Below are 56,654 nucleotides of genomic sequence, written 5' to 3' on the forward strand. Positions count from 1 at the left end.
CGCGACGGCACACGACCCACGTCGTCTTCACGCCGCAGGAGCTCGTCGAGAAGCTCGCGGCGCTGGTCCCGCCGCCCCGCTTCCACCTGGCCCGCTACCACGGGATCCTGGGCCCCTGCGCAGCGCCTCGCCGTGCGCGCGAGATGGCTGTCCCTGGTCGATGCAGTCGTCGAGCGTGTAGACGAGGCGCGCGCGCTTGCGGATCGCGACCGTGGCCCGCTGCACGACGGGCGGCACGCTGCCCTCGAAGCGGAAGCCGAAGACGGGGAGCTCTCTCTCGACGACCGGCTGTTCGGCGTTCGCGACGCGGTCCAGCAGCGCCGCGACCGAGCCGACCAGACTCGCGGCGCGGTCGGCACTCAGAGTCTCGTGAAGGCGAGACATGCCCTCGCCGAGGCGGTCGCACCAGACCGCACCGTCCTCGTTGACCATCACCTCGACTACGCGCTCGTCCGCGAGCGCAGCGAGGATCACCTCGCCGATCTCCCGGTGGAGCTTCTGGCGAAAGCGCCCCGCGCGCACTTCGCGCGGGTCGTCGAGCTTCTCAGGTCCCCCCATGGTCGGTCAGGCTACGAGGAGACTCTTGCCCCCCTCAACGCCGGAAGGTGCTGGACGGCGACTCGAGCTGACTACGGAGAGGTCTTTCGGCCGCGTCGAGACTCCCTCTTGTTCTCGAGGGCTTGGTGCCCATGGCGGCAGCCGCGGCCCGAGGTGTGCCGCCGGGCCCACTATCCTCCGACCCCGCCGGTCCGTCATGCTGGCGGAGTCCGGTGGGTCCGGGCGAGCGAGAAGGCAGGGCGATGGGCGACGGAGCCGAGGTTCTTCGAGACGAGCTGCGGGTCGCGTGGCAGCGCTACGTGGATCTGATCGCGCCGCACCGGCCAGCGCTCCACGGCTCCTGCCGGCGGCTCGCGGGCAACCTGTGGGACGCCGAGGACTTGGTGCAGGACACGATCGTCCGGGGCTTCGGGCAGCTCGGGCTCTTCACTCGCGAAGTGCGGAATACGTGGGCCTATCTGCTGCGCGTGGCGACGAACCTCTGGATCGACGAGCTGCGACGCCGCGACGTGCACGCGGCCGCACGACTCGGTGATGAGATCGCAATGCAGACGGCGAGCACGAGCCAAGCGACGGAGGTGCGCGAGGCCGGCGAGCGACTGCTCCAGCGCCTCTCGCCGCAGGAGCGCGCGGCGCTGCTGTTGAAGGAGGTCTTCGAGATGAGCCTCGACGAGATCGCCGACGTGCTCTCGACAACCCGGGGAGCGGTCAAGGCAGCGCTCCACAACGGGCGCGCACGGCTGCGGGAGGCCGAAGGCGACGCCGCCTCGCAGCGCCCGTTGCCGTCGCCGGCTCTAGCTGACCGATTCATCGCCCTCTACGACGCGCGGGACGCGAGGGGCCTCGCCGCGCTGATGCTCGCGACCGGCACAGTCGAGAACGTTGGTGAGGCGGTGCAGCGAGGCGCAGAGTCCTTCATCGCCGCCGAGCGGAACATTCTGGCTGGTCTGCTGCGCGGTCACGCCGACGAATGGCCGGGCGGTCTCGACTGGGCCTCTCAACGCATCGAGCTCCGCGAACTCGACGGTGAGCCGCTCGGCTGCATCTTCATCCGCTTCCGCGGCAGCGACCGCCTGATGGCCGTGATGCGCTTCGAGGAGAACGACGGCCGGGTAGCGCGACTGCGGATCTATGGCTTCTGCCCCGAGACGATGCGCGAGGTGGCGGAGCGACTCGGAACGCCGGTCCTGACCGGCATCTATCGCCCTCCGACGCCGATCGGCGCGGGAGGATCGAACGAGGAGGACCGACATGACCCTCGTCAATGAGCGCAGCTTCGAGGTTCCCGTCCCGGTCGAGCGTGCCTGGGCTGCGATGACCGAACCGAGAGGACTGAACCTCTGGTACTTCCCCGTGAAGCCGGTGGGCGACGACGGATCGATCCGAACCGAGATCTGCGGCGTCGAGCGCACGAGCGAGGTAGTGGGCGCCGAGCGCCACCGTTTCTTCCACACGCGCACGCGGCTCTCGGGAAGCGAGGGCTTCGGCGTCGTCCCTGGGACGCGAGAGATGCGCGTCGCGTTCGCGCCGACCACGGGGGGTACGCGCATCACGATCACGCACTCCGGCTGGCCGGACACGCCCGATGGAGACTGCGACCGTCGCGCGACGGCGCGCGGCAGCGGCGAGAGCATGGCCGACCTGGAACTCTACCTCCGCACCGGCGTCCCCTTCCCGAGACATCACCACGGCGTGCACTGCGATCTCGGCCTCTCACTGTCCGAGGTGCCGGCGGGCCTCGAAGTGCGCGCGGTTCAGGAGCGGGGCGCCTGAGCGGAGCGCGGCCCAGCAGCGGGGGTGTCGCGGCCGAGAACTCCTCGGGGGCTCACCAACCCGACTGGACGTGCGGATAGGAGCGAATCCTGTCGTCGGGCGTGATGATCGGGACTGCGTTCTCCAGAGCGGTCGCGACGATGATGCGGTCCGCCGGGTCGGGATGGAACTCCCCAGGCAGCTTGGTGCTCCGCACCGCGATCGCGGGCTCGAGCGGAGCGAGCTGGATCCCGGGAAGGGCGAGCGCGATGTCGACCCACTGCTCGACGGGACGGTCGAGCTGGATGCGTCGCTTCGCGACCAGCATCGCGACCTCCCAGACGCTGATCGCCGAGACGAGCGCGTGCTCCGCCTGATCGATCGCGCGCCGCGCGCTCGTTGTGAGCCGCTTGGGGTCGCTCGCGCGCCAGATCCAGGTCGCCGTGTCGAGCACGATCACGAGGCGGCCTCCCAGTCCTCGGGTCCAACCACGGGGCGCGTGAGGTCCGGGTCCAGGTAGGTGACCGAGCCGAGCAGCGCCTCGGGATCGACCGTAACCGCGCGCAGCTCGGCCACCGGCACGCCGCGGCGGGTGATCGTGATCGCCTCCTTGGTCTCCTCGACTTGCCGGACGAGCTCGGTGGCCCGCTGCCGGAAGTCGCCGACCGCTACCTCGCGTCTAGCCATCATCTTTACCTCTTGGCCATGCGAGATGGCATGATAGCAAGAATAGCGGCGTCCTACCCCTCATTCGGCTAGACTCGTGCGAGCGGTCCACAAGGGACGTTCGGCCTATGCCGCTCGGTCCGCCTGTGACCGGGGCTGTCACGCGGTAGGTGCACGATCCGCCTTGGCTTTGACCAAGGAGGACGTCGGATGAAGGCACCGGCCACGCTCGACGAGTTCTACCGCACGTTCCCGAGCGAGAGGCGCTGCCGGGACATCCTGCGCCGCCTGCGCTGGCCCGACGGCTTCCGCTGTCCACGCTGCAAGGGGCGCGAGGCGCACCGGCTGCGAGCACGCGGCCTGTGGCAATGCGCCGCCTGCCGCTACCAGGCCTCGCTCACGGCGGGCACGCCCTTCCACGGCACGCGCGTGCCGCTGCGGACGTGGTTCCTGGCCATGTTCCTCGTGGCCCGTCACAAGAGAGGGATCTCGGCCCTGCAGTTCCAAGCGCGACGCGGGCTTGGGCAGCTACAAGACGGCCAGGTTGCTTCTCCACAAGGTGCGTTCCACCCTCGCGCACCACCCGCTCTTCCGCCTCGAGGGAGACGTCGAGGTCGACGAGACCTACATCGGAGGTCATCGCCCGGGACGACTCGGGCGCGGGGTGGGCAAGACCGGCGTGGCCATCGCCGTGGAGCGCCGGGAGAAGACGGCGGGCTCCCTGCGCCCGCTCCAGATTCCCAATGCCACGAGGGTCGTGCTGAACTCGTTCGTCGAGAACTCGATCCGCCCCGAGAAGACCACGGTGTTCACCGACGCCTGGGGCTCCTACAACGCCCTGACCCACCTCGGAATCGACCACCGCCCCCGAAAGGGAGGCCACTCTTCCGCTTCGTCCTGCGCCGCGTCGTTCGTGGCCAGCCGCTTCCCTACCGGCTGCTCGTGGCGGAGGGAACGGCATAGGCAGAGTTCGGCCTACCCGTGAAGTCGTATTCGGAGAGGGTGTGGCGGGAAGGATTGGGGGTGGTCGACATGGCGGGCGCGGAGGTTACCCGGCCGCGGCGGCGGTCGCCGCCGACCGGACACGGCGGACCGGAGGTGCGCGGGCTACGTCTCCCCGCTCCCGGCTCGCCGCCGGAGCATCTCCTTCAGCACCGCGACGTCCTGCCGGTCCTGGGGACGGTCCGCGGCCTCCTTCGACCGCACGATGTCCGAAAGGCTCGCTGCCCACAGCTCCACGCCGAACACCTCGAAGCGGACCGCATCGCGGCGCAGGTCGGCGAAGCCCTCCGTGCCGGAGGGCAGGAAGGCGACGGCCAGGCGGCCGGCGTCGGTGACGAGGTTCCAGAGCAGCGCGCGCGACAGCGCGGTGGCGCTGCAATCGAACGCGAGACCCTCGGGAACGGCCTCGGTGTACACGCACGCGCGCAGCTCGCGGAGCGCCGCGGACAGTCGCTCGAGATTCCCGGAGGACCGATCCGGCGTGATGTCGGCGTCCGCCGTGAGTCTCGGAAAGCCCTGGAGGCGCGCCGCGAGCGCTCCAATCAGGACGTATCTGACGTCGTGCGCCGCGAGGACGCGGACGATCCGCTCCGGGTCGAAGGGCGCGAGCTCAGGCACGACGCGCGGCGCTCGCGAAGCGGCTCGTGTTGCGCACCTCGAGCAGCCGCTGCTCGGGCGTCAGCGCCAGGATGCGCGCGACGTCGTCGAGCATGTGCGATCCCGCGACCGCGGCGGGCTCGAGCTCCGCCCGGATCTCGAAGCCGGCGGCGGCGACGAGCCGTGCCAGCGTGGCGACGCTCGGGCTCACGCTCCCCTGCTCGATGCGCGCGATCACGGATTGCGCGGTCCCGGCGCGCTGCGCGAGCACCCGCTGGGTGAGCCCGGCGCGAAGCCGGGCCGCGCGAAGAAGGACACTCGCGGGAGGAAGAGACGCCACGGGCGTTTGATATCTGATCGGCTATCAGCAGGTCAACCCGAGACACACGACGTCCGAGCCCCGGGCGCCCCTTCGACGCCTCGAAGCCCCATCACATCGCTGGCCGCTGCCGACGACACATTTGCTGGATAACGTCGCGCTCCCCATGCGCGCCGTGTCGTTCGCCCTGGTCCCGCTGCTCCTCCTCACGCCTCGCCCGGCCGGCTCCGCCGGGTGCGCCACGACCCTCCTGACGCCGCACAGCCACGCCCGACTCGTCGCGGTGGTCTGCGAGGAGGCCCTCGCGGGCCTCCCGGCCTGCAACGAAGCGCTCTTCGACCAGTACCTCGACCCTTCGAGTGGGCTCGAGGTCCCGCCGGACCAACGCGAGACGATCCCCGCCACGGCGTCGCTCCTCGCCAACGCCCTCGCCGGCGGGAACGCCCTGGCGCAGGCGGCGCTGGCGGCACTCTTCGGAGTCGCCGTGCCCACGGTGCCGCTGAACGTCGATCCCTGCGACGACCAGCTCGCGAACTCGGACTCCAGCCCGGGTGCTCCCTGCTCGGGGATTCCGGCCCGCGGCCCACACGCCGCCTTCGCCGCCCTCGGCCCCACCCTGAACCTGGTGCTCACCGACGAACAGGAGGCGCTGCTCGGCTGCGGGCCGTTCTGGGGCGACGACTGCGAGGGCACGGGCATCGAGCCGCGGTCCGCGCCGGCGAGCGCGCTCGCGCAGGCGTGGGTGGGCTTCGACGGGAGCTGCGCCGGCAGCGAGGGCTCGGAAGACTGGCACCTCGCCAACGGCGAGCCCCAGCCGGGAACGATCGGGTTCGCGCATCCGCCGCTCCCACCGCAGCCGGCCGGCGCCGTCGCGACCGGCATGCGGAGCCCGTTCCTGCCCGACGGGACGACGCCGAATCCGATCTACGACGCGAACCGGGACGGGACGATCGGCGGGCTCGTGATCCCGGCGGAGTTCGGCGCCTCGGCCGGCCAGCCGTTCGCGAACGAGGTCGCGGCGCTCTCCTTCAACCTCCAGCTGCTGCCGGTCGTGCTCTCGGCGTCGGCGGACGTCCCGGAGCTGGACCAGTTCGACCCCGCCGACCCCTACGCCTACTACGACGAGAACGATCCGGAGACGGCGGGCGACCGCGGCCGCTGCTCGTTCCTGCAGCCCCAGCACTGCCGCGCGGTCCGGACCGTGCTCGCGCCCGAGGCCGACGCCTCGCAGGCGACGGCGGCCGCGCTCACGACGCTCGGCGCCGTCCTCTTGCGGCGCCGAGCGCGGCGCACGCGAGCGCGAGCAGCGCGGCGAGCGCGCGGAGTCCGGCCCCCGGCTTCGGCACCGCCATCGCGACGCGGAAGCCGAGATGATCGCCCTCGGTCGCCGGCGCCTCGGCCGGCTGGCTCGAGGCGGCAAGGTTCGTGACGAGGTTGTCCCAGCTTCCGCCGCGCGCGCGCCGGAAGGCGTCCTCGTTTCCCCGTCCTCGAGCGTCACGACCCGCAGCACCCGCGTCGGTCTCTCCGGTCCTCCTGATCCTGCCCCGGTATCGAACCCGCCCGTCCCCCCGGCACCTCGCGCCGGATCGGGGCAGCGGGGACGTGCCGGCACGACTCGCGCCGGATGTAGGGTGGTGTCGCCCGTTCGATTCTGGCCTGGGCCACCATCCAGCTCGCGAGCAAGTCCGCGGAGATCCCGGCATTTTCGTCGCGGGAGCGACCGAAGCTCGCGGCCGCGTCGGGATCACCCACCCGCCGTTCCTGCCCGCCTCCAGCGCGAACCCGGCCCGCGTGCAGGGGGTGCAGCGGCCTCCGGGCGGGCGGCGGCACCAGCAAGACCTTCGCCGCCGGCACCGAGACCCGCACCGACCGCGGCCTGGTCCGCGAGAACGACGGCCTCGCGATCGACGCGGTGAAGAAGCAGAACAACGCGCACCCGTTCCTGCTCGCGAGCTCCACGGCGACGGGCAACGACAGGAGCAGCTCGCCCCCGACTCCTAGCGCGAGAGAGCGGCGCGGCGGCGCCGCGCCGCGCAGCCCGCGAGCGCCGCGCCCGCCACGGCGGCCGAGCCGGCGCCGCCCGGCTCAGGCACGATCGCGACGGCCGTGTCGGCGTCCGTGGCGATCTCCACGCCCGCGCTGGCGACCCAGGTGCCCGTGAAGACCGTCGTCTCGGCGACGGTCGTGGGATGGGTGAGGAAGGCGCTCGCGCCCGGGTCCAGGGTGTACGGGAAGGCGGTCAGGATCGCGCCGAGCACGTTGTCGTCGACGTCGTGCTGGGTGAGCGCGACGTCGCCCGTGTTCTCCACGGAGTAGCAGAGCCGCACGGCGGCCCCGGCGTGCGAGGACCCGCAGCGCCGGCACACCAGGACACCTAGGAACGCCAGTCCGTTCCGAGAGTCCGCCCCACGCAACGCGCTCGGATGGGAGATCCGAGGCACGGAGTATGTCGCGCAACCTCGCCGGCGCCGGCCGCGCCGTCGCGTGGCTGTGCTGCGCCGGCCCGGCCCGATCGGAGGACATCCGATCCGTCGTCCAAGCCGGGAACCGCGCCTTCATCGCAGCCTTCCTGTGCGGCGATTCCAGACGGGCGCATCTCGGCCGCGCGCGAGCCGGCCGTGTTTGCTCCCCTGCTCGCGGTCCTCGGGTCGCTCTGGCTGCTCCAGCCACGGGCCCGGCGGCGCAACACCGATTCGTGAAGCCACGTGATCCACGACGCCCGCGCCTCTCTCCGAGCCCGGAGCCGTGGCGTGGTGCGCGCCTGGTTGCAGGCACGCTCCGCGCCTGCCCGCAGCTACTCTGGGTAACCGAGCGCACGGAGGCGCTCCGCTCGCGGGCGGCGGGGTCGAGTTCGGGCACGTCCTCGCCCACCTGGAGCGGAGCGTCGAGCGCAGGAAGCCGCAGCTCCGACTCGACGACAGCGGGGCGTGCGCACATGCGCGCGAGATCGTCCGCCCGCTCGAAGGCGAGGTCACGGGATTCGCGCGGGTCGGCGGCTGGGTCCTAGAGGAAGTGCTCTCCCTGCGAGGTCGCGACCAGCGGGGATGCGCGGCGGCTGGCGTACGAGCAGCCGCGAGCGGCGCAGGCACATCACGGCGATCGTACCGATCCCGACGAGGCCGGAGCCGCGGGGCTCGGGCGCCAGCGTCCAGCCCATGTCCTGGAACATGCCCCGCTCGACGGGGGCCAGCGTACGGATCACGTCGCCGGGAAGCAGCGCCGCGTCCATCAGGACGTCGCCCGGAAAGAACGTCTCGGAGATGTGGAGCACGCTGGTCGCCGGGATGAAGGTCTCTGCTGCGGAGAGGTTCGGAGGCACTCCGCCGTTTCCGGCCACGCCGCCGGGACCGCCCCAGAAGAGCCCGTCCCCGCTCGTGACAGCCGCCGCACGCTCCTCCGGAAGCAGCGCGATCAGCGGAGTGCCGTCCGCGTCTTGGAGGAACAGATCGTAGAGATTGGGGATCGGGCCGAACGGGGCCCCGTTGTAGGTCCCGCCCGCCTCCAGGTTCGAGATGAATCCGAACACGTGACCGAACTCGTGGAGGGCCAGGGTCACGAAGTCCAGCCGATCGCCTGGATCCCCCGTCGGCTCGAGGTAGAAGTCCACCGCCTCGCTGAACTGGATCAGTCCATCCGGCCCGTCGTCCAGGTCTCGTCCGGAGCTGTGCTCCAGGATGGGCCATTGCACCGTGATGTCCCCAACGCCCGTCGACTGCGTGGTCGCGGCGACGGCGGTCGAGGCCCCGAGCTCGCCCAGCGAGGGAACCATCTCCACCAGGACCTGGACCGTCTCGCCCGGGTAGGAGCTGGCGAAGAAGCTCCCCCACAGGTCGGCAGCCGTGCGCATCGCGTTCAGCCGCTGCGGACCGAGCACCGGATCGTTGAACCCTCCGCCAGGCTCGTCCGCCACCTGGACGTCGATGGCGATCGGATCCCCTGCACGCGGCTCGCGCACGAACACGGCCGTCGGGCTCGTGATCTCGAGCTCGAAGCTGCCCGCATCGTCCGCAGTGAAGGTGGTGAGCACGAGGAAGTAGCTCTCCCCCGGAGCGAGCGTGATGTCGCGAGCCGCCGTGAAGGCGCTCAAGAGGTCCTGCCCGGGCAGGATGTCGTCGGCGGTCGCGACGAGGTTGCCACCAGGCTGCAGAGGATCGAAGGGGTCGCAGTAGAGGTAGAGGACGGTGTCCTCGATCGTCGTGCCATCGGCGACGACGGAGACGGCCAGAGCTTCGGGCTCCGAGACCTGGATCTCGAACACCGCGTACTTCATGCCGTCGTCGGTCGCATCGGTCGTGAAGAGGCCGCATGCCAGGTTCCGGAAGCCGTCGTCCGGCACGCGCCGATTCCAGATGGGGGAGGAGCCATCCAGCACGCCCGAAACCGAGTCGACGGCCCAGACGGTTCTCGCCGAGAGCCCTTGGGCGGCTTGCGCGAGCAGGAGAAGGGAGACGATTCGCGGAAGCGTCATGGGGTACCTCGTCCTCGTCGCAGACGCCCCACCCCCGTCTTCGGCCGCAGAAGAGCGTAGGGCTCGAGCGCTCGTTCTGCCTGGGCCGCCGCACCCCCCGGCGAAGCGGGCCTCGGCGGTGCCCGTGGCGCTCGTGATTCGGCATCGACACGAACGACTGGACGCTCGGCAGCCGCGTCACGACGCGCTCCGTGCTCGTCATCGACATCGTCGACGTGCAGAGCGAGCGGCTGGCGTGGCATTCGGTGGCCACGACGGGGCTGGGCCCCGGCATCACGCCGGGCGCGCGCACCGAAGCGGCGTTGCCCGGGCGGTCACCGAAGCGCTGCTCGGGTTCCCGGCGAACGGACTCGCGACGCGCGCTCGCTCGCACGGGCAGGACGGTGCTCGGGCCGCTCCCACGGGCGCGATCCAGGCGCCGTGCGCTCGACCGCTCCCGATCGGGCCGCCCGGAAGCGGCTTTTCGTTTGACTCGAACGGGCTGGATCGGTCAAAGTCGCAGCGATGGGGCCGGGGCGTCCGCCGTGCCGTACCTGCGATCCGCCTGCTCCTGCCTGGCCGCCGCCCTGACCGTTGCGGTCACGGCCCTTCCGGTCCGTGCGCAGACCGCCTCCGCACCCGCCGCCTCGTATCGCTTCGTGGTGCTCGCGGATTCGGTGACCGAGGTGAAGCCGATCTGGGACAAGGCGCCGAGCATCGACGAGGACGGCGCCGTCGCGTTCATCGCGTGGGAAGGCGTGTTCGGCGCGGCCCACCGCGTGCTCGTCGCGAGCGAGCCGGGCGCCGAGACCTTCGCGGAGTACACGCAGGTCGATGCCGCGCTCGGCCTGGCCCCCAGCACCGAGCAGATCGGAAGCTTCGCGAACGGCAGGCTCGCCTACCTGGACTACCTCGCCGCCTCGCCGACAGAGAGCACGATCTACCGCTGGCAGGGCGGCGCACCGGTACCGGTCGTCCCCGTGACGCCGATCGCCGACGCTCCGGCGATGAACGTCCTCGGTATGGTCACGATCCTGCAGGACCTTCCGCGCGCGGTCATCGCGACCGACGGCGAGGAGACGGCGGTGGTCGCCAGCGGCGACACGGTGTTCGGCGACGGCACCGAGATCGACAACCTGATCCTCCCGGCGCCGGACATCGACGGGGTCGGGCGCGTCGCATACTTCGCCTCGATCGCAAGCCAGCAGCTGATCTGCGACGACCGGATCCTGCTCTCGGGCACGAATCCGCCGCTCGTGCTCGCGAGCGGCGGGGTGCTGCGCGACGACTGCACGTTCCGCACCCTCGATCCCACGATCCCGATCGCCGCCAACGACCACGGCAGCGCCGCCTATGCCGGGGACTTCTCGACGCCGGGCGGGCCGGTGACGGCCATCTTCGTCGACGGGACCGTGGTGTGGGAGACGCGCATCGGCGGCTTCGAGGACCTCGGCGGCTTCCCGATCGCCGCCGTGGCGCTGAACGACGCCGGCACGGTGGCCTTCCTGCTGGAGTTCTCCGGCGACCTCGGCCGCCGGCTCTACCTCGGCCCCGACCCGGTCGAGGACCGCGTGATCGGGCGCGGCGACCCGCTCTGCGACGGCGTCGTGAAGGGCATCGAGTTCCATCGCTTCGGGCTCAACGACGCCGGGCAGATGGCGCTCGGCATCGAGCTCGTGGGGGGGCGGCATCTGGTCGTGCGCGCCGAGCCGACGCTCACCGAGCCGGGCGCCTGCGTGACGGAGGTGCCCGAGCCGGCGCTCGGCGGCACGGCCGCCGGCGTCGCCCTCGCGCTGCTGACGGCCCTCCGGACCGCGCGCGCGCGTGCGGCACGCGGGGCGCCCGCATGCCGGTCCGGACCTCGTTAGCCACCGACAGCGGCCCGCCCGTTCGCCTTGTCCGTAGGGGGCTGCACGAGGGGATGGCGTCCAGGCGCCCATCCTACGAGCAGATCCTGACGGGACTCGGGCGGGAGGGCGTGCGAGCGCGGAGCGGGTCGAGGAGGTGGGGGGACGGCGCGGTCTGACGCCAACGCCTCGGGTGGGCGTTCGGGCGTCGCGCGTCGATCGGGATCCCCGGGTACTGCTCATTCCACGGTGGCGATCGGCTGCTCGGGAGCGCGCAGGAGGAACGCCGTCCCCCCCGGCGTGACGATGCGGACCACGACGAAGATCTTGCCCTCCGCACCCCACGGCGGGCCGGCGCGCAGCGCGATCGTGAACTCGGGCGAATCGGGCCGGTTGCGCGCCACCCCTTGGGCATCGGTGTAGGCCGGATCCTGGGAGTCCGACTCCGGGGGATCCGTGGCCTCCCAGACGTCGTTGCCCTTCACGATCCAGACGTGGTCGATGGCGATCCCCTTTCCGGCCAGGCTGCCCTGCGTGGCGACCACCTTCACGAGCCCGTTGATCGCCGGAGGGTGCTCCCTGGGCGGCATGCTCGGGCCCACATCGGCCCACATCGACGGCGCCAGTTCGACCCGGGTGGTGGCATCGAGGGCGGCCTCGGTCGGGGCACCGCGCAGCATCGCGACCAGCTCGCTGCCCCCGTCGCCTCCCGCCTCGCCCGAAAGGCCGGCGCCTTCGCGCCGGGAACCGCCTTCCACGGGATCGGGCGGGATCGGATCTCCGCTGCGGCCGCAGCCCGTAACGACCAGTACCAGCAGTGCCGCCATGCTTCGCTGCATCGTCCGCCTCGCCCGGTCGTCACCGGCCTCGGCCGCCGCCCGCGGGTCCGACCCGGACGGCCCGATCCCGACCCCGAGCGGACGGATCCCGACCGCAGGCAGGAGCCCAGCAGATCATCGCAGGCCCCATCCCGAACGGCACGGCCGGGGGACACCATCTCGTTCGTCTACGACGCGTCGCGCTCCGGGAGCCGGAGGTCGGCAACGGCCAGTACAACGGCGTCCTGCTCGCAGGTGACACGCGAGCGACGCCACTCGACCCCGGCACCTACACGTTCCAGATCGAGCGCACGCTCTTCCCGCTCGAGTCCGGGTCGCTCGCCGCCGGCGATCCTGGCGGCATCGGAGCGGTGGTTCGCAAGGGTCTCGGGGCCGGAGACGGCCAGGCCGGGTCCACGGGCCCGCTTCGTCTGCGAGGCGGACAGGTCGCATTTGGCTTGCAAACGGGGCTCGGGATGCGCTCGAATGGGGCGCCCGGAGAGGCGTACCCCAGCCTCGGAGTCGCCGCTCCCGGCGGCCCTGCAGGAGGACATCGTGCGACGATCCGCCCTCGCGACCACCCTCCTCCTCGCCGCGCTCGACGCGGGCGCCGCGACCTTCGTGGTGGGATCGACCACCGACGGCGCCGATGCCGTTCCGGGCAACGGCGTCTGCTCCTGGACGGCCGGCATCTGCACCCTGCGCGCCGCGATCCAGGAGGCCAATGCGTGGCCCGGAGCCGACGTGATCCAGCTCCCGGCCGGCACCTTCGCGCTCTCGATCGCGGGCGCCGGCGAGGACGCCGCCGCGACCGGGGATCTCGACATCGCCGAGGACCTCACGATCGAGGGAGCCACCGCGGCGGGGACCGTGATCGACGCGGGCTCGCTCGACCGCGTCTTCGACGTCCTGGGCATGCCCGGGACCCTCTCCGTGACGATCCGGGACGTGACGATCCGGGGCGGTGCGACCTCGGACGTCGAGGGCGCCGGGGTCCGCCATGCGGACGACGGCACGCTCACCGTCGAGGACTCGGTCCTCTCCCAGAACCAGGTCTCCGGGACCACGAGCGACGCGATCGGCGGCGCGATCAGCTCGAACGGTGTCGGCCATCTCGAGGTGCGGCGCGTGCTCTTCTCGGCGAACGGCGCCGACCGCGGCGGCGCGATCTTCCACAACGGCTCGCTCGCGATCTGGGACTCCACCTTTGCCGGCAACACCGCCAGTACCGGCTCCGCGATCGAATCCTACGGAGACGGCACGGTCGAGCGCTGCACCTTCGTCGGCAACCAAGCAACGGCCGGATCCGGAGCCATGATCCGCCTGTTGAGCGGCACCTATCGGATCCAGAACTCGACCTCGAGCGACAACGAGAGCCCGGGTCCGGGGATCTCGGCCTACGCCGATCTCAGGCTCGAGAGCGTCACCAGCCTCGGCAATACGACATGGACCGGCCTCTGGGTCGGGGGCGGGACGACCTCGATCGTGAACAGCGTGCTCTGGGGCACCTCGGGCGACGAGTGCAACGTGACCGGCGGCACGATCGTCTCCCTCGGTCACAACCTCGACAGCGACGACACCTGCGGCGCCGGCCCGGGCGACCTGCCGATCCAGGACCCGCAGCTCGCGCCGCTCGCGGACAACGGCGGGCTCACGGAGACGCACCTCCCCGCCCCCGGGAGCCCGCTCGCCAACGCGGGCCTCGACGCCGCCTGCCTCCCCGAGGACCAGCGCGGCGTCCTGCGCAACCTGGGGCCCGCCAACGCCTGCGACGTGGGCTCGGTCGAGTTCGCGGTGCCCGAGCCCGGCGCGACGGGGGCCGGCGTCGCGGCCCTCGGCGCCCTCGCCCTGCTGCGCCGCCGGCGCCGCGCGCCGCCGCGCGGGTAGCCCGCCGCCCCACGCGGCGGGCGTCGAGCCGTGCCCGCCCTCGCGCGATCGATCGACGCCGGGGCCGCGGCGCTCGCTCCGCTCGCCCGGGAGCGTGCCTTCCTGCGGCGGGCCCGCGTCACGAGACCAAGGGCAGCGCTGGCCGCGAGGGCCATCGCGCCCGACGTGGGCTCCGGCGCACGCAGGCCCGAGACGTAGGCGGTCGAGTCGAGGATCCGGTCCTCGCGATCCCCGATGATCAGGCGCAGCGTGTTGCCCGTCGGATTCACGGGCCCTCCGAAGACCAGCAGCAGATTGCCACCCGGGGCGCGGACGCCGCGCGCATGCGGCATGCGGCGAACGGGCCGCGGCGGCCTCCTTGCCGTAGCATGCGCCAGCCTGACCCCGGCAGCGGCTAGGCTGCGGGACCGGGATTCGACACCGGATCCGGTACAGGGGTGGAGGGCGGCCGCGAGCGATGGACACGGACCTGCTCTACGCGATCGCCGAGGTGGCCGTGGCGTTCGCGGGCTTCTCCGGGATCGCGGTGGTGCTGCGCCGCTCCGCGACGACGGGCCTCTCCCCGCACGCGCGGCGCACGCTCTGGTACCTCGTCCTCGACTGCATCGCGGTCCTCTTCCTGTGCTTCCTGCCGGTCGTCCTGCATCAGTTCGGGTGGGACGCCGCCCGGCTCTGGTCGGTGTCGAACGGGCTTCTCGGCTCGATGCACCTCGTTTTGCTGGCGCCCGCCGTGGCGTGGTTCGCGCGGGGCTGGCGCCAGATCCGCGCCGAGTGGCTGCCCTGGATCAGCCCGATCCAGAGCTCGCTCATGTTCTGGTCGGCGGTGATCGGTGTCGTGCAGCTGCTCGCGTCGGTCGGCATCGGCTTCGACGCGAGCCCGGGCCTCTACAGCGTCGGGCTGCTCGCGCTGCTCTTCTTCGCGGCGGTGGACTTCGTCTTCCTCGTGGCCGGCGAGGACGCAGGATGAGCACGGACGCCTGTCCCGCGCGGCTGGGCCCCGAAGGCGGACGTCCCCGCATCCGCGACGCGAGCGCGAGCGCCGGGGCGCCACCGGCGCGCGGAGGGGCTCAGGCGCCGCTCCCGCCCACGACGCGCAGGTACACGTGCTCGAGTCCCCGCTCCGCGTGCAGCCACTCGCCGGCGCGCCGGAAGCCCAGGCTCGCCGCCAGGCCGGCCGACGCGTGGTTCTTCGGTCCGATCGAGAGCACGAACCGCCGCACGCCGTGCTGCGCGTGCGCCCAGCGCATCAGCCCGCGGCTCGCCTCCGCGGCGTAGCCGCGCCGGCGGTCGGCGGGGAAGATCGTGTAGCCGAACTCGACGCCGTCGGGCGCGTGGTCGCGCAGCCAGGCGCCGCCGGGTGGCCCGCGGAATCCTGCGACGCCGATCGCGCGGCCCTCCCGCTCGAGGACGACCGCGCGCGTGAGCCAGGGCTCGAGCCCCGGCTCCTGCTCGAGCTGCGCGAGGCGCATGCGGAACACCTCCGTCATCCCGAGCCAGTCCGCGGGCAGCCGCGCGCCGAGCTCCTGCTCCGCCGCGGGAAGGTCCCCCGCGAGCGACGCCCGCAGGAGCCTGCGCCCGAGGGTGGGCAGGCGGATCCGCGCGGTCTCGATGGCGGGCCACACCCGCGCAGCCTAGAGCCCATCTCGTGGCCCCGCTCCCGTCGTGGACCCGCTCCCGTCGCCCGACACGCGCCTTCGCCCCGAGCTCCTCGTTGCGAAGGGTCGCCGTGCCGACGGGGTTGGCTGCGCTTCTCCCGCCTCGACCTCGGGGCGAGCTCGCGCCCTGGCTCGGTCCGGGGTTCACGGGAGGGTTGCCTGCCCGCGCAAGCCGGCACGAGAGCCCACCGCCCTCCCCCCCGGAGTGCGCGCGCAGGCGTGCCGGACCCGGACCTGGACCTGGACCTGGACCTGGACACGTAGTGATAATTCACTATCGTCGCACCACCGTGGAGCGGAGGGTGCGATGGCGGGCGGAAAGACGGGCGGGAAGACCGGCGGGAAGACGGGCACGAAGGCAGGGCGCAAGGGCGGCGGACGGGCCCGGGCGGGTGCGCCGGCGCCGGGGGCGCCGGCGGAAGGCCCGGCGGCCGGGCGCCGGCGGGCCACCCGGCGCCCCGCCCCCGAGCGCCGCGAGCAGATCCTCGAGAGTGCGGGCGCGGTCTTCGCGACCTCGAGCTACGCGAAGGTCGGGACCGCCGACCTGGCGCGCGCGGCGGGCGTCTCGGAGCCCGCGCTCTACCGCTACTTCTCGGGGAAGCGCGATCTCTACGTGGCGACGCTCGAGGCCATGAGCGCGCGCCTGCTCGGGATCTGGAGCGGCATCGCCGCCCGGAGCGACGACCCGCTCGAAGCGATCCGCGCGATCGGGCTCGGCTACTACGACCACCTGGAGAGCCGCGCGCCGGTCCTGCGCCTCTTCTACGAGGCGATCTCCGAGATCGACGACCCCGCCGTCCGGCGCACCGTCCGCGCAAGCTTCCTCGCGATGGTCGGATTCATCGAGGGCCTGCTCCTCGAGGCGCGCGAGCGGGGCCGCCTGCGGCCCGACGTCGATCCCCGGGTGGCGGCCTGGCACTTCATGGCGATCGGCTTCTCCTTCGATCTCGTCCACCTGCTCGGGATCGGCGGTGAGCTCGATCGCGGGAAGGTCGAGGGCTGGGGCTCGCTCTACCTCGACTCGCTCGCGCCCCCTCGCGCGAAGCGACGGACCTGAAGGAGACCCTCCCCGACCAGGCGGAGGAGATGGACAAGGAGACCGTCATGTCGATCCACGCATCGCAAGAGATCGAGATCCTGCGCCGTACGCTGGCACGATTCGTCCGCGAGGAGGTGCGGCCCCTGGAGGAGGAGCACCGCCTGCCCGGCGACGTCGCGCCTCCGGCGGAGCTCCGCCGCCGGGTGCGCATGCGCTCGCACGAGCTCGGCCTCTACGCGGCCGACATGCCGCGCGAGGTCGGGGGCGCCGGTCTCCCGCTCGCGGAGCGTGTCGTCCTCGACACGGAGGCCTTCTCGCACGAGACCGTCTTCTTCGACGACCTCCTGGGAGGCCCGGGCGGACCCTCCTCGATCCTGCTCGCCTGCAACGCGGAGCAGCGCAGCCGCTATCTCCTCCCGCTCGTCCGGGGCGAGACGAGCACCTGCTTCGCGCTCTCGGAGCCCGAGGCCGGCTCCGACGCGAGCGGGCTCCGCCTGCGCGCGGAGAAGCGGGGCGATCGCTACGTGCTGAACGGCAGCAAGAACATCATCACGAACGCCGTGCAGTGCGACTTCGCCATGGTCTTCGCCGTGACGGACCCGGCGCGCGGGGCGATGGGCGGGATCACCTGCTTCCTCGTCGACGCGGGGACCCCCGGGTTCTCGGTCGGCCGCTCGCACACCTGCATGGGCTTCTCGGGCTTCCAGGGCGAGCTGGTCTTCGAGAACTGCGAGCTCCCGGCCGGGGCGATCCTCGGACAGGAGGGCTTCGGGCTCGCCCTCGCGCTCGACTGGATCAACGCGAACCGGATCAAGATCGGCGCGATGGCCGCCGGGATCACGAAGCGCCTGCTCGCTGCGAGCGCCGCGCACGCGCGGTCACGGCAGCAGTTCGGCCGCGCGATCGGCGAGAACCAGGGCGTGCAGTGGAAGCTCGCCGACATGGCGACCGATCTCTTCGCGACCGAGAGCATGGTCGCGCGCGCCGCGAGGATGTGGGACGAGAAGATCGACGTGCGGATGGAGGCGGCGATGGTGAAGCTCTACGCCTCGGAGAGGGTGAACCGCGCCGCCTACGAGGCGATCCAGGTCCACGGCGGGGCCGGCTGCCTCGCCGAGGCGGGACTCGAGCGCGTCTACCGGATGGTCCGCGTCTACACGATCGTCGAGGGGACGTCCGAGATCCAGCGCATGGGCATCGCCCGGAGGGTCCTGAAGCAGGCCGCGGCATAGCGCCGCGTGCTCAGCGCTCTCCCTCCCCGCCCGCTGCGATCTCGAACTCGAGCACGATCGGCTCGAAGACCTGGTGCCGCGCGAGCCCCTGATGCGCCGTGCGGCCGCCGGGACCGTCGACGGCCACGGCGAAGGGCGCGGGTTCCCGGACGGCGCCGCACGCACGCGGGTAGTCGACCCCGATGCGATAGCGGCCCGGAGCGAGCGGCGCGGGGAAGCGGATCGTCTCGACCCGGGGCGCCGGATGTGCGCAGCGCTGATCCTGGACCAGCGTGCCGCCGCTGCGGCTCGGCGAGTTGGCGTAGTAGACGGTCTCCTCGAGCGGGTCGGTGACGTAGAGATCGAGATCGACTGCCGCCCCGAACGCGAGCTCGACGCGCAGGCCGTCCGGGACCGCCGGCTCGCGCGCGACCAGCCGGGCGGCGAGCTCCTGCGCGGCCTGCGCCCGCTCGGGCGTCCACGCGGGCGCCTCGGCCACTACCGGACCCGGCGGCGGGCCGCCGTCGCAGCCGGCGGCGGTGAGGAGCAGCGCGGTCCCCGCCGCGGCGACGAGCTCCGACCTCATCTGGGGATCGCTCCGGCTGGCGGGCCGCGCAAGCGGCCGGCGCCAGGGTACCAGGCCCGACTGCGGGGCGACGCCGCGGCGGCCGCGATCGCGCCGGGGCCCACCGGCCCACCGGGGCGCGCGCTCCCCGGGAAGTGCCGGCGGAGCCGAGCGGTCGCTCCTGTCGCCTTGACGACGTCCGGCTCCCCGTCTGGGCCTTCGTTCAAGGCGCGGCGCGGTCGCGCCGATCGGGCGAGGGCTCCGGAGGCCGCATGAGTCCGTTCGTCGTCGCGATCTACTTCCTCGTGATCACGCTCGCCCTGTTCCTCGCCTACCGGATGACAAGCCTCGCGCTCCGCACCCGGCAGCTTCCCGAGGCCTGCATCGCCGGCTTCGCGTTCGGGACGGCCGTGGGCACCTTCCTGCTCACGATCGGGCGCGGGATCGGTGCGCTTCCCGAAGGCTGGGACGTCCCCGTCCACGCGGCGGGCGCCCTCCTGATCTCGATCGCCGCGGCCCTGCTCGGGCTCTTCACGTGGCGGGTCTTCCGGCCCGACGCGCCGTGGGCGCGCCGCGGATTCGTTGCGCTCGGCGCCCTGGTTCTCGCGAGCCTCGTCGCGAGCCTGGCGACGCCCGAGGACTTCCGCTCGCACGTGCGCACCCCCCGGAGCGCGGCGAGCCTCGTCTGGCTGCTCGCGCGGGGCGTCTTCTTCGTCTGGGCCTGCCGCGAGGCGCTGCACTACTGGAACGCGATGCGCCGCCGTCTCGCCCTCGGGCTTGCCGACCCCGTCGTCGTGAACCGCTTCCTCCTCTTCGGCGTCTGGACGGCCGGCATGGTCGGCCTCTGGCTCAACGCGGTCGCGGCCCGGCTGCTCTTCCACCTGACGGGCGGCAACGCCTCCGAACCGACCCTCTACCTCACCGGATCGGTGTGCGGCCTGGTCCAGATCGTGTCGATCTGGCTCGCCTTCTTCCCGCCGCGGGCCTACCTGCGGCGCGTCGCCCGGTCCGCAGCTCCCTCCCCGAGCGGCCAGGGAGATCCGACCGGTTCCCGAGGACGATCGTAAGGCCCCGATCGAGCCGCCGGTCCGGACGCGGCGGAGCCCGGCGTCGGGGCCCGCTCTCGGCGGGACCGCCCCCGCCGAGGCGCAACACCCGCTCGCTCGCACCGGGCTCCAGGACGGGGCCGGTGCCCTACCCTCGGCCCGTCGTGCGGGGAGCCGATGAGCCGACCGGACCAGGACGCCGTGCGTTCCGCGCCGCCTTCCCGGCGGCTGGTTGCCGGTCTCGCGGTGGCCGTCGCGAGCACTGCCTTCCTCTTCGATCTGGCGATGCCGATCGGTGTCGGGGCGGGGGTCTTCTACACGCTGCTCATCCTGCTGACGCTGCGCGTCCCGGGTGATCGCCCGACCTGGCTCGCCGCGGCTGGCGTGACGCTGCTGACCCTGATCGGCCTGCTCCTCGACCTCGGGGACGAAGGCCAGATGCGCTGGAAGGGTTACGTGAACCGAGGGGCCGCGATCGTCACCTTCTGGGCGATGGCGTGGCTCGCGGTCGCTTACAAGCGCGGCCGCGAGCGGCGCGGGTTGGAGCAGACCGTGTCCCTGCGTGCCGAGCAGCTCGCGAGCCTGGGCGAGATGGCCGCCGGGATCGCCCACGAGCTGGGCACACCGCTGGGCGCGCTCCAGGGCCGCCTGGAGCTGCTCGACCAGACCCTCGCAGCCGGACGCGGCGATCCGGAGCAGGTGCGCGAGACGGTCCGCATCCTGACCGCCCTCGGCGATCGCATGACGCGCACGCTGCGCGCCGTGCGCAACCTCGCGCGCGATGCGTCCGCCGACCCCTTCCTCGAGGTGCCGGTCGAGCGCATCGTGCGCGAGGCGCTCGCCGTCCTGGAGGAGCGGCTCGAGAAGGCGGGGATCGAGGTCCGCGTCGAGCCCTTCGACCCGGAGCTGCATCTGAGGTGCCGCGAGACCCAGATCGAGCAGGTGCTGCTCAACCTGATCGCCAATGCGGCGGACGCCGTACACGACCAGCGCGAGCGCTGGATCCGGATCGAGGTCGCGTCCGGCCACGATCGAGTGACGCTCGCCGTGGTCGACAGCGGGCCGGGCATCCCGGAGAAGATCCGCGCCGACATCCTGCTGCCCTTCTTCACGACCAAGCCGGCAGGCCAGGGGACCGGGCTCGGGCTGAGCGTCTCGCGGGCCTTCGTCGAAGCCCACGCCGGTACCCTCGCGCTCGACCCCGGCTCGCCCCACACCCGATTCGTCGTCTCGCTGCCGATGCAACGCTGAAGCGCGTCGTCACGGGATGGGCCGGCGCTGGCTCACTCGTCCCCGGCGGCGAGCAGCCGCTCGATCTCCTCCCGCAGCACGGCCAGCCGGAACGGCTTCTCGACGAAGCCGCTGCGGCCGAGCGCCAGCGCCTCCCCGGCGAGCGGCCGCTCGCTGAAGGCGGTCATCAGGATGATCGGGAGGCGCGGATGGGCGCGGCGCAGGGTGCGGGCCAGGTCCAGGCCGCTCATGCGAGCCATGCGCAGGTCCGTCAGGACGAGGCTCGGAGCCTCAGCATCCGCCCCGTCCATGTGGCCAAGCGCCTCTTCGGCCGACGCGAACTCGAGCACGGCGTGGCCGAGCGAGCGCAGGAAGTCGCTCAGGAGCGAGCGATAGTCCGCGTCGTCCTCGACGAGCAGCAGGCAGCGCGACATGGCCCTGGCTCGAGCAAGGACGATGCCAGCCGGCGGAGGGCCTCAGGGCGGTGTGGCCGAAGGCTCCCCGGGAGCTGCCACACGACACGCTTTGCGGCCACCTACTCCTCGTCAAGGAGGAATCCCGCGTGACCCGGATCGCCCGACGCTCTCGGGCGGTGAGGCCCGACCTCGCCGCCCGGCTCCCGCTGCCGCTGTGGGCCGCCGCCCTCTGCCTGCTCGCCGCCGGACCGGCGCGCGCCCTCACCCTCGACTTCGACGCGTTGCCGGACCTCTCCGACGCCGCCGCCGCGAGCCTCCCGGGCGTGGCGCTGTCGCCGGCGCAGGTGCTGAGCGAGGGAAGCGTCGCGCTGCTGCTCGGCTACGAGCCGGCCGGCACCTGGGCCAGCTCGCCCGACCAGGGCATCCTCAACTCGCTCGGCCCGGTGATCACCTTCTCGTTCACGGCGCCGGTGGCGTCCTTCGCGATCGACGTGCTGGGGCTCCCGAGCGACGGGGTGACGCTGCCGATCGCCCTGCTCGCCTACGCGGGCGACGCGCTCGTCGCCAGCGCGGTCTCGGATCCGCTCGTGATCGGCGACAGCGGACTCCACGAGCAGCGCCTCGCACTGGCGGGCGGCGCCTTCACGTCGATCCGCCTCGGCGCGCTCGTCGGGTGCGGCGCCGGAGCGTGCCTGGCCGACCTCTCGAGCACCGTGTTCGCCGACTCCGCCACCTTCGCGCCCGTCCCGGAGCCCGGCACGCTGGCGCTCGTCGGGCTCGGCCTCGCCGCGCTCGCCGGGGGGACCCGTCGATGACGCTCCGGCTCGCCTTCGCCGCCGCTCCCCTGGCCCTGCTCGCCTGCGGGCCGCGCCTTGCGATCCTCTCGCCGGCGGACCTCTCGCAGGCCGACGCCAGCGGCGCCGTCCCGATCGTGATCGACCTCGCGCAGCCGCTCGGCGCGGGTGCAAGCGCCACCGCCAGCCTGCTGCGCGGCATCGATGGTCCCGCTGCGAGCATCCTGCCGGTGCCGCTCGCCGTCGACGGCGCCGAGGCCACGGCCGCGCTCGCCGCCGCGGACCTCGTGCCGGGCCGGCACACGCTCTTCGTCCGCGTCGACCGCGACGGGGACGGGCGGCCCGACGCGACCGCGAGCGCCACCTTCTCGTGGGAGCCCGCCCTCGCGGCCGCGAACCCGGAGCTCTGCGATCCGCTCGACCCGGCGCGCTGCCTGTACCCGTTCCCGAGCGATCGCTTCACGGTGGCGGACCCGGCGATGGACTCGGGCCGGCGGGTGGCCTTCCCGCTCGCGGCCATGCCGGTCTCGCGCCTCGGGAAGGCGATCGACCCGAGCGAGTGGAACCGCAACGACGGCTTCAGCCCGGGCCCCAAGATGCTCACCGTGGTGCCGGGCCTCGACCTCGTCGCGACCGGCGCGCCGCTCATCACGCGCATCGCCGACTCGCTCGCGCCGGACTCCCCGGTGGTCCTGATCGACGCCGACAGCGGGGACCGCCAGCTCGTGTGGGCCGAGCTCGACCCCGCAGCCCCGGGCCTGCTGATCCTGCGGGTCGGCAAGAACCTTCGCTCGGGCGGCCGCTTCATCGTGGCGCTGCGCAACCCGAAGGACGCCGCCGGCCAGCCGATCGCGCCGGCGCGGGCCTTCGAGCTCTACCGCGACGGCATCCCCACCTTCCTGCCGGCGTTCGAGGAGCGGCGCCCGCACATGGAGAGCCTGTTCGCGGCGCTCGCCGGCGCCGGCGTGGCCCGCGAGGAGCTCTTCCTCGCCTGGGACTTCACCGTGATCAGCAAGCGCAACCTCTCGGAGCGCATGCTGGCGATGCGCGAGGACACCTTCGATTCGCTCGCCGAGACCGCGCCGCCCTTCGCAGTGACGCTCGTGGAGGAGAACCCGAACAGCGACGGGCGCGTGGCCCGCCGCATCAGCGGCACCTTCACGCTGCCGCTCTACCTCACCGGCACCGGCGCACCCGGTTCGCGGCTGCTCCAGGGGCCCGACGGCCTGCCGGTGCGCAGCACGGCCGGGGACTTCTCGTCGCCCTTCCGCTGCATCCTGCCCAAGGCCGCGAGCGCCGAGAACCCCTCCCGCCTCGTGCTCTACGGCCACGGCCTGCTCGGCTCCGAGAGCGAGGTGAACGCCGCCAACCTGCGCCGCTTCGCCGAGGAGCACAACATCACGTTCTGCGCGACGCGCTGGCACGGCATGTCGGACGACGACTACGACTACATCGTCGGCACGATCCTGGGCGACCTGTCGCACTTCCCCGCTCTCGCGGATCGGCTCCACCAGGGCATGCTGTCGTTCCTGGTGCTCGGGCGGCTGATGAAGCACCCCGACGGCCTCGCCTCGGACCCGGCCTTCCAGGACGCCGGGGGGCGGCCCCTGATCGACACCAGCAACCTGTTCTACGACGGCAACAGCCAGGGCGCGATCGCCGGCGGCGGTCTCGCCGCCTTCGCGCAGGACTACACGCGCGCGGTGCTCGGCGTGCCGAGCATGAACTACAGCACCCTGCTCCGGCGGAGCGTGGACTTCGACCCCTTCGCGATGCTCCTCAACGTCGTCTACGGCGACCCCTACGAGACCCCGCTCGACATCGCGCTGATCCAGATGCTGTGGGACCGCGTCGAGACCAACGGACACGCCAACCACCTGACGAGCGACACCTACCAGGACACGCCGGCCAAGAAGATCCTGCTGCACGTGGCCTTCGGCGATCACCAGGTGGCGAACGTCTCGGCGGAGGTGGAGGCGCGCACGATCGGCGCGCGCATCCACCAGCCTGCCCTCGCGCCGGGCCGCCACCACGACGAGCAGCTCCCGGAGGACCCGGACAACCAGGCGTACTTCGGCATCGAGCCGCTTCCGGCCGGGCCCTGGGACGGATCCGCGCTCGTCGTCTGGGACAGCGGCACGCCGACGCCACCGACCGGCATCGTGCCGCCGCGCTCGCCGGAGTTCGGGAAGGACCCGCACGAGACGCCACGCTGCATGCCGGAGGCCCGCGTGCAGAAGTCGGAGTTCCTGCGCTCCGGCGGGGCCGTGATCGACGTGTGCGGCGGTGGGCCGTGCCTGGCGGTGGACCCGCCGCCCTGCCTGCCGTCGCCGTAGGACCCATCTCGTGACCCCCGGACCGAGCCAGGCCTCCGAGGCCGATCTCGAACGGGCCGCGCGGGCGCAGCCCCAGGGTCAGCCCTGTGCCCTCCGATTCCAGACCACCACCTGGATCGGCCGCCACAGGTACGTGACGGGGAAGGTGACCAGGTGCACCAGGCGCGTGAAGGGGAACAGGAGGATCACGAGGAACCCGCCCAGCATGTGGAGCTTCACCGCCCAGGGCAGGGCCGTCACGTACTGGGTCTCAGGCTCGAAGCGCAGGAGCGAGACCAGCCACGGCACGGCGGTGTGGAGGTACCAGTCCGATCCCCAGCGGTAGACGAGGGCGACCCACGCGCCGAGCGCCACCTGGGCGAGGAGCACCACCAGGAGCAGCCAGTCCATCGTCGAGGTGACGGCCAGGGCGCGCGGGTTGCGGATGCGGCGCCCGAGCAGCAGCACGAGCCCGACCACGGTCATGAGCGCGAGCGCGAGACCCGTCACCTCGAAGACGTAGAGCCGGAGCTCGTCGGCGATGAGATCGCCCCAGAGGCCCGGGAAGACGAGCGCCAGCAGGTGCGCGCCGAGGATCGGGATCACTCCGTAGTGCCACGGCACCGAGCCCCAGAAGAGCGTGCGGTTCTCGAGGAACTGCGACGAGAGGCTCGAGTAGGAGAAGCGGTCGTTCCGGTAGCGGACGATCGCCATCAGGATCGCGATCGTGACCGCCACGTACGGGAAGGCGACGAAGAGCACGCTGTTCCACATGGGGACCGCCTCCTCCTACTCGCAGGCCAGCGAGGGCTGCGGATCGACGAATGTGCCTGCCGCGGGGTCGCGCACGTCCGGCAGCCGCGTCTCCAGCAGCAGCACGAGGGCGTGCAGCAGGCCCCGGTACGGGGAGCCGGGCCGCGCCGGCTGCGGGACGTCGGGGTCGGGCGGCTCCTCGGTCCTGCCCTTCGCCATCCTTCCGAGGGCGGGATACAGGGCCTCGCGGATCAGCTCCTGCGCCTCCTCCGGATCCTCGTTCGCCGCGAGGAAGCGCAGGACCGCCGCCACGTGGTCCGGCAGCTCGGTGCCGCACTCGATCCCGTAGCGCCGGTAGCGGGCCTTGAGCCCGAGCAGGAAGGCGCTGCGTTTGTAGGACTCACCGAAGAGGTGATAGCCGACGTAGGGGTGATGCGAGGCATCGAGCTCGAACAGGCCCGTGTAGGTCTCCTCGAGCCGTGCCTGCGGGCTGCCCGTCGCGAACGACGAGAACTCGCGGAGCAGGGTCGCGGCCGCCGGGACCTCCTCTCCCACCAGGGCCGCACAGTGCTCGGCGATCGGCCCGAGGCCGGGACGGGGATAGTCGAGCAGATCGGCGAAGAGCTGGAAGACACGGCGATCGAGAGAGGCGACCGTCATCGCTAGGCTCCCCGGACCGGAGCCTTGCGGAAGCCGAAGCCACCCTCGCGCTTCTGCTCGAGCGGATCCCGCATCGCCTCGATCGCGCTCTCGCGGCCGAGCGGCGGCACGACGAAGCGCTCCTCGAAGGTCGGCCTCGCGGTGAGCTGGAAGATCGCCTCGACCTCGGCCGGGGTGGTGTCTCCGACCCGCAGCGCCTCCTGCACCTCCGCGTCGGAGATCCCGCCCGCCGTCTTGGCCCGCATGTAGATGCGCACGGCGATCAGCTTGCGGTAGGAGGCCGCGACCACCTCCTCGTTGCCCGCCGAGAAGAGCTTCGCCATGTAGCGCAGCGGCATGCGCGCCCGCTCGAGCGAGCTCAGGAGCGGCGCCAGGCTCGTGCTCGCCGCGTCGGCGTTGTCGTAGCGGCCGTCCTTCACCTTCGCGAGCACCGGCAGCATCGGCGGCACGTAGAAGAGCATCGGCAGGGTCCGGAACTCGGCGTGCAGGGGCAGAGCGAGGCGCCACTGCTTCACGAACCGGTAGACCGGCGACTGCTGCGCGGCGTCGATCATCGCGTCCGAGACCCCGTTGGCGCGCGCGGCCGCGATCACCCGCGGGTCGCGCGGGTCCTGGATGATCTCGCGCTGCGCCTCGACCAGGTCCCGGTCGGGGACCGAGGCCGTGGCCTCGATCCGGCTGGCGTCGTAGAGCAGGACGCCGAGGTAGCGGATCCGGCCGACACAGGAGTGGAAGCAAGCCGGGGGCTGACCGCTCTCGAGCCGCGGATAGCACAGGATGCACTTCTCGGACTTGCCCGTGGACCAGTTGTAGTAGGTCTTCTTGTAGGGGCAGCCCGAGATGCACATGCGCCAGGCGCGGCACTTCTCCTGGCTCAGCAGCACGATGCCGTCCTCGCCGCGCTTGTAGACCGCGCCCGCCGGGCAGGCAGCCACGCAGCCGGGATTCAGGCAGTGGTTGCAGATGCGCGGCAGGTAGAAGAAGACCACGCGCTCCATCTCGGTGAGCTGCTCGCGCTCCTCCTCGGTCAGCGCGTCGAGGTTGGGATCGTTCTCGGCGTAGAGGGGCGAGCCCCCGTAGTCGTCGTCCCAGTTGGGGCCTGCCTCGATCTCCATCGGCTTGCCGGTGATCATCGAGACCGCGCGCGCGGTGGGCTGGTCGTCGCCCGCCGGCGCGTCGAAGAGGTGCCCGTAGTCGTAGGTCCAGGGCTCGTAGTAGTCGTCGACGGTCGGCAGGTAGGGATTGAAGAAGAGGTTGGACAGGCCGCCCACCCGGCCGTGGAGCTTCAGGGCGAGGCGCTCGCCGTTCTTCGTCCAGCCGCCCTTGTACTTCTCCTGGTCCTCCCAGAGCGTGGGGTAGCCGGTGCCCGGCTTGGTCTCCACGTTGTTCCACCACATGTACTCGGTGCCCTTGCGATCGGTCCAGATGTTCTTGCAGGCGACGCTGCAGGTGTGGCAGCCGATGCACTTGTCGAGATGGAACACCATGGAGACCTGTGCACGAACGTCCATTGGCCGACTCCTTGGCTCCCGCTCGCGGGGAGGCCGGGCTACCACTCGAGCTTCTCGAGCTTCCGCACCACGCAGTAGGTGTCCCGGGTCAGGATCCCGATCGGGCCCCAGTAGTTGAAGGCGTAGCTGAACTGGGCGTAGCCCCCGGCGAGCTGGACGGGGTTGATGCGGGTGCGCGTCAGGCTGTTGTGGCCTCCGGCGCGCCGCCCGCCCCGGATCTGGGACTTCGGGATGTAGATGGTCCGCTCCACCGCGTGGTAGTAGAGGCACATCCCGGACTGCACGCGGGCGCTCACGTTGGCGCGGGTCACCACCACACCGTTGTCGTTGTAGACCTCGACCCAGGCGTTGTCCTCGAGGCCGATCCGCTCCGCGTCCTTGTCGTTGATCCAGATCGGATCCATGCCCCGCGAGAGCGTGAGCATCCGGTGGTTGTCCTTGTAGGTGGAGTGGATGTTCCACTTCCCGTGCGGCGTGATGTAGTTGAGCACCAGGCACTGCTCGTCCACCGGGCTGTTGACGATGTCACCGGTCCGGCGCGGGTCGAGGCGGGGCTTGAAGGTCGGGAGGTGCTCGCCGAAGTCCAGGTAGTAGAGATGGTCGATGTAGAACTGCTGGCGCCCGGTGAGGGTGCGCCAGGGGATCAACCTCTCCACGTTCAGACACCACGCCGCGTAGGCACGGCCGTCGTTCACGTTGCCCGACCAGCAGGGGCTGACGAGGGTCCGGCGCACCTGGCGGGTGAGGTCGAGGAAGGTCATGCGCACGTCGCGCACGCCCTCGGCCAGGTCCGCCAGGGGCACGCCGGTCACCTCCTCCTCGTGCCGGAAGGCGGCCAGGGAGACCGCGCCGTTGGACTCCGGCGCCAGGTGCAGGAGCGCGTTGGCAGCGTCGAGCGCGTCCTCGAGGCTCGGGTACTTCTGCCCGTCCCACTCGACGCAGCGCTTGTGCCGGGGATCGGGCGAGCCCCCGACCGGGCTGGCCAGGAGCTCGTCGTAGAACTCCCGGGCGGGCACGTGCACCCCGTTTCCGCTGAAGCCGTTCTCGCGCGCATGCCGGCCGAGCGAGATGAACTGGTGATAGAGCTTGCTGTAGTCGCGCTCCACCACCTGGAAGTGGGGCATCGTCTTGCCGGGGATCGGCTCGCACTCGCCCCGGGCCCAGTCGAGCGGCTCGGGCTGCGCCAGCTCGTCGGGCGTGTCGTGCATGAGCGGCGTCGCGACGAGGTCCTTGACCGGGTGGGGGAAGGCCAGCGGCGCCATCTCGCTCACCGACCTCGCGAAGCCCTTGAAGATCTCCCAGTCGGTCTTCGCCTCCCAGACCGGCGGCACGGCCTGGCCGAGCGGGTGCACGAAGGAGTGCAGGTCCGTGCTGTTCAGGTCGTTCTTCTCGTACCAGAAGGCCGCCGGGAGGACGACGTCGGAGTAGAGCGCCGAGGTGTCCATGCGGAAGTTCAGGTCCACCACGAGGTCGAACTTCCCGCGCGGCGCCGGCTCGCGGAAGGTCACGGACCGGACCTTGTCCCGGGCGTGCTCGCTCGCGACGATGTTGTCGTGGGTGCCGAGGTAGTGGCGCAGGAAGAACTCGTGGCCCTTGGCACTGGCCTGGAGCGCGTTGCCCCGCCAGATGAACCAGACCCGCGGCCAGTTCTCCGGCGCGTCGGGGTCCTCGACCGCGAAGCGGAGCGTCTTGTCGCGCAGCGCCCGGGCCAGGTGGTCCGAGACGGCTTCGCGGGTGGTGGCGCCCGCGGTCTCCGCCTCCTCGGCCACCGCCAGCGGGCTGCGGTCGAACTGCGGGTAGTAGGGCATCCAGCCCATCCGCACCGCCATGGTCTCGAGGTCCATGGCGTGGCCCTTGGCCCACTTCGCGCCGGGCGGCACCGGCGCGTAGTCGGTGAAGTCCCCTTCGTAGCGCCACTGGTCGCTGTTCACGTAGTGCCAGGTGGGCGACTGCTGGCGGCGGGGCACCATGCCCCAGTCGGTGGCGAAGGCCAGGCTGGTCCACGGGGCCACGAGGGTCAGCTTCTCCTGGCCCACGTAGTGGTTCATGCCCCCGCCGTTGCGCCCGCAGCAGCCGCAGAGGAGCAGCGCCGTGATCGGCGCCCGGTAGGCCAGGTTGTTGTTGTACCAGTGGTTGATGCTGGCACCGACGATCACCATCGAGCGGCCACCCGTGGCCTCGGCGTTGCTCGCGAACTCGCGCGCCAGGCGGATCACCGTGTCGCGGCCGATGCCGGTCTGCTCCTCCTGCCAGGCCGGGGTGTAGGGTGCGATCTCGTCGTAGCTCGTCGCGTACTCGCCGGGAAGCCCGCGTCCCACGCCGAACTGCGCCACGAGCAGGTCGAAGGCGGTGGCGACGGGTACGCGGCCGTCCTTCGTCTGCACGTAGCGCACCGGGATCCCGCGGAGCTGGGTCTTCCCCGTGCCGAACTCGTGATAGGAGACCTGGAGGACCTCGTCGTGCTCCTCGAGGAACGAGAGCACCGGCTCGATCGGGCTGTCGTCCTGGCCGTCTTCCAGCTTGATGTTCCACTTGCCGGGCTGGGTCTTCCAGCGGAAGCCCACCGTGCCCTTCGGCATCCTCGGCTGGCCGCTCGCGCGGTCCATCATCAGGAGCTTCCACTCGCCGTTGTCCTCCTGCGCGTAGCGCTCGAGGCGACCGGCGCGCAGCATCTGTCCGGCGCGATGGCCCTGGCCCTCGCCGCCCGGGTGCAGCTCGACCAGGAAGGGGCCGTCCGTGTAGCGCGTCACGTAGTCGGTGAAGTAGGGCACCTGCCGGTCCACGTAGAATTCCTTGAGGATCACGTGGTTCACGGCCATCCACAGGGCTGTGTCGGTTCCCGGCTTGACGGGGATCCACCAGTCGGAGTACTTCGCCACCTGGCTCAGGTCGGGAGCGATCACCACGAACTTGGCGCCCTCGTGCCGGGCCTCGGAGATGAAGTGGACGTCGGGGGTCCTCGTCATGTTGGGGTTCGAACCCATCGCCACGATGTACTTCGAGTTGTACCAGTCGGCGGCCTCGCAGACGTCGGTCTGGTCGCCCCAGACCTCGGGGAAGGCGTTGGGGAGGTCGGCGTACCAGTCGTAGAAGCTCATGTTGACGCCGCCGAAGAGCTGGAGGAAGCGCGAGCCGGCGGCGTAGGAGAGGTAGGACATCGCCGGGATCGGCGAGAAGCCGAACACCCGGTCCGGTCCCCATCGCTTTGCGGTGTAGAGGCAGGCCGCGGAGATCAGCTCCTGGACCTCCTCCCAGCGGGTGCGGCGGAAGCCGCCCTTGCCGCGCGCCTGCTGGATCCGCGTGCGCTTGGCCTCGTCCTCGACGATCGCGCCCCAGGCCTCGACCGGGTTCGCGTGCTCCTTGCGCGCCGCGCGCCACAGGTCGAGGAGGACGCCGCGCGCGTAGGGGTACTTCACGCGGATCGGGCTGTAGACGTACCAGGAGGCCGAGATGCCGCGCTGGCAGCCGCGCGGCTCGTAGGGCGGGAGGTGCGGCTCGAGCAGCGGATAGTCGGTCTGCTGCATCTCCCAGGTGATGACGCCGTCCTTGACGTAGATCGCCCACGAGCAGCCGCCGGTGCAGTTCACCCCGTGCGTGGAGCGGATCACGTTGTCGTGCTGCCAGCGGTTGCGGTAGAACTGCTCCCACTGGCGTGCCTGCGGCTTGACGAGATCCTGGATCCAACCCATGGGTGTGTCGCCTCCGGAAGGGCTCAGACGCTGCGATCCTGCCGCGCGCGGGCCAGCAGGGGCCGGCGCACCGCGACCAGCCGCTTGCGCCAGTGGATCTGGGCGACGGCGAGCAGCAGCACCGCCCCGCCGGTCGCCAGGGCGGCGAGCTTGCCGACGGCCTCGATCGGCCGCCCCGAGACCGAGGCCTGCTCGAGGAAGACGCGCAGGTCCGCGCGCTCGGCGGGGGTGAGCGGCCGGGGCGCCCAGACGGCCTTCATCGTCGGGGTGGGAACGCCCTCGAGGAAGCTCGCGAGGCCGGCCGCGCCACCGTACTTGTTGTAGGACGGGGTCAGGTCCGGCCCGAGCGCGCCGCCGCCGAGTGCGCCGAGCCCGGCGACGCTGTGGCAGCCCATGCAGGGCGGCCCCCCGTTCGCGAAGCGCCGCTCGCCGACGAAGAGCGCCTTGCCGACGGTCGGGTCGCCCGCGGGCAGCTCCGCCGGCCGTGCCGGCGCCGCCGCCGAGCCGGATTCGAGGAAGGCCAGCAGCGCGGCCGCCTGCGAGGCGTCGATCCCGAGGTTCGGCATCGGGACCCGGTGGAACTCCTCGAAGAGCTGCTGCGCCGTCGGGTCCCCGGCCGCGAGCATGCGATCCGGCTCCCGGATCCAGCGGAGGAGCCACTCCCGCGGCCTCCGCTCCGTCACGCCCGCCAGGTCCGGCCCGACCAGCGCGCCTCCACCGACCGTGTGGCAGGCCACGCAAAGGGTTCCGAAGAGGGTCTTGCCCTCGGCCGCCGGTGCCGCCGCAGCCTGGGCTCGCGCCGGGGCTGCCGGAGCGAGCCCGGCCAGCACGAGGGCCAGCGCCGGCGGACCGAGCCGGCCGGGGAGCACGCGAGAGCCACGTCGGAATCGCATCGGCGCCTCCTATCGCTTCGTCTCGGGAGCGCGCGCAGCAGGGCGTGCGCCCGGGTCGCTGCGCAGCGGCAGGCGGCGGATCGCCTCGATCAGCTCGGTCCGGCTGGCGGGTACGGTCCGGGAGGTCAAGAGGTGGATCGTGTCCTCCCGCAGGCCCACGCGGATCACCGGCACGTCCGGGCAGTGCGCCAGGAGGCGGGCCACGAAGTGCGTGCCGGCCGAGGCCCCACCGCCATCCTCGGCGAGCAGCACGAGGTCCGGCTGGAGACGCCCGGCGCGCCGCACCGCCCGTTCGTCGAGCGCCAGCGGACCCACGAGCTCGATGTCCTCCAGTCCGCCCAGGATCGCCCCCAGCCCATCGCCCAGCAGAGGCTCCGTACACAACAACAGGACACGCCGTCTCGTGTCGCCGGGCATCGTGTCTCTTCTCGGTGCGGCGCTCCGCCCTGTCGTCGTGCGATACGGGACGAGCCTAGGCGCGCGCCCGAGCGCGCTCCATCGTTCGCGGGAGTGGTTTGGAGGACGAAAGAAGGACGAGCCCGCGACCGGTGCGGCAGGGCCCGAGAACTAGTCCGCGAGACGGAGGAGGAGGGTCAGCCCCGGCGCCCGGCCGCGCCCGGCGGGCGCGCGAAGCGCGCGGCATCGTGACGGCTGCTCACGTGGAGCTTCGCCAGGATGTTGCGCATGTGGCTCTTCACCGTGCTCAGGCTCAGGTGCAGGGCGTCGGCGATCTCCTTGTCGGTCGCCCGCTCCGCCACCAGGCCCAGGACCTCCTGCTCCCGGCGCGAGAGCGTCGCCGCGGGCTCGCCGGACCAGCCCGGCCCCTCCTGGGCGAGGCGGCGGAACTCCTCCAGCATGCGAGCCGCCAGACCCGGGTTGATCGCGGCCTCGCCGCGTACGGCGCCCCGCAAGAGCCCGAGCATCTCGTCCGAGCGGATGCTCTTCAGCAGGTAGCCCTGGGCGCCGCTCTGGATGGCCTGGAACAGCGCCTCCTCGTCGTCGCGCACCGTCAGCATCACGATCGCGGTGGCGGGCCGCTCGAGCTTGATCCGCTGCGTCGCCTCGAGGCCGTCGGCGCCGCGCATCTGGACGTCCATCAGGATCAGGTCCGGCGCGAGCTCCCGCGCCTTCACGAGCGCCTCGAGCCCGTCGCTCGCCTCGCCCACCACCTCGAAGTCCGGCTCCGCGCCGAGGATCCCGGCCAGGCCCTCCCGGAAGAGCGCGTGGTCGTCGGCGAGGAGCACACGGATCCGGTCCATGCTCAGAGCCGCTCCGGCGGGGCGGCGGATGCACCGTCGTGGGCGGGTGCGGCCGGCCAGCGCAGGCCGACGCGCGTGCCGCTTCCCGGAGCGGAGACCACCTCGAGCCGGCCGCCCAGACGCGCCGCGCGCGCCCGCATGATGCTGAGCCCGAAGTGGCTCGCGCCGTCCGGGCAGGGGGCCTTCGGGTCGAAGCCCCGCCCGTCGTCCTCCACCGTCACGCTGGCCTCCCCCGCACGCTGCTCGAGCCGTACGGTGATCTGCTCCGCACGCGCGTGCCGCTGCGCGTTCACGAGCGCCTCGCCGACCACCCGCAGCACCTGCTCGCTCGCCTCCGGCGGCAGGACCAGCGGCGGCGGGAGCAGGATCGACGTGACGCGGGCGCCTGGCTCCCCGTGCGCCTCGCTCTCCTGGACCAGCCGGGTGAGCCGCTCGTGGAGCGTGAGTGGGGCACTCGGCGGCTCCTGCAGGGCCGCGATCGCCTGCCGCATCTCGCGGGAGGCCTGGGCCATCACGGCGCGCATCCGGCCCAGCCCGTCGGCCGCCTCGCCCGCGCGCCCGGCGGCGGCCAGCGCCGAGATCTCACCCGCCTTCAGCTCCAGGAAGCCGAGCGTCTGCGCTGCGCCGTCGTGCATCTCCGCGGCGATCCGCTGGCGCTCCTCGAGCATGGCCAGCCGCTCGGCCTGCTGGTAGAGACGAGCGTTCTCGAGCGCGATCGCGACGGAGTCGGCGAGCTTGGTGAGCAGGTTCGCCGCGTCCGCCGCGAACGCGTCGCTGCGCCCGCTGCACACGCACAGCGCCCCGATCACGCGATCGCCCACCTGCAGGCGCGCGGCCAGGTGGCTCGCCCGGAACGGCGCGGCGAGCATGCTGCACGCGCCGGCGCAGCCCGAGGCGCCGCACGCGAGCGCCCGCTCCGCCACCAGGACCTGGTCGGCGGGGGGATCCTGCACCGGGAGGCACGCGCTCACGATGGCTTCCTTCGGCCCGCTCGTCGATTGGAGGTTCAGGACCCGCCCGTCGTCGTCCACCAGGCACAGGGCGCCGACGTCCGCTCCGAGAAGCGCCCGCGCCTTGTCCGTGACCGAGCGCAGGATGTGGTCGATCTCGAGCCGGGAGGAGATCTCGCGGCTCACCTCGAAGAGGGCGACCAGCTCCTGGGTGCGCCGGGCCACCCGATCCTCCAGCTCGTCCGCCCACGCCCGCAGGGTCCGCTGCGAGGCCTCGAGCTGGCCGCGCATCGTCTCCAGGCTGTTCGCGACGGTGGCGACCTCGCGCAGTCCCTGCGGCGGGACCGGCGAGCGGAGGTCCCCCCCGCCGATCCGGCTGGCTGCCCGCGAGAGGTCCCGCAAGGGCCGGAGCACGGAACGCCGCGTGGTCCGGATGCCCGCGGTCAGGAGCAGGAGGCCGCTCCCCAGGAAGACGCCCTGGATCCCCTTCAGGCGGGCGATCTTGCGCGCGGAGGCGGCCTCGTAGAGGCTCACCACCGCGTCCGTCTTCTGGATCAGCTCGGGGGCGCTGCGCTCGAGGGCCTCGAGCGCGGTCCGGGCCTCGGGGCTTGCGCGCGGTGCTTCGATCACGCGCGCCACCTCGGCGTGGAAGGCGCTCCAGGCGCGCTCCACCTGGCCCAGACCGTGGCGGATCCCCGGGTCACGGCTCGCCGGCACCACCACGGCGCGGTCGGAGAGCACCCGCACCGGCCCGCCGTGGATCAGGGCCGCGAGGTCCGCCGCGAAGGCCCGATCCGCCTCCTCGAGGGCGGCGGCGCCGGCCCCGCCCTGGCCCGCCAGCAGGGCGTCCTTCACGATCTGCTGCACCAGCATGCGCTGGCGACCCGCCACGTTGACGAGCAGTGCGTCGCTCGCCTGGGCGCGTACAGCCAGGATCGTCGCGACCGCGGAGCCCCCGACCAGCAGCAGGAAGCCGAGCAGGATCACACCGAGCTGGGCGTGCAGGGAGCGCATCGCCAACCTCGTCGCGGAGGAGAGGGTTCGTCGAGCTCCCGGGATGATGACCCATCGGCTCGCCGATGGAAGAAGGGGCTCTCGCGCCCGCCTCCCCCCCTGCGTCCGCACCCGATCGCGCCCCGCGTCGGCCCCGGCCGCAGCTCGGGGCGGCGAGCGGCGCGGCGAGCGGCGCGATCGGCGGCAGCGTGGTTCCATAGCGGCGTCGAGTGGCGCCGGCACGCGAGCGCGAGGCGACGGCGACCCGTGGCATCCGCCCGGGTCCCGCGGGTCGCCCGGACGCACGCGAAGGAGGACCCCGCCTGGGGCCTCGCGATCGGACAGGACGGGGTGCATGGGCGGCTCCCCTGGGCGGGCTCGCGGCCGTCGTGGCGGGCGCCGGCGCGCTCTGGCTCCGCTTCCACGCGCCCCCCGGCGCCATCGGGTCGGTCTTTCCCTACGACCTGGTCCACTACTACCTCCCGATGACCGGGCTCGTCGCCGAGCGGATGGGTCGCGGCGAGCTGCCGCTGTGGAACCCCTTCTCCTGCAGCGGGATCCCGCTCCTCGCGACGCTCCAGGTGGGGGTGTTCCATCCGGCGAGCTGGCTCGCGCTGTCGCTCCCCGCGGAGCAGGCGATCGCGATCCGGGCGCTGCTGGAGACCCTGCTCGCGGGGATCCTGGCCGCAGCACTCTTCCGCCGCTGGGGTGGGAGCTGGTGGGCGGGGGCGCTCGGGGGCCTGCTCTACGTCTTCGCCTGTGTGCTCGGGGAGGGCTTCTGGCCCCCGAGCCTCTCGAGCCTCGTCTGGCTCCCGGCGATCCTCCTCTGTGTCGACGTCCTGGGTCGCGGATGGCGGGTCCGATGGTGGATCCTGCTCGTCGTCTGTGCCGCCCTCCAGATCCTCGCGGGCTTCCCGCAGCTCACGGTCTACGGCTACCTGATCGTCGGACCGTGGGCGCTCGCCCTGCTGGTGGAGCAGCGTGTTCGGCACGGGGTTCGCTGGGGGGTCCTTGCGGCGCGCGCGGCGGCGCTGGCGCTCGCCATGGGGCTCGCGCCGGGCGTGGCGGCGGTCCAGATCCTGCCCACGCTCGAGCTCGTCCGCGAGAGCCAGCGCACCAGCGCGCTCTCGGCCGCGCAGGTGCACTATCGGCGCGGCGAGACGCCGCTCACGCCGCTCGGCGCCCTCGCCAATGCGGTCGACCCGGGGCCCAAGCTCGTGAGCCTCGGCTACGGCACCGGAGCGGGATACCTCGGAACCGCGACGCTCCTGCTCCTCGTGCTCGGGCTCGCCGCCGAGGCCAGGCGGGTACGGGCCTGGCTCCTGCTCGGGCTCGGAACCCTCGCGCTGGTGCTCTCGGGCGGCTTCCTAGGGCCCGCTCCGGGCCTCTACGCGCGGTTCGCGGCGCTGCCGGTCGTGGGCCTGTTCCGGGATCCCGAAAGGCTTCGCCTGATCCCCCTGTTCGCCGCCCTCTCGCTCGCGGTGATCGGCTTCGGGCACCTCGCCCGGGGGCTCGCGACGCTCCCGGGGCGCCGGCGATCGATCGCCCTCGGCGGTGTCGTCGCGGCGGCGGCGCTCGTCGCCGCGATCGGCGCCCCGGGCGCCGCCGCGCGCGCGGCTGGCGGCGCCACCCTGATCCTCCTGGCGGCCCGCTGGCGACACGCGCCGCGCCTGCGCGCGGCCGCGCTCGCGGCCCTGCTCGCCGGGATCGGAGCGGATCTCCTGCTGGCAACACAACCCGATGTCGGGTCGCTGCGCGACGTCCCCGCGGCCTGGTCGCGCAACCTGAGCGCGGGCGGGCGCGTCTTCGTCGATCCCGCGCGAGCCGCCACGCTCGCGCGCGAGGCGGGGACGAGCCGCGTCGCCCTGCCGAACCTGCGCCCCGAGCTGGCCGGGGGACCGGCAGGGCACCTCTACCGCGTGAGCTGCCTCGAGCCGCTCGCGCCCCGGCAGTGGCCCGCGCTGCACGAGCGGATCACGGGCCGCGCGCCGATCGCCGGGACCCTCGGCGGCCTGCCGCTCGAGCGGAGCGATCGCTTCCTCGACCTCGCGGGCGCCGGGCTCGTCGCGTTCGCCGAGGTCGGACCCGACGCCTCGCGGGCGCCGGCGCCCGGCGTCGGGATCGCTCCCGAGCGCGACCTCCCGCCGGGCATGGCCACGCGCGTGGTACCCAACGCCGGCGCGCTCCCGCGGGCCCGCCTGGTTTCCGAGGCCCGGGTCCTGGCGCCCGACGCGATGCTGGCGACGCTGGTCGACGGCGGCCTCGACTTCCGCCGCACGGTCTGGCTCGAACGGATGCCGGCGGCGGCCGGCCCGGGGTCTCCGGGCGCGGCCCCGGTGGGCTCGGCCGAGATCCGCGTCTACGAGCCGGAGCGCGTCACCGTCGCCGTCCGCAGCGATCGCGAGGCGTTCCTGGTGCTGAGCGACACCTACTTCCCCGGATGGGTCGCTCGCGTCGGGGGCGAGCCGGTCGAGATCCTGCGCGCCTACGGGCTCTATCGCGCCGTACCGGTTCCCGCCGGAGAGCACCTGGTCGAGTTCACGTACCGGCCTGCGAGCCTCGTGACGGGCGCCTGGCTCTCGTTGCTCTCGCTCGCGGCGCTCGCCACCGTGGCCCTCGCCGCCCGCCGAGGGCGCCCGCGCGCCCGGTCGCCGCAGGGCGGCCGCGCGCGTCAGGTCGCAGGAGCCGAGAGATAGGACTGGCGGAGCCGGCCGGTGCGCAGCTTACCCGTCGGCTCGCGCGGGAGCTCGAAGGAAGCGAGGCGCGGCCGGCGGTGCTCGATCAGACGGCGCTCGAGACCGCGGCTGCTCCGAGACCCGGTGCGCCGCCTCGACGGCCGCCGCCCGCACCTCGACCTGGGCGTCGCCGGACGCCATGCACAGGCTTCCGGTGCGCTCGAAGCCGCAGTCGACGCCGTGCTCGGCGACCAAGCGCTCGATCGACGCCGTGCCGGGCTCGATCGCGCCGTACGACCGGGCGCGCAGCAGGTCGGGGTCGCAGAGCTGGATCCTGCGCGGGCCCGCGGAGGCGACGGTCCGCACCCCGGCACGGATGGCATCTCCGGTCCGGCGCCCGCGTCCGCACGCTCGGAGCGCGGCGACGGGGCGCGGCTACAGGCCCTCGAGGTGGCGGCACACGCAGCAGTCCCGCCCGGCCCGCTTCGCCTCGTAGAGGCACTCGTCGGCCTGCGCCACCAGCGCGAGGCCAGCGTCCGAGCTGCGGACCGCATCCACACAAGCGCCGCCGATGCTCACCGTCACGTGGTGTCGCCGGTCCTCGAACATCACCTCGGTGTCGGCGAGGGACCGGCGCAGCCGCTCGGCTACGAGCTCGAGCTGTTTCAGCGTCACGTTGGGCACGACGATCACGAACTCCTCCCCGCCGTAGCGGGCCGCGAAGCTGGTGTCGCGCACGTTCTCGGCGATCGTGCGCGCCACGTGGCGCAACACCTCGTCGCCTGCCGGATGGCCGAACTCGTCGTTCAGGCGCTTGAAGCGGTCGACGTCGATCATCAGCACGCCGAGCGCGTACTCACCACGCCCCTCGAGGCGCGCCTCGATCACCGCCTGCAGGTAGTCGTCGAAGCGGGCGCGGTTGGGCAACCCGGTGAGCGCGTCGACGTGGGCCTTGGTGGCCAGCTCCCGGTTGCGGCGCTCCAGCTCCTCGGTGCGGCGGGTCGCCTCCTCGAGATCGGCAGCGGTGACGACGCTCAGTTCCATGAGCTGGCGGCGCGCCTGGTCGAGCAGCGCCTCGTGGCTCTCCGCGCTCGGCAGCTTCACGTTGAGCAGCAACGCCGTTTCGCGGATCCCGCCCTCGAGCCCGACCACGAAGGCCTCGGTTTCGGCAGCCGCCAGGCCATAGTGCTCGCGGGCCAGGTCCACGAGTGCACCCAGGACCTCGCCCTTGTTGTCGTCGCCGATCAGCGACGCCGTCGTGTCCGCCAGGTGCAACATCACCGCGAGCTCGCGCACCTCCGACGACACCTCGGGCGGGGCCGCGTCGGGCTGGCCGTACCAGAGCACCGATTGCCAGAGCAGCTCGGGAATCTGCCACGAGCGCAGCAGGATCGAGGCCGCCTCGTGGCGGTCGAAACCCAGCATCTCGCGCTCGAGGGCGGCGCAGGGCGTGCCCTCGCCCGTGCGGGTGCGCAGAGCCGCGTAGCCCTCCGGCGCGCACTCGGCGAGCACGAGCTCGCCGATGTGGGAGAGCAGCCCGCATACGAAGGCCTCGTTCTCGTGCGGGCTGTGCACCAGCCGCGCCAGCGTGCGTGCGGCCACGGTCGTGATCAGGCTCTGGCGCCAGAAGCGCCCGTAGTCGAAGCCCGCCCGGTCACCATTGCGCGGAAAGGCCTCGGCGAGCGAGAAGCTGAGCGCCATCAGTTTCACCGTCTTGAGCCCGAGGCGCATGGTCGCCTCCTGGAGCGTCGTGACGGCCGCGCCGCGCCGAAACAGCGATGAGTTCGCCATCCGGAGCAGCTTGGCCGACAGCGCCGGATCGCGCGCGATCGTGTAGGCCACGTCCTCGATCGACGCATCCTCGTCGCGCGCGAGCCGCAGCACCTCGATCGCGACCGCGGGTAGCGTCGGCAGACGATCCGCCGCCTGGATCAGGCGGTCCAGGTCTTCACGCGCAGCGGCCCCCGGCTTCGGCAAGCGCGTCCCCTCCTCGTGTCGGCCCTGCATCGGCCGTGGCGCGATGGCGCTCAATCAGGGCATTCCCTGAGTTCCGGGCGCCCCCGGGCGCGCTCCGGCTCCGTGGCGCCGCAGGCTAGGGGTTTCTCCCGATCGAGCGCCGTGCCCCGCCGGCCGATGTGCAACGTGATGGCATGGCGCGAGCAGATCCTGCGCCGTCTGGCCCGCGGCGACGGCGACGAAGCTGGCCGCCCGCTCGACGCGGGCGTGCTGCTCGGCGTCGTCGACCGTATCGAGGCGGACCCGGCGCTCGCCACCGAGCTCGCGGGGCGCGACGACGACGCGCTCTGGAGCGCCGTTCTCGCGCTCTACGAGGAGGCCCGCGGGAGCCGGCGCTGACACGACCCGGGGGCGCCCGGCCACCTACCCTGCGTGGAATCGGTGTGGGTCCCGCTCGGCTGGCTCTGCGTGGCCTGGACGGCGCGCGAACTCGCGCATCTGCTGCGTGCGGCGCGGCGGCCAGGCCTGCTCGTGCGCATCGTCGGGGAGCACCGCTCGACCGCGGCGTGGCTCAGCGGCCCCTCCGCCGCCGCGGCGGCACCGTCACCTCCAGCACGAGCCCTTCCAGCAGCCGCACGTTCCGTTCCGCCGCCGCCTCGCTGAGCCGACACGGCGGCCGTTCGGCGTGCGCGGCGAGCGTGCGGCCCACGCCGCGCGGCCCGGGCGGCGGCGGCTCCGGCGCGGGCGAAGCGCAGGGATCCGGGCGCACCCAGATCGCCGAGCGCGGCACCGGCCCGGCGGACGCCGCCAGCGGCGCCTCGTAGAGCCCGTCGTCCGCGCGCGCACCGACCGCTCCCGCGCCGAGCGCCAGCGCGAACGCGACCCCCGTCGCTCGTCGGCCTGCGCGCATCGGAGTCCCCCCGGCACGCCTGCGCGCGCCGCGGCCGCCCCGCCTAGCGGCCGAGCTGGACGAGGTCGCCCAGCAGGTCGTTGGTGGTGGAGATCGTGCGCGTGTTGGCCTGGAAGGCGCGCTGGTTGATGATCAGCCGCACGAACTCCGTCGCGAGGTCGACGTTGGACTGCTCGAGGCTGCTCGAGCGCACCGCACCGAAGCCGCCCGTGCGGGGCTCACCGATCAGCGGTTGCCCGGAGGTGCGCGTCTCCACCAGGTTGTTGTTGCCCACCCGCTGGAGGCCCTCGAGGTTCGGGAAGTCGGCCAGCGCCAGCTGCGCCAGGCTGGTGGTCTCGCCGTTCGAGAACACGCCGGAGAGGTAGCCCACGGAGTCGATCAGCAGCCCCTGCAGCGAGCCGGGGCCGAAGCCGTCCTGGGTGAACCCGTTGATGTTCGAGGGCTGGTCGCCTACCTGGGTGGTGCCGCCCGAGCCCGCGACGCCGAAGGCCCCGAAGTCGAGCGTCACCGCCTGCGCCGGTGCCGCGCCGCCGCCGAACTCGAGAACCAAGCTCGTGCCCGTGGCACCGCTCAGGATGCCGTTGGCGTCGAAGGTCAGCGTGCCGCTGCCCTGGAGGACCGTGGCGTCGCCGGGATTGGCCGGTGCCAGCGTGGTATCGCCAGGTGCCAGGCCGAGGCTCCACTCCCACGCGTTGCTCCCGGTGTGCGTGAAGTAGAGCGTTGCTGCGTGCTCGATCCCGAGCGAGTCGTAGACGGTGATGACGGTCTGGAGGTCCGAGCTGCCCGACGGATCCGCCGGGTCGAAGCCGCCCGGGGTCAACGGCGCTGCGGCACCCAGGTTCGCCGACACCGAGACGTTCGCGGTGGTCCGCGGCAGCGAGATCGCGTTCGAGATCTGGATGTCGCCGAGCTGGCCGTTCGAGAGGCCGGTGACCGGATCGATCCCGTAGCCCTGCACGCGCAGGCCGGTCGGGCTGACCAGGTATCCGTCCGAGTCGAAGTTGAAGATACCGGCCCGCGAGTAGGCGCGGCCCTGCGGGCCGTCGAGCACGAAGAAGCCCCGGCCCTCGATCGCGACGTCGGTCTGGCGGTTGGTCGTCTCGAAGGTGCCCTGGGTGTACAGCGAACGGATCTCGGACACCTTGGAGCCGGCGCCGATCTGCGAGAAGCCACCGGCGGTCGAGATGCTCTGACCGAGCACGTCGGCAAACTCGGTGCGGCGGGCCTTGAAGCCGGTCGTGTTCACGTTGGCGATGTTGTCGCCGACGACCGAGATCGCCGTCGACGTGGCGTCGAGACCGCTGACGCTCGAGAACAGGGCTCCGGACAGGGGCATCGTTCACTCCTTCGACATGCGTGCGGCCAAGGCCGCGCGCGGGGAAACGGACGATTCGGGAAGCGGAGGCCGCACGCGCGGCACGCTGCCGACTTCGGGTGCCTCTGACAGCGTGCGGGCGAGCGCCGCGAGGCGCAGCGTCGCGTACTCCTCGTCACCCAGCGCGCGGCCGAGCACCGCCGCGAAGGACGGCGGGGCCGAGCGCCAGCGCGCGAGCACACGCTCCAGCCACCCACTCATCGAGCGGTCTCCGGCGGCGCCAGCACCGCGACCGGCGCGCGCGCTGCCGCACCCGTGCCGGTCGTCTCGGCGGGCTGGCCGGTCAGCACGTCCTCGAGCAGCTTCTCGACGCGCCCGATGCCCGACTGGATCGAAATCAGCTGCTCGAGCATCGAGAAGGTCGCGAGCTGCGCCGTGAACTCGGTCGCGTCCTGCGGGTTCAGCGGATCCTGGTTCTGGAGCTGCGCGAGCAACATGGTGAGGAACTCGTCGCGGCCGAGCGCGCTCGCACGCTCGGCGGGCTCGCTCTCCTCGGCGCCTTGCGCGCCGGCAGTGCGGCCCGCGAGGCCCGCGCTGCGCGCCTCCAGCGAGGGCAGCCGGGTTGCAAGCCGGGTGATGGCGTCGGCGATGTCCAAGGCGGTTCCTCCTCTCCCAGGGGCTCAGACGCGTACGTCGAGGCGTCCGGCACCGCGCGATACGGCGGCGGACCGTAGCGGCGACGCGAGCGGGCCGGTGCCGGCCGCTGGCGGAGCCGGTGCCGGCCCACGGCCGGGCGGCTCGCCGCCGGGCTCGCGCCCGCCAGCGGACGCACCGCCCTCGGATCCGACACCCGTCGGCGTTTCTCCGCCGCCTGTCGTCACGACGAAGCTTTCGAGCCGGAGCTCGCGACTCGCGAGGATCTGACCGATCGCGCCCCGCTCGGCGCTCAGCAGCGCGTGTGCGCCTTCGCCGTGCGTGCGCAGCGTGAGCTCGATGGACTGCCCCCGCAAGCGGACCTCGAGCTCCACCTCGCCGAGCGACGGCGGGTCGAGCCGCACGCGCGCGGTGCCCCCACCGCGGGCGGCGAGCCATTCGATGCGATCGGCGAGAGCGCCCGGCGCGACGGAGGCGGGCACGCTCTCGGCCGGCGCCGCGGCCACCGCGGGCGCCGGTGTCGAGCCGATCGCGGCCGCAGCTCCGAGCCCCGCCTCGGGGGGCGCCGATGCAGCGTCGGCAGCGCGCGGTGACGCGAGCGGCGGAACGGCGAGCGACTGCGGCGCGCCGGCCGCCGGCGAAGCCGACTGCGCGACGCGCGGTGCGGCGCCGGTCGGCGCGAGACGGGGCGGCGCGGCGGTCGGTGGCACATAGGGCTCGGGCCCGAGCGCGACGAGCGGCGGGCGCGCCGGCGCGTCGCCGCCGCCCGCGGCGACCGGCATGGCGAGCCCGCCCACGTTGGCAGGATCCCTCCCGGCAGCGGCGGAAGCGCCTCGCTCGGGCGGCATCGCGGCAGCACTCGCGCCCGGTACGACTTCTTGGGTACGGGTTTCGCCAGCACCGGTGGCTCCCGTAGGCGGTGCAGCCGGTCCGCACGCGGCCGAAGGCGTCAGCACGTCGACCGCCGCTCGTTCCGTCGTGCCGGCGGCGCGCGTGCTGGCAGCCGCGCCGGGCGGCACATCGTCACCGGGCGGCAAGGGTGACGCCGCGGGCGCCACGGGCGCCGCGGGCGCCACGGGCGCCACGGGCGTCACGGGCGCCGCGGGTCGCGATGGCGCACCCGCGCCGCCGGGAGGAGCGGATGCCGCGGCGGCGCCCGGAGCGCCAGACAGTGCGGACGTCGTGACACCGGCCGCGCCGCCGCCGGCCGGCGGCGGGAGGGCGCCGGCGACCCCGGCCGCCCGGCCATCACGCAGACGTGTCGGACCGACGGGCGACGCGGTTGCGCTACTGGGCGCCCCACCGTCGCCGGGAGCTGCGGTACGCGACGTCCCTGCAGGGGCCGGCTGTACCGCCCCTGCTGCCACGCCCGCGAAGGCGGCCGCCAGCCATTCGGGGAAGACAGACGCAGCGCCCCGCCCTACCGGCGCGCGCCCGGCCTGGGCGGGCACGGCGGGTGTCGCCGACACCGCGGCTCCGCCCGCCTGCGCGAGCGCCGCACGCCCCACTTCCCCGGCCGGCGGCGCGGGCGCCGCGGGCACGAGCGCGAGCGGCAGTGCGGTCAGGCCGGCATTCATCGCACGAGCCTCGGCGTCCGCGCCGGAGCGGGGTCGCCGGCGCCGGCTTCCGGAGCCGCCGCCTCGCCGGCCGCCGGGAGAGGAAGCACCGTTGCGCGCGAGATGCGCAGTGCGCTCTCCGGCGCCATCGAGGCCAGCACCGCGGCCGAGCGCTTTCCCTTCATGCGGCCCACGAGTGCGGTCGCCACCTCGGGCTCCAGCCGCTCGAGCAGTGCGGCCGCGCGTGCCGGGGGCATCGTCGCGTAGACCTTCGCGAGCCGGCCGACACCGTCGCCGCGCAGCGCCTCGAGCGTCGCGATGCGCTGGTCGACCGTGCCGCGCAGGGCCGCGAGCGTGTCGATCGTCCGGGTCGCTTCCGTGGAGAGCTCGCCGAGCGAGCGCTCGCGCTCGGCGAGCTCGCGCTCCCGCCGATCGAGCTCCTCGAGGCGCGTCTGGACCTGGCGCAGCAGCGGCGCGAGCTCGCCCTCCTCGCTGGGCGCCGCGGCAACGCCGCTCGACGGTGTCGGCGGATCCTGTGCCGCAAGGCCGCGACCGCTTCCGACCGGCCAGAGCAACGTGCCGAGCACGACGGCTGCACGGAGCGAGCGTCTCACGAAGGCAACCTCCCGCGCGCCCAGCGGGCGGCGGCGACGTCGTCGAGCTCGCGCTGGAGCCGGCGCTCGCGCTCGGCGCGCCAGGCGCGCTCGGCTCGCGCGCGCAACCGCTCCAGACTCTCGGCGGCGGCACGCTCGCGCACGACGTCCTCGGTGAGGGATGCGGCGCGCCCTTCGAGCCGGAGCACGTCGCGTGCAGCGAAGGCCGCCCGCAGGCGCCATGCCTCGATCGCCTGCCGGCCGGTGCGCACGGCACCCGCGGTGAGCCCGCCCGCCAGGCGCTCGCCCTCGCGCCGTTCGACCCGCGCCGCCTCCGCGCGCGCCTCGGCCTCGCGCGCCTGGCCGCCGGCCAGCTCGCGCCGCACGGCGCCGAGCGCGCTGAGCCGCCGGCGCAGCGCGAAGCGGCGCAGGCGCAGCAGCGGATCGAGGCGGAAGCGGAAGCCCGCGCTCATGCCGGCTCCCCGAGCACACCGGCCAGCGCGGCCACGCTCTCGGCAAGGCCGGCGCGTTCGTCGGGCTCCTGCGCGAGCACGCGGCGCAGCGGCTCGTCGAGGCGGCGCGCCAGGTCCACCGCGGGATCGGAGCCGGGCTGGTAGGCGCCGGTCAGGATCAGGTCTGCGGCCTCACGCCAGGTGGCGAGCACCTCGCGGGCGCGCCGGGCGAGACGCCGGTGCGGCGCATCGACGACGTCCGGCATCACGCGCGACACGCTCGCGAGCACGTCGATCGCCGGGAACTGGCCGCGCTCGGCCAGCTCGCGCGCGAGCACGATGTGGCCGTCGAGCAGCGAACGTGCGGCGTCGGCTACCGGCTCGAGCGGATCATCGCCCTCGACGAGCACGGTGTAGATACCGGTCACCGTGCCACCACCCACCGCGGTGCCGGCGCGCTCGAGCAGGGCGGGCAGCGCACTCCACATCGAGGGCGGGTAGCCGCGCGTCGCCGGCGGCTCTCCGGCAGCAAGGCCGATCTCTCGCATCGCTGTGCAGAAGCGGGTCACCGAGTCCATCAGCAGCAGCACATGGCGGCCTGCGTCGCGGAAGGACTCGGCGATCGCCGTGGCGGCGAGTGCCGCGCGGACGCGCAGGTTGGGGGCCTCGTCGCTGGTCGCCACCACGACTACCGAGCGGGCAAGACCATCGCCGAGGTCACGCTCGAGGAAGTCACGTACCTCGCGGCCGCGCTCGCCGATCAGCGCGATCACCGCCACGTCACACGCCGTGTAGCGGGCGACCTGACCGAGCAGCGTCGACTTGCCGACGCCGGAGCCGGCGAAGATGCCGAGTCGCGCGCCGCGGCCCACCGTGAGCAGAGCGTTGATCGCGCGCACGCCGAGGTCGAGCGGCTCGCGCACGCGAGGGCGGCCGAGTGCGGGCTCGGGCGCGCGGTGGAGCGGGGTCGAGGCGACGCCGTCGAGCGAGGGACCGCCGTCGATCGGGCGGCCGAGGCCGTCGAGCACGCGGCCGAGCAGCGCCGGGCCGGCGGCGACGCGCGGATGGGTGCGCGCCAGCGACACGCGCCAGCCGGGTGCCACGCCGTGGGGCGCCTCGAGCGGCATCAGCAGGAAGCGGCCATCGCGGAAGCCCACGACCTCGGCCGCGAAGCCACCGGTACCCCGCTCCGGATCGATGCGGCAGACCGAGCCCACGCGGGCCGCCGGCGGGCCTTCGGACTCGACCACCGCGCCCACCACCGAACGCACGCGCCCATCGCGGTGCAGGAGCGGCAGCGCGGCGAGGCGCTCGCAACACGCTGCGAGCAACGGGGCGTCGTAGGCAGCGGTCACGGCACAGGCTCGGGTGCGGGTGTGGACGCGCCGAGCTCGGGCGCCGTCGACGGCGCATCGGCGAGCTCGGCGCGCACGCGCTCGAGGACGTCGGCTACCACGGCCCTCACGTCGCCGCTGCGGCCGACCACGCGCGCCTCGCCCGGCGCCAGCGTGGCGTCGGTCACGAGCACGAGCCGTCCGTCGCGCTCGAGCGTCGCACCCTGCGGGCCCGCTCCGAGCGTTGCGCGGTCGGCTGCGCAGACGTGGAGCGCGAGCGGCTCGTCGGGCGGGAACAGCTCGACGGCGCGGTCCACCAGCGCTGCGAGGAGGTCCTGGGGCGCGGGCGGCAGCCCGAGCACGCGCTCGGCGATCGCGCAGGCGAGCTCGATCACGAGCCGTCGGTTCTCGGTCAGGTAGGCGCGGCGCAGGGCGCCGAGCTCGCAGGCAGCCGCGGCGAGCGCGTCCGTCGCGGCGCGCAGCGCGTCGGCTTCCTGCCATGGCAGCGCGCCGCGTCCGGCACGCTCGCCCTCCTCCCAGGCGGCCCGGCGCATCGCCTCGACGTCCAGGGCAGGCGCCGGCGGCGCGGCAGCCGGCGGCGACTCCGGGCGCCACGGCGCCTCGCCGGCTCGCCGGAACGCGCCGGCGGCGGGCAGCGGCTCGGGCGCGAACGCGCCCGCCCCGCCCGACGCGGGCGTGAACGCAGTCGACACCGTCTCGCAACTCACCGCTGCCCGCTCCTCCGTCACGCCACGCACCGCCTCACCCCTGCTGCAGCCAGCTCTGGATGGCCTTCACGCTCTCGTCCGCCCGGGCGCGCGCGAGCTGCGCCGCGCCCGCCGGACTCGGCCCGCTGGCACCGGCCGCCGCGGCAGCGAGCGTGCCACCGCCGAGCTCCACCTCGAGGTCCGAGACGCGTGCGGGCAGCCGCGGCGCGCCCGCCCCGCCCAGTGCCGCGAGCAGCGGGCGGACGACGAAGACACCCGCCAACGCCAGCGCAGCGAGCAGCACGAGCCCGCGCAGCACCTGCGCGAGCAGCGGCCAGGCGGGGCCGTCGCTCCAGCCACCAGCCTCGCCAGCGTCGCCCTCCGGAGCGTCCTGGAAGGCGGCGTTGGCGATCGTCAACTGGTCGCCGCGCTCCTCCGAGAAGCCGATGGCGCGCTTCGCCAGTGCCTCGAAGTCGCGTAGCGCCGGCTCTTCCCACGGCGTGAAACCACCATCGGCGCCGCTCTTGCCGTCGAGGAGGACGGCGACGGTGAGGCGCCTCACCGTACCCGAAGGCTCGACCGAGCGGCGGACGGTCTTGCTGAGCTCGTAGTTGATCGTCTCGCTGGTGCGCGAGCTGCGCCGGCTCGCGCCTCCGCCGCTGCTCGCCGGCGTCTCGGTCGTACCCGGCACGTTCGAGGCCACGCCGGGTGGGCCCTCGGCGAGCCCCACCCCGTCCTCGTCGGTCTCGACGGTGCGCTGCTCGCTGCGCTCGATCTGGGAGTCGGGGTCGAAGCGCTCTTCGGTCTCCTCGGTCTGCGTCCAGTCGAGGTCGGCGCGCACCTGCGCCACGACACGGCCCGCGCCCACCACCGGCGCCAGGATCGCCTCGACGCGCTGCCCCAGCTCACGTTCGAGCCGGGCCTGGTACTCGCCGGTACCGGCCGGCTGCGCCGGGTCGACCCCGTCGTCGCCGGCGGGTGCGAGCATGCGCCCGCGTCCGTCCACGACCGTGACGCGGTCTGCCGCCAGCCCCTCCACCGACGACGACACCAGGTGCACGACGCCGCGCACCTGCGCCGCGGACAGCGCTGCGCCCGGATGCAGCTCGACGATCACCGAGGCGCTCGGCTTGCGCTCGCGGTCGCCGACGAAGGGCGAGCGCTCGGGCAGCGCGATCTGCACCCGCGCCCGCATCACCGGCTCGAGCTGGGCGATCGAGCGCGCCAGCTCGCCTTGGAGGGCGCGCCGGTAGTTGACGCGGTGCACGAAGTCCGTGACCCCGAAGTCCGGCTTGTCGAAGAGCTCGAAACCGGCGCCGCCGCCCGCCGGCAGGCCCTGGCCCGCGAGCTGGATGCGCGCCGCGTAGACGCGGTCGGCCGGCACCTGCACTTCGTTGCCCCCCGCCGCGAGCTGGTAGGGGATCCGCTCCCCGTCGAGTACCTCGACGACGCGGGCCATCTCCTCCGGAGCGATACCGCGGAACAGCGGCGCCCAGGTCGGGCCGCCCGCGCCGGCGCCGAGCCAGGCGAAGAAGGCCAGCGAGCCGACCGCCGTCGCTGCGAACAGCAGCCGGCGGCCGAGCGGCCAGGCCAGGAACTGCGTGCGGAGGTTCTGGAGCCAATCGGGCATCGGCATCGTTCACACCTGCATCCGCATGATCTCGTGGTAGGCCTCGAGTGCGCGGTCGCGCACCTGGGTCACGAGCTGGACCGAGAGCTCGGCCCGCGACAGCGACACCATCGTCTCGACCACGTCGCCCTGGCCCGCGGCCAGCGCGCGGGCTCGTGCTTCGGCGTCCTGCTGCACGCGGTCGGCGTCCTCGAGCAGCGCGCCGAGCCGCTCCGCGAAGCTGCCGCCGGCAGCCGCGCGCGGCCCGCCGGCGGCGGGCGCCGGATCACCCGCCAGTGCGCGGGCCCCGCTCTCGATGGCGCCCGTCGTCACCGGCCGATCCGCAGGGCGGCTTCGCCCATCTCGCGCGTCTTCTTGAGCGCAAGCAGGTCCGCCTCGAACGAGCGGCTCGCCGTGAGCAGGTTCGCGAGCTCCGCGACCAGGTCGACGTTCGGCATGCGCACGTAGCCCTCGGCGTCGGCATCGGGATGGCCCGGATCGAAGCGCAGCGGGCCCGGCGTCGGGTCGATCTCGACGCGCGGGACCTCGACGCTTCGCAGGCGCCGCGCCAGCCGGTCGGCGAACGGGCCCTCGAGCGCACGAGCGGCGAAGACGGGGTCGCGTCGCTGATACGGCCCACCCTCGGCGGTGCGGGTGGTCTGGGCGTTGGCGAGATTCGAGGCAGTCACGAGCATGCGCGCGCGCTGCGCGAGCAGGCCCGAGACGGCCACGTCAGAGATCTGCGTGAGGCTCATGATCGATGGCCCTCCTAACGGCCGCGCCCGAGTGCGATCTGGCGCAGCGCGAACAGCCGCGAGAGCACCTCGGCCTGCTCGCGGAAGGCCCCGGCGTTGCGGGACAGCGCCACCAGCTCGCGGTCGACGTCGACGTCGTTGCCGTCCGGGCGCGGAGCGCCGCCCTGGGCGGTGATCCGCCAGCCCGACGCGGCGTCGCCGCCGAGATGGCCGGCCTGGGTGCGGCGCGGCGCCGCACCGCGCGCGAGCGCGTCGGCGAAGGTGACCTCCGCGCTTCGGTAGCCGGGCGTGTCGGCATTCGCGACGTTGGCCGCGAGCACGGCCTGGCGCGCAACGCGGAAGCGCATCGCGTCCTCGACCGCGGAAACGGTCCCCCCGAGCCAGTCCAAGCGCCGGTCCTCCTGCGGCGGTGCGCCGCGGCCTGCCATCGAAGCAACTGTCGTGCCACTTGCGGCCCCCTGGTGAAACCGTCGTGATCACGCGGACCTGGACCCGGCGGCCGCTCTCCGGGCGGGACCCGCGCGCCATCGCACATCGCAACCTGAAATGTCGGAGTGGAAAGGTCTGCCGACCCAGGTCTACACCAGGCCATAGTGATGGAGCTTGTTGCGCAGCGTGCGCACGCTGATCCCGAGCGCGCGTGCTGCCCGGGTCCGGTTGCCCGCGCACAGCGCGAGCGCCTGCTCGACCGCGCGACGCTCGAGCGCGCGCAGGTCGAGCACCGGCGCCGCCGCCGCCCGGCGGGCGCGCGCGGCCGCGTGCGGCGCCAGGAGCGCTGCCACGTCGACAGCCTCGCCCGGGAACCACAGCACCGCGCGCTGCATCAGGTTCTCGAGCTCGCGCAGGTTCCCGGGAAACGGATGCTGGCACAGCGCGGCGAGCGCGGCGGCGCCGAGCCGTGGCGGTGCGACACCCTGTGCCGCGGCGAATCGCTCGCCGAGAGCCACGGCGAGCCGCGCCAGCTCGTTCGGCCGCTCGCGCAGCGGCGGTACGAACAGCCGCACGACGTCGAGGCGCAGTCGAAGCTCCGCGCGCAGCCTCGCGTCGGGGCCGAGAGGGCGCTCACAGATGACCACGACGCGCGGCGCAGCGCCGGCGCCGAGCCCGGCGAGCAGCCGTGCCTGGGCCACGGGCGACAGAGCGCCCGGCTCCACCAGCACGAGCGTTCCGTCCCGAGCCGCCGCCAGCGCTCCCTGGGTGCCACCGCCGTCGCCGAGCAGCACGGAGCCGGCCTGGTCGAGCTCGCGCGCATCGAGCTCCATGAGCGGACCGTCCCGGCGCGAGCTTGCCGCGTGCAGATAGCGCGCGAGGCGGCGCCTCCCGGTGGCGGCCTCGCCCACGATCGCGACGGTGGCGTCGGCACGCGCCGCAGCCTCGGCCTCGCGGACCAGCGCCTGCATCGCGGGATCGCCGGGGACCGGCGCGAAGTGCGGCGCGAGCGGACCGCGCGCGTGCTGGCCGGCCGCTGCCGCGAGCGCGCGCTCGAGGGCGCGCACGTCGAAGGGCTTGCCGAGGAAGGCGCGCGCGCCGCCTCGCAACGCCCGCACGGCGAGCGCGAGTCGATCCCGTTCGCCCATCCCGATCGCTGCGGGCGCGTCGGGCCGCCGGCACAGGCGCTCGAGCCCGGCCACGTCCGCGTCGTCGGCGAGGTCGGTCAGCACCAGGGTGAAGGCGCCGGGATCGCCCGCGAGCGCGGCGTCGAGGCTCGGAGCGGTGTCGACGCGCCATCCCGCCGCGCGTACGCATCCCGCGAGCAGCTCCGCCAGAGCCGGGTCCGGCTCGACGATCAGGACCCGCTGCACGCCACCTCCCCGCTCGCGAAACGCACCGCCAGCCGCTCGCGCCGCAAGGCGCCGTCGCGGCGCTCCTCGTGCTCCAGGCTCGCGCCCTGCGCCGCGACGAGTGTGCGGAGCGCGCTGCGCGCTGCCGCGTCGCTGGCGCCGTCGCGCGCGGGCCCTGCCGCCTCGACCGCGAGGACCAGTGCCCCATCGTCGGGCGCCTGCTCTGCCGCGAGCGTCAGCCCGCCGCCCGTCGCGAGCCCGGCCGCCACGCAGCGCAGGAGCAGGAGCGCGGCGCGCCGCAGCGCCTGCGGCTCGCCGGCGAGGGCCGTCTCGGCTTCGGCCACCGCAGCTTCCAGATGCAGACCGCGCGCGGCCAGGGCCGGCCTCAGGCGCTCGACGATCGTCGTCAAGAGCGGGGCCACCGGCACGGCCTCGGGGCACCGGGGCTGCGCGCCGCGCCCGGGCGAGGCGGCCAGCGCCGCGAGCCCGCGGTCGAGGTCGGCGACCGCGACCGAGATCGAGCGCAGCAGCGCGCGTGCACGCGGCGTGGCTACGTCGCGCGCGAGCTGGCTCGCGGCCAGCTCGACGCGCGCCAGCGCACCGCGCAGGCTACGGCTCGTTGCGATCGCTGCGTGCACCCCTAGCTCCTCTCGCATGGCCGTCGCACCTCGTGCGGTCGCTCGGACGGGCCGGTGCGCCGGGCGCTCGCGTTCGCCGCCACCGGCATGTGCTAGCCATCCCCGCGCGTGAGCCGCGCGTCGTGCAAGCTCGCCACGGCTCGACGCTCGCGGGCCAGCGCCGACCACGCTCCGCCCGACGGCTCGGCCGCACTCGCCGCGAAGGCGGCTTCACCCCGGTCGTCGCCTTCGGGCGCGAGCGCGCCGATCCAGTAGTGCGCCTGCGCGCGGCGCTCGCCCGGCGGCAGCGCTGCTGCAGCGAGGGCGTAGAGAGAGGCGGCCCGGCTGCCGCTCCCCTCACGGCGCGCACGATGGGCGGCCAGCAGCGCGGCGTCGCCCAGGGGCTCTCCACCGCTGGCGGGACCGAGCTCGTCGCCGAGGCGCTCGACCGCACCGATCAGCCGCTCCCCCAGATCGAGGTCACGCGGCGCGCTGCGCGCAGCGCGCGTGAGCACGATCAGCGCGGCGATCTGCTCCGCGGGCGCGACGGGCGCAGGAGGGACCTGCACGCGGAGCGGCACCGGCGGATCCGACGCCAGGGCGGCGGCGTTCGCTGCCGGATCCTGCGACTGCGCATCCCTGTCGAACGAGGCAGTCGCGTCGGACCGTCCCGCCGCATCCAGCGGAGCCGCCGCTGGCGCCAGGGGAGCGGGCGCGAGCAGCGGCGCCACCATTGCCGCCGCGCCGGCCGCATCACCGCGCGCCAGCGCCACCTCGGCGCGCAGCCGGCGCCAGGCGGCGCCGTCGTCGCCCGGTGCTTCGAGGCGCTCGTTGGCGGCGGCCGCGACGGCGTCGAGCTGGCCGACGGCGAGCAGGCCTTCGGCGAGCCCGAGCGCGACCGCCGCCCGGCCGCGCGGGCCGAAGCCCCGCACGACGGCTCGCTGCAGGGGCAGCGCCGCCTCCGGGCCGAGCAGCTCTGCCTGGCACCGCGCCAGCGCCGCCAACGGTGCGGGATCCGGGGCGCGGTGCAGGAGCGCATCCAGGTGCGGTGCGAGCAGATCGACGAGCTGCGGGCAGTCGAGATCGTCACCGATCTGGGTCGACAGCCGCGCGAGCACATCGCCGAGCGTAGCGTCGGCTTCCTCGCCGCCGAGTGCCAACACCCGCTCGAGCGCGGCCGTCGGCCGGTCCGCGAGCAGGTCGAGCCGCGCCGCGAGCCGGCGCGCGTAGTCCGCGATCGGAGCCGGCTCCGGCCCATCGAGCGCTGCCAGCCGCTCCACCAACTCGGCCGTCCGCAGCTCGCGTGCAGGGGCGGCCAGGCCGCTTTCCTTCGCCAGCGCGTCGAGATCGAGCTCCAGCACACGCAGCTCCGCCAGTCGTGCAGCCGGCGCCTGCGGGTCGACCCTCCGCACGATCTCGAGCTGTGCGCGAGCCTCTCCCTCGCGCCCGGCGCCGGCCAGCAGCTCCGCGAAGCGCAGGTGCGCCACCGCCCGATGCGGCTCGTCGAGCTCCGCTTCGAGCGCGCGCTCGAACCGGGTCCGAGCGTCGTCCGTGCGGTCGAGCGCGGCAGCCGCGGCGGCGCTGCGCACCACGAAGGGGCCGACCGGGACACCGCGCGCCGCGGCGCGCGGCAGGGCTGCATCGGCGGCAGCCAGCGCGGTGCGGCTCGCGCCGTGCGCAAGTGCGATGTCGGCAAGGCGGAGAGCGGCGAGCTCCGGGAGCCCGGCGGGCAAGCGCGGCGACACTGTGTCAGCCGTGGCGAAAGGCGCCTCGCCCGCGGGCGGTGGCATCTCCGAGCGGGCCGTGCCGTCGGCGGCGCTCCGTTCGGTCTCCCCCCCTCGCGTTGGCTCGGCCTCGTGCCCGCCCTCCGCGGCTCCCGCGTCCATGGCTTCGGTGAGCGTGCGGTAGAGCGCCTCCGCCTCCTCGACGCGCCCGGCGGCCAGCAGCGCCTCGGCGCGTAGCCAGCGCGCGGCGGCAGCGGCCTCGCCGGCGCCGGCCGCTTCGGCGAGCGACTCTGCGCGGTGTGCTTCCGCGGCCGCCTCGGGAACGAGCTCGAGCACGAGGGCAAGGGCAGCGGCGCCGAGCCAGCGGCACGCCGCGGCGTCGGCGGCCGACAGCTCACGCGCACTGGCGAGGCGCTCTGCACGCAGGGCGAGCCGGGCTCCGCGGGTCGGAAGCGGGGGCGGCGCCTCCGCGGGACACGCCCAGGCGACCGGAAGGTCGATCGGCGGCGTCGCCGTGGCGTCCCCGTAGAGCGCCCACCAGGGATCCGGCATCGCGGCTTGCGCGGGAACACCCGGCCCGGACGCGCCGGCGAGCAAGAGCGCCGTGGCCAGGACCCGCCGGCAGACACTCATCGGACGGCGCCTTCCGGTCGCATGCGATGCCGCTGGGCCAGATCCACCCGATTCACGAGGCGCACGATCGCGTCGCGATCGCTCTCGTCGATCAGCCGGAAGCGCACGCTCACCTCGTCATGCGCGGCGTCGCGCCCGCCCGGGTAGCGCGCGACGAGCTCCCCGATCGCGGTGACCGGGCCCGCCGTCTGGCCGAGCAGCAGCTCTACCAGCACATCGTCGCCCGCCGCCAGGTCTTCGTCCTCGCATTCCATGCGCATGCCTGCGCCGGAGATGACGACGCGGCGTAGCGCCTGGGGATCGAGCGGCCGCGGTAGCGTGGGATCGAGCAGGGCGATCATGCGGTCGATCTTGAACTCGAGCTGGCGAGCCCAGGCCGGTGCGCTGAGGTCCGCCTGGCCATCGCCGTCAGGATCGGGCCCGGCCAGGCGCTGCTCGAGCGTCGCGACGTCGGCGAGCGTCGCACGCCGCAGCCGTGCGGCAAGGCGCGTCTCGACGCGGTAGTAGGAGCGGGTCGAGCCGGCGATGCGTTGGGCCACGGTTCAGCCCTCCGCCGCAGCGGCGGCACCGGCCGTGTGGAGCGCCCGGAGCCGGCCGGCGAGCGCCTCGACCCGCGCCGCCAGCTCGTAGTCGAGCAGGTCGGCGAGCGCCAGGAGGTCTCCGCGCTCATGGGCGGCGACTGCGGCCGCCAGTGGCGCGCGCAGCGCGATGGCGGTGGCGGCGGGCAGGTCGCGCGCCTCGGTGAGAGCGGCGCCCACGACCGCGAGAGCGTGCAGGAGCATCTCGAGCGCTTCGCAGGCCTCCGCCCACAACGCCACGGCCCGCCCGGACTCGCCCGCGCGCAGCAGGCCGGCGGCGCGCGCCAGTGCGGCCGCAAGCCCCGGCGCGTAGTCGGCGGCGCTCTCCAGCGCGTCGATCGCGACGCCACGGAGTGGACGCGAGATCACATCGATCTTCGCCACGCCGTCGCTCGCCAGCTCGTACAACTCGGGAAACTCGCTTTCGTCGATCGCCCGTCCGTCCACGTGCACCGCCACCAGCACGTGCTCTTCGCCATCCGCGTGCAGACAGGCTTCGAGCGCCGCACCCACGGTCGGGTGACGCCCTGGATCGAGCCGGTCGAGCCGACCGTTGTGGCGCAAAGCCGTCATCGGGCCCCTCCGTCGCCGACACACGAATGGATTCCGTGCGGCGCACCCACCCGCAGAGAGCAAGGACGGTGCCAAGCCCATCCGCGCGTGAGCGCTGGGCGCAGGTCGACGGGTTTCGCCCGCACGCAGGGTGCCTACCAGCGGGCCGTCGCGGCGCGCAGCCGCCGCCGCGCCGGCCGCCACCCGAAAGGCACGCCGCTTGCAGTTGCCCCCGGCGACCGCCCCTGGCCGGCTGCGAAGGGCCTGGCGATTTGCAGGATGGAGCGAACGCCTTGCAGAGCGAAATGCGCGACGAGCAGAAGCTGCCGACCGCACCGGATCCGGGACGGGTGATCTTCGTCGCCGAGGTGGCGAGCAACCACGCCCGCGACCTCGACCGCGCACTGGCCTTCGTCGATACCGCGGCCGAGATCGGCTGCGACGTCGTGAAGTTCCAGCTCTTCCGCGTACGCGAGCTGTTCGCGGCCGAGGTGCTCGCGGGCAGCGCCACGCACCGCGCGCGCGAGGCGTGGGAGCTTCCCGAAGCGTTCGTGCCCATCCTCGCCGAACGCGCACGCGCGCGCGGGCTCGGCTTCTCTTGCACGCCGTTCCATCTCGACGCCGTCGACTTGCTGGCGCCCTGCGTGGACTTCCTGAAGATCGCCTCCTACGAGCTGCTGTGGGAGGACCTGCTGCGCGCCTGCGCGCGGAGCGGGCTTCCCGTCGTGCTCTCGACCGGCATGGCAACGCTCGCGGAGGTGGAGCACGCGGCACGCGTGCTCGCCGCGAACGGCTGCCGAGACCTCGGCCTTCTCCACTGCGTGTCGCTCTACCCGACACCGCCGAGCGCCGCGAACCTGGGCGCGCTCGGCACCTTGCGCGCGCTGGCGCCGGCGCTGCCCGGCGTACGGCTACGGATCGGCTGGTCCGACCACAGCGCAGATCCCGCCGTCGTGTTGCGTGCCGTGCACCGGCACGGCGCCGAAATCGTCGAGCTGCACCTCGACCTCGACGGAGCGGGTGCCGAGTTCGAGCCGGGGCATTGCTGGCTGCCGGAGCGCGCCGCCGAGACGATCCGGCTGGTACGCACCGGTCTGGCTGCCGACGGCGACGGCACCAAGGAGCCGGACGCCGGTGAAGCCGACGAACGCGCCTGGCGCGCCGATCCGGCCGACGGCCTGCGCCCGCTCCGGACGACGCGAGCGGGGCTGGCGGCGTGAGCGTGCCCGTCGTCCTGCGCTGCTTCTTCACGGCCGGCGCGCGCTACGGCCTCGGCCACGCCATGCGCACCCTCGAAGTGGCGCGCGAGGCCGTCGACCGCAACTGGTCCGTGGCGCTGGCCCTGCGCGGTGACGCAGCGGCCCACGCGCTGTGTGCCGAG

General features: G+C 73.5%; 53 protein-coding genes and 2 pseudogenes (1 of these 55 running past the window's edge). 18 read left to right on the top strand and 37 right to left on the bottom strand.

Going from position 1 to position 56,654, the window contains the following annotated elements:
• The 3 genes and pseudogenes from OZ948_06450 to OZ948_06460 all read left to right on the top strand — a co-directional run bounded on the left by OZ948_06450 (position 1) and on the right by OZ948_06460 (position 2,331).
• Positions 1–116, top strand: a pseudogene (locus OZ948_06450) (transposase).
• 684 nt (positions 117–800) lie between these two features.
• A complete protein-coding gene (locus OZ948_06455; GenBank protein ID MEB2344360.1) occupies positions 801–1,826 on the top strand; it encodes an RNA polymerase sigma factor in 1,026 nt (341 codons plus the stop codon).
• Positions 1,810–2,331, top strand: coding sequence for an SRPBCC domain-containing protein (locus tag OZ948_06460; GenBank protein ID MEB2344361.1), 522 nt, complete (start codon positions 1,810–1,812; stop codon positions 2,329–2,331). The genes OZ948_06455 and OZ948_06460 overlap by 17 nt, the downstream gene beginning before the upstream one ends.
• 52 nt (positions 2,332–2,383) lie before the next feature.
• Here OZ948_06460 and OZ948_06465 read toward each other — a convergent pair whose 3' ends face one another.
• Complete coding sequence (locus OZ948_06465) at positions 2,384–2,770, bottom strand: type II toxin-antitoxin system VapC family toxin (GenBank protein ID MEB2344362.1); 387 nt, start codon at positions 2,768–2,770, stop codon at positions 2,384–2,386.
• Complete coding sequence (locus OZ948_06470) at positions 2,767–2,997, bottom strand: type II toxin-antitoxin system prevent-host-death family antitoxin (GenBank protein ID MEB2344363.1); 231 nt, start codon at positions 2,995–2,997, stop codon at positions 2,767–2,769. Before OZ948_06470 ends, OZ948_06465 begins: the two co-directional genes overlap by 4 nt.
• Before the next feature lie 496 nt (positions 2,998–3,493).
• Between OZ948_06470 and OZ948_06475 the strand changes: the two are divergent.
• Positions 3,494–3,961 (top strand): annotated as a pseudogene (locus OZ948_06475) (IS1595 family transposase).
• 122 nt (positions 3,962–4,083) lie between these two features.
• Here OZ948_06475 and OZ948_06480 read toward each other — a convergent pair.
• Both OZ948_06480 and OZ948_06485 read right to left on the bottom strand, forming a co-directional pair.
• The gene (locus OZ948_06480; GenBank protein MEB2344364.1) at positions 4,084–4,596 is read right to left on the bottom strand and encodes a hypothetical protein; all 513 of its coding nucleotides are present in this window, start codon (positions 4,594–4,596) and stop codon (positions 4,084–4,086) included.
• Entirely contained in the window at positions 4,589–4,915 is a 327-nt protein-coding gene (locus tag OZ948_06485) for a helix-turn-helix domain-containing protein (GenBank protein MEB2344365.1), read from the bottom strand. Before OZ948_06485 ends, OZ948_06480 begins: the two co-directional genes overlap by 8 nt.
• Before the next feature lie 145 nt (positions 4,916–5,060).
• Between OZ948_06485 and OZ948_06490 the strand changes: the two genes are divergently transcribed.
• A complete protein-coding gene (locus OZ948_06490) occupies positions 5,061–6,323 on the top strand; it encodes a hypothetical protein (GenBank protein ID MEB2344366.1) in 1,263 nt (420 codons plus the stop codon).
• A 568-nt stretch (positions 6,324–6,891) separates the two neighbouring features.
• Here the strand turns inward: OZ948_06490 and OZ948_06495 are convergent.
• Positions 6,892–7,260, bottom strand: a complete 369-nt coding sequence (locus tag OZ948_06495; GenBank protein ID MEB2344367.1) for a hypothetical protein — start codon at positions 7,258–7,260, stop codon at positions 6,892–6,894.
• A 605-nt stretch (positions 7,261–7,865) separates the two neighbouring features.
• Positions 7,866–9,362 carry a hypothetical protein gene (locus OZ948_06500; GenBank protein MEB2344368.1) on the bottom strand — a complete coding sequence of 499 codons (1,497 nt, stop codon included), beginning with the start codon at positions 9,360–9,362 and terminating at the stop codon, positions 7,866–7,868.
• Positions 9,363–9,886: 524 nt separating this feature from the next.
• On the opposite strand from OZ948_06500, the gene OZ948_06505 reads away from it, so the two are divergent.
• Positions 9,887–11,209: a hypothetical protein gene (locus OZ948_06505; protein MEB2344369.1), complete on the top strand. Its 1,323-nt coding sequence runs from the start codon at positions 9,887–9,889 to the stop codon at positions 11,207–11,209.
• A 218-nt stretch (positions 11,210–11,427) separates the two neighbouring features.
• Here the strand turns inward: OZ948_06505 and OZ948_06510 are convergent, their stop codons facing one another.
• A complete protein-coding gene (locus OZ948_06510) occupies positions 11,428–12,015 on the bottom strand; it encodes a hypothetical protein (protein ID MEB2344370.1) in 588 nt (195 codons plus the stop codon).
• 546 nt (positions 12,016–12,561) lie between these two features.
• Between OZ948_06510 and OZ948_06515 the strand changes: the two genes are divergently transcribed.
• Both OZ948_06515 and OZ948_06520 read left to right on the top strand, forming a co-directional pair.
• Positions 12,562–13,893: a right-handed parallel beta-helix repeat-containing protein gene (locus tag OZ948_06515; GenBank protein ID MEB2344371.1), complete on the top strand. Its 1,332-nt coding sequence runs from the start codon at positions 12,562–12,564 to the stop codon at positions 13,891–13,893.
• Between the two features lie 457 nt (positions 13,894–14,350).
• Positions 14,351–14,860: a hypothetical protein gene (locus OZ948_06520; protein MEB2344372.1), complete on the top strand. Its 510-nt coding sequence runs from the start codon at positions 14,351–14,353 to the stop codon at positions 14,858–14,860.
• A gap of 100 nt (positions 14,861–14,960) precedes the next feature.
• On the opposite strand, the gene OZ948_06525 is transcribed toward OZ948_06520, so the two are convergent.
• Entirely contained in the window at positions 14,961–15,515 is a 555-nt protein-coding gene (locus tag OZ948_06525; protein MEB2344373.1) for a GNAT family N-acetyltransferase, read from the bottom strand.
• A gap of 340 nt (positions 15,516–15,855) precedes the next feature.
• Between OZ948_06525 and OZ948_06530 the strand changes: the two genes are divergently transcribed.
• On the top strand, positions 15,856–16,605 hold the full coding sequence (locus OZ948_06530) for a TetR/AcrR family transcriptional regulator (protein MEB2344374.1): 750 nt from the start codon (positions 15,856–15,858) through the stop codon (positions 16,603–16,605).
• Between the two features lie 47 nt (positions 16,606–16,652).
• Positions 16,653–17,819 (top strand): acyl-CoA dehydrogenase family protein, encoded by a 1,167-nt coding sequence (locus OZ948_06535; protein MEB2344375.1) that lies wholly within the window; start codon positions 16,653–16,655, stop codon positions 17,817–17,819.
• Positions 17,820–17,829: 10 nt separating this feature from the next.
• Here OZ948_06535 and OZ948_06540 read toward each other — a convergent pair whose 3' ends face one another.
• A complete protein-coding gene (locus OZ948_06540) occupies positions 17,830–18,384 on the bottom strand; it encodes a hypothetical protein (protein ID MEB2344376.1) in 555 nt (184 codons plus the stop codon).
• A gap of 251 nt (positions 18,385–18,635) precedes the next feature.
• On the opposite strand from OZ948_06540, the gene OZ948_06545 reads away from it, so the two are divergent.
• Both OZ948_06545 and OZ948_06550 read left to right on the top strand, forming a co-directional pair.
• Entirely contained in the window at positions 18,636–19,430 is a 795-nt protein-coding gene (locus OZ948_06545) for a hypothetical protein (GenBank protein MEB2344377.1), read from the top strand.
• A gap of 156 nt (positions 19,431–19,586) precedes the next feature.
• Positions 19,587–20,660, top strand: a complete 1,074-nt coding sequence (locus OZ948_06550) for an ATP-binding protein (protein ID MEB2344378.1) — start codon at positions 19,587–19,589, stop codon at positions 20,658–20,660.
• Positions 20,661–20,692: 32 nt separating this feature from the next.
• Here OZ948_06550 and OZ948_06555 read toward each other — a convergent pair whose 3' ends face one another.
• Complete coding sequence (locus OZ948_06555) at positions 20,693–21,073, bottom strand: response regulator (protein MEB2344379.1); 381 nt, start codon at positions 21,071–21,073, stop codon at positions 20,693–20,695.
• 158 nt (positions 21,074–21,231) lie between these two features.
• Here OZ948_06555 and OZ948_06560 point away from each other — a divergent pair, with 158 nt between their 5' ends.
• Both OZ948_06560 and OZ948_06565 read left to right on the top strand, forming a co-directional pair.
• Positions 21,232–21,870: a PEP-CTERM sorting domain-containing protein gene (locus OZ948_06560; protein MEB2344380.1), complete on the top strand. Its 639-nt coding sequence runs from the start codon at positions 21,232–21,234 to the stop codon at positions 21,868–21,870.
• Positions 21,867–24,185 (top strand): hypothetical protein, encoded by a 2,319-nt coding sequence (locus tag OZ948_06565; GenBank protein ID MEB2344381.1) that lies wholly within the window; start codon positions 21,867–21,869, stop codon positions 24,183–24,185. The genes OZ948_06560 and OZ948_06565 overlap by 4 nt, the downstream gene beginning before the upstream one ends.
• A 78-nt stretch (positions 24,186–24,263) precedes the next feature.
• Here the strand turns inward: OZ948_06565 and narI are convergent, their stop codons facing one another.
• The 8 genes from narI to OZ948_06605 form a co-directional block, all read right to left on the bottom strand.
• Positions 24,264–24,938, bottom strand: a complete 675-nt coding sequence (gene narI, locus OZ948_06570; GenBank protein ID MEB2344382.1) for a respiratory nitrate reductase subunit gamma — start codon at positions 24,936–24,938, stop codon at positions 24,264–24,266.
• A gap of 15 nt (positions 24,939–24,953) precedes the next feature.
• The gene (locus OZ948_06575; GenBank protein MEB2344383.1) at positions 24,954–25,577 is read right to left on the bottom strand and encodes a molecular chaperone TorD family protein; all 624 of its coding nucleotides are present in this window, start codon (positions 25,575–25,577) and stop codon (positions 24,954–24,956) included.
• Between the two features lie 2 nt (positions 25,578–25,579).
• The gene (narH, locus tag OZ948_06580) at positions 25,580–27,088 is read right to left on the bottom strand and encodes a nitrate reductase subunit beta (GenBank protein MEB2344384.1); all 1,509 of its coding nucleotides are present in this window, start codon (positions 27,086–27,088) and stop codon (positions 25,580–25,582) included.
• A 38-nt stretch (positions 27,089–27,126) separates the two neighbouring features.
• Positions 27,127–30,777, bottom strand: coding sequence for a nitrate reductase subunit alpha (locus OZ948_06585; GenBank protein MEB2344385.1), 3,651 nt, complete (start codon positions 30,775–30,777; stop codon positions 27,127–27,129).
• A 23-nt stretch (positions 30,778–30,800) separates the two neighbouring features.
• Positions 30,801–31,670, bottom strand: coding sequence for a cytochrome c (locus tag OZ948_06590; protein ID MEB2344386.1), 870 nt, complete (start codon positions 31,668–31,670; stop codon positions 30,801–30,803).
• Between the two features lie 9 nt (positions 31,671–31,679).
• On the bottom strand, positions 31,680–32,087 hold the full coding sequence (locus tag OZ948_06595) for a hypothetical protein (GenBank protein MEB2344387.1): 408 nt from the start codon (positions 32,085–32,087) through the stop codon (positions 31,680–31,682).
• A 176-nt stretch (positions 32,088–32,263) separates the two neighbouring features.
• Complete coding sequence (locus tag OZ948_06600; GenBank protein ID MEB2344388.1) at positions 32,264–32,929, bottom strand: response regulator transcription factor; 666 nt, start codon at positions 32,927–32,929, stop codon at positions 32,264–32,266.
• 2 nt (positions 32,930–32,931) lie between these two features.
• Positions 32,932–34,893 (bottom strand): type IV pili methyl-accepting chemotaxis transducer N-terminal domain-containing protein, encoded by a 1,962-nt coding sequence (locus OZ948_06605; protein ID MEB2344389.1) that lies wholly within the window; start codon positions 34,891–34,893, stop codon positions 32,932–32,934.
• 368 nt (positions 34,894–35,261) lie between these two features.
• Here OZ948_06605 and OZ948_06610 point away from each other — a divergent pair, with 368 nt between their 5' ends.
• Complete coding sequence (locus tag OZ948_06610) at positions 35,262–37,568, top strand: YfhO family protein (protein MEB2344390.1); 2,307 nt, start codon at positions 35,262–35,264, stop codon at positions 37,566–37,568.
• Between the two features lie 414 nt (positions 37,569–37,982).
• On the opposite strand, the gene OZ948_06615 is transcribed toward OZ948_06610, so the two are convergent.
• Entirely contained in the window at positions 37,983–39,524 is a 1,542-nt protein-coding gene (locus OZ948_06615; protein ID MEB2344391.1) for a GGDEF domain-containing protein, read from the bottom strand.
• Between the two features lie 141 nt (positions 39,525–39,665).
• Between OZ948_06615 and OZ948_06620 the strand changes: the two genes are divergently transcribed.
• The gene (locus tag OZ948_06620; protein ID MEB2344392.1) at positions 39,666–39,902 is read left to right on the top strand and encodes a hypothetical protein; all 237 of its coding nucleotides are present in this window, start codon (positions 39,666–39,668) and stop codon (positions 39,900–39,902) included.
• A gap of 172 nt (positions 39,903–40,074) precedes the next feature.
• On the opposite strand, the gene OZ948_06625 is transcribed toward OZ948_06620, so the two are convergent.
• The 18 genes from OZ948_06625 to OZ948_06710 all read right to left on the bottom strand — a co-directional run bounded on the left by OZ948_06625 (position 40,075) and on the right by OZ948_06710 (position 55,294).
• On the bottom strand, positions 40,075–40,413 hold the full coding sequence (locus tag OZ948_06625; protein ID MEB2344393.1) for a hypothetical protein: 339 nt from the start codon (positions 40,411–40,413) through the stop codon (positions 40,075–40,077).
• A gap of 43 nt (positions 40,414–40,456) precedes the next feature.
• Entirely contained in the window at positions 40,457–41,749 is a 1,293-nt protein-coding gene (locus OZ948_06630) for a flagellar hook protein FlgE (protein MEB2344394.1), read from the bottom strand.
• Between the two features lie 3 nt (positions 41,750–41,752).
• Positions 41,753–41,989, bottom strand: a complete 237-nt coding sequence (locus OZ948_06635; protein MEB2344395.1) for a hypothetical protein — start codon at positions 41,987–41,989, stop codon at positions 41,753–41,755.
• Entirely contained in the window at positions 41,986–42,384 is a 399-nt protein-coding gene (locus OZ948_06640) for a hypothetical protein (GenBank protein MEB2344396.1), read from the bottom strand. Before OZ948_06640 ends, OZ948_06635 begins: the two co-directional genes overlap by 4 nt.
• A gap of 24 nt (positions 42,385–42,408) precedes the next feature.
• Entirely contained in the window at positions 42,409–43,179 is a 771-nt protein-coding gene (locus tag OZ948_06645) for a flagellar hook-length control protein FliK (GenBank protein MEB2344397.1), read from the bottom strand.
• 776 nt (positions 43,180–43,955) lie between these two features.
• Positions 43,956–44,552, bottom strand: a complete 597-nt coding sequence (locus tag OZ948_06650) for a hypothetical protein (GenBank protein MEB2344398.1) — start codon at positions 44,550–44,552, stop codon at positions 43,956–43,958.
• Complete coding sequence (locus OZ948_06655) at positions 44,549–45,004, bottom strand: flagellar FliJ family protein (protein ID MEB2344399.1); 456 nt, start codon at positions 45,002–45,004, stop codon at positions 44,549–44,551. The genes OZ948_06650 and OZ948_06655 overlap by 4 nt, the downstream gene beginning before the upstream one ends.
• The gene (locus tag OZ948_06660) at positions 45,001–46,338 is read right to left on the bottom strand and encodes a FliI/YscN family ATPase (GenBank protein MEB2344400.1); all 1,338 of its coding nucleotides are present in this window, start codon (positions 46,336–46,338) and stop codon (positions 45,001–45,003) included. The genes OZ948_06655 and OZ948_06660 overlap by 4 nt, the downstream gene beginning before the upstream one ends.
• Entirely contained in the window at positions 46,335–47,045 is a 711-nt protein-coding gene (locus tag OZ948_06665) for a hypothetical protein (protein ID MEB2344401.1), read from the bottom strand. The genes OZ948_06660 and OZ948_06665 overlap by 4 nt, the downstream gene beginning before the upstream one ends.
• A gap of 34 nt (positions 47,046–47,079) precedes the next feature.
• Complete coding sequence (gene fliF / locus OZ948_06670) at positions 47,080–48,660, bottom strand: flagellar basal-body MS-ring/collar protein FliF (protein MEB2344402.1); 1,581 nt, start codon at positions 48,658–48,660, stop codon at positions 47,080–47,082.
• Positions 48,661–48,663: 3 nt separating this feature from the next.
• Positions 48,664–48,966, bottom strand: coding sequence for a flagellar hook-basal body complex protein FliE (gene fliE / locus OZ948_06675; protein MEB2344403.1), 303 nt, complete (start codon positions 48,964–48,966; stop codon positions 48,664–48,666).
• On the bottom strand, positions 48,963–49,388 hold the full coding sequence (gene flgC / locus OZ948_06680; GenBank protein ID MEB2344404.1) for a flagellar basal body rod protein FlgC: 426 nt from the start codon (positions 49,386–49,388) through the stop codon (positions 48,963–48,965). The genes fliE and flgC overlap by 4 nt, the downstream gene beginning before the upstream one ends.
• A gap of 14 nt (positions 49,389–49,402) precedes the next feature.
• A complete protein-coding gene (flgB, locus tag OZ948_06685) occupies positions 49,403–49,777 on the bottom strand; it encodes a flagellar basal body rod protein FlgB (GenBank protein MEB2344405.1) in 375 nt (124 codons plus the stop codon).
• A 189-nt stretch (positions 49,778–49,966) separates the two neighbouring features.
• Positions 49,967–51,190: a sigma 54-interacting transcriptional regulator gene (locus OZ948_06690; protein ID MEB2344406.1), complete on the bottom strand. Its 1,224-nt coding sequence runs from the start codon at positions 51,188–51,190 to the stop codon at positions 49,967–49,969.
• Entirely contained in the window at positions 51,175–51,807 is a 633-nt protein-coding gene (locus OZ948_06695) for a hypothetical protein (GenBank protein ID MEB2344407.1), read from the bottom strand. The genes OZ948_06690 and OZ948_06695 overlap by 16 nt, the downstream gene beginning before the upstream one ends.
• A 92-nt stretch (positions 51,808–51,899) precedes the next feature.
• On the bottom strand, positions 51,900–54,143 hold the full coding sequence (locus OZ948_06700) for a hypothetical protein (GenBank protein ID MEB2344408.1): 2,244 nt from the start codon (positions 54,141–54,143) through the stop codon (positions 51,900–51,902).
• Positions 54,140–54,682, bottom strand: a complete 543-nt coding sequence (locus OZ948_06705) for a PilZ domain-containing protein (protein MEB2344409.1) — start codon at positions 54,680–54,682, stop codon at positions 54,140–54,142. The genes OZ948_06700 and OZ948_06705 overlap by 4 nt, the downstream gene beginning before the upstream one ends.
• Positions 54,683–54,685: 3 nt before the next feature.
• Positions 54,686–55,294: a hypothetical protein gene (locus OZ948_06710; protein MEB2344410.1), complete on the bottom strand. Its 609-nt coding sequence runs from the start codon at positions 55,292–55,294 to the stop codon at positions 54,686–54,688.
• Positions 55,295–55,578: 284 nt separating this feature from the next.
• Here OZ948_06710 and OZ948_06715 point away from each other — a divergent pair, with 284 nt between their 5' ends.
• Together OZ948_06715 and OZ948_06720 are read left to right on the top strand one after the other, a co-directional pair.
• Entirely contained in the window at positions 55,579–56,493 is a 915-nt protein-coding gene (locus tag OZ948_06715; GenBank protein MEB2344411.1) for an N-acetylneuraminate synthase family protein, read from the top strand.
• A protein-coding gene (locus OZ948_06720; protein ID MEB2344412.1) for a hypothetical protein crosses the window boundary here: on the top strand, positions 56,490–56,654 show its 5' portion. It continues 864 nt past the right edge of the window; 165 of the gene's 1,029 nt are visible here — the first part of the coding sequence; the start codon lies at positions 56,490–56,492; the stop codon falls past the right edge of the window. The genes OZ948_06715 and OZ948_06720 overlap by 4 nt, the downstream gene beginning before the upstream one ends.

This window comes from Deltaproteobacteria bacterium, from assembly GCA_035063765.1.
In the GTDB taxonomy this organism is placed as follows: Bacteria; Myxococcota_A; UBA9160; order UBA9160; family PR03; genus CAADGG01.

Bases quoted from the DNA above. Each gene is read 5' to 3' on its own strand.
- OZ948_06540 (MEB2344376.1), bottom strand. From the start codon at position 18,384: ATGAGGTCGGAGCTCGTCGCCGCGGCGGGGACCGCGCTGCTCCTCACC.
- OZ948_06605 (MEB2344389.1), bottom strand. From the start codon at position 34,893: ATGCGCTCCCTGCACGCCCAGCTCGGTGTGATCCTGCTCGGCTTCCTG.
- narH (MEB2344384.1), bottom strand. From the start codon at position 27,088: ATGGACGTTCGTGCACAGGTCTCCATGGTGTTCCATCTCGACAAGTGC.
- OZ948_06520 (MEB2344372.1), top strand. From the start codon at position 14,351: ATGGACACGGACCTGCTCTACGCGATCGCCGAGGTGGCCGTGGCGTTC.
- OZ948_06595 (MEB2344387.1), bottom strand. From the start codon at position 32,087: ATGCCCGGCGACACGAGACGGCGTGTCCTGTTGTTGTGTACGGAGCCT.
- OZ948_06545 (MEB2344377.1), top strand. From the start codon at position 18,636: ATGAGTCCGTTCGTCGTCGCGATCTACTTCCTCGTGATCACGCTCGCC.
- OZ948_06500 (MEB2344368.1), bottom strand. From the start codon at position 9,362: ATGACGCTTCCGCGAATCGTCTCCCTTCTCCTGCTCGCGCAAGCCGCC.
- OZ948_06535 (MEB2344375.1), top strand. From the start codon at position 16,653: ATGTCGATCCACGCATCGCAAGAGATCGAGATCCTGCGCCGTACGCTG.
- OZ948_06565 (MEB2344381.1), top strand. From the start codon at position 21,867: ATGACGCTCCGGCTCGCCTTCGCCGCCGCTCCCCTGGCCCTGCTCGCC.
- OZ948_06710 (MEB2344410.1), bottom strand. From the start codon at position 55,294: ATGACGGCTTTGCGCCACAACGGTCGGCTCGACCGGCTCGATCCAGGG.
- OZ948_06490 (MEB2344366.1), top strand. From the start codon at position 5,061: ATGCGCGCCGTGTCGTTCGCCCTGGTCCCGCTGCTCCTCCTCACGCCT.
- OZ948_06470 (MEB2344363.1), bottom strand. From the start codon at position 2,997: ATGGCTAGACGCGAGGTAGCGGTCGGCGACTTCCGGCAGCGGGCCACC.
- OZ948_06600 (MEB2344388.1), bottom strand. From the start codon at position 32,929: ATGGACCGGATCCGTGTGCTCCTCGCCGACGACCACGCGCTCTTCCGG.
- fliF (MEB2344402.1), bottom strand. From the start codon at position 48,660: ATGCCGATGCCCGATTGGCTCCAGAACCTCCGCACGCAGTTCCTGGCC.
- OZ948_06530 (MEB2344374.1), top strand. From the start codon at position 15,856: ATGGCGGGCGGAAAGACGGGCGGGAAGACCGGCGGGAAGACGGGCACG.
- OZ948_06590 (MEB2344386.1), bottom strand. From the start codon at position 31,670: ATGCGATTCCGACGTGGCTCTCGCGTGCTCCCCGGCCGGCTCGGTCCG.
- OZ948_06700 (MEB2344408.1), bottom strand. From the start codon at position 54,143: ATGAGTGTCTGCCGGCGGGTCCTGGCCACGGCGCTCTTGCTCGCCGGC.
- OZ948_06555 (MEB2344379.1), bottom strand. From the start codon at position 21,073: ATGTCGCGCTGCCTGCTGCTCGTCGAGGACGACGCGGACTATCGCTCG.
- OZ948_06635 (MEB2344395.1), bottom strand. From the start codon at position 41,989: ATGAGTGGGTGGCTGGAGCGTGTGCTCGCGCGCTGGCGCTCGGCCCCG.
- flgC (MEB2344404.1), bottom strand. From the start codon at position 49,388: ATGAGCCTCACGCAGATCTCTGACGTGGCCGTCTCGGGCCTGCTCGCG.
- OZ948_06550 (MEB2344378.1), top strand. From the start codon at position 19,587: ATGAGCCGACCGGACCAGGACGCCGTGCGTTCCGCGCCGCCTTCCCGG.
- narI (MEB2344382.1), bottom strand. From the start codon at position 24,938: ATGTGGAACAGCGTGCTCTTCGTCGCCTTCCCGTACGTGGCGGTCACG.
- OZ948_06625 (MEB2344393.1), bottom strand. From the start codon at position 40,413: ATGCGCGCAGGCCGACGAGCGACGGGGGTCGCGTTCGCGCTGGCGCTC.
- OZ948_06715 (MEB2344411.1), top strand. From the start codon at position 55,579: ATGCGCGACGAGCAGAAGCTGCCGACCGCACCGGATCCGGGACGGGTG.
- OZ948_06585 (MEB2344385.1), bottom strand. From the start codon at position 30,777: ATGGGTTGGATCCAGGATCTCGTCAAGCCGCAGGCACGCCAGTGGGAG.
- OZ948_06455 (MEB2344360.1), top strand. From the start codon at position 801: ATGGGCGACGGAGCCGAGGTTCTTCGAGACGAGCTGCGGGTCGCGTGG.
- OZ948_06510 (MEB2344370.1), bottom strand. From the start codon at position 12,015: ATGGCGGCACTGCTGGTACTGGTCGTTACGGGCTGCGGCCGCAGCGGA.
- OZ948_06460 (MEB2344361.1), top strand. From the start codon at position 1,810: ATGACCCTCGTCAATGAGCGCAGCTTCGAGGTTCCCGTCCCGGTCGAG.
- OZ948_06630 (MEB2344394.1), bottom strand. From the start codon at position 41,749: ATGCCCCTGTCCGGAGCCCTGTTCTCGAGCGTCAGCGGTCTCGACGCC.
- OZ948_06575 (MEB2344383.1), bottom strand. From the start codon at position 25,577: ATGACGGTCGCCTCTCTCGATCGCCGTGTCTTCCAGCTCTTCGCCGAT.
- OZ948_06655 (MEB2344399.1), bottom strand. From the start codon at position 45,004: ATGAGCGCGGGCTTCCGCTTCCGCCTCGATCCGCTGCTGCGCCTGCGC.